This is a genomic window from Nocardia sp. NPDC056541 (assembly GCF_042794235.1).
Classification (GTDB): Bacteria; Actinomycetota; Actinomycetes; order Mycobacteriales; family Mycobacteriaceae; genus Nocardia.
In genome coordinates, this window is the sequence record NZ_JBHTUD010000003.1 from 169,316 (window position 1) to 226,583 (window position 57,268).

The following is a 57,268-nucleotide window of genomic DNA, read 5'->3' on the forward strand; positions in this document are numbered from 1 at the left end:
GCCCTGGATGCCGTTGGCGCGGTCGAGGGTGATCTCGCGCAGCAGGCCGTCGAGGTCGCGGCTCACCAGGTACTGGCGGAACTTCACCGCGTCGGATTCCTCGAACGGCGCGCTGCGCAGCTGCGGCCGGAACATCCGCTCGTGATCGGCGAAGTACTCCCACACCGGTCCGGTGATGATGAAGCCGGTGCCGTCGACGCGGCCGAGGTAATTGACGATGTCGGCGATCACGTCGGCGACCACCCGCACGTCGTAGATCGTGAGGTCGCGGTCGCGGCGGATGCCGAAGGTCGAGCACATGTCGGTGGCGCCGATTCGCACCGCCAGCAGCTGCTCACGGTGTCCGGCGAGCAGATCGGCGATGCGCGAGAGCTGCTCGTCACGGGTCTGGCGGTGCACCAGGTTCGACGATTCGAGCACCGGCATCGCGTAGACCGGACGGCCGAGGCTGCGGTTGGCGTCGTCGAGCGCGGCCAGGTAGGCGGGCCCGCTGACGGCGTCGAACTTGGGGAAGACGAATCCGGTGAGCACGTCGGCGCCCGGTCCGAGCGCGGCGACCAGTTCGCCGACCGAGGCCGCGTCGCGGACCCGGATGAACAGCATCGGGTTCGCGTCTTCGCCGCGTGCGAGCAGATCCAGGGTGTCCACCGCGTGCTGTTTGGCGGCCTCCACCTGGTGATCGGCGACCGCGTCCTCGAGGTCGATCACCATCGAGCACACCCCGCGCGCGGCCCGCCGGCGAATCGTGGCGGCGAGATCGGGGCGGGTCGCGGGCACATACAGGGTCGCGCCGAGCGCGGTCGCCAGCAGCTCCCGGTCGTCGTGGCCTTGAATCGGCTCCGGTTCGACCAGGAACAACTCCCGGCGGCGGGGACCCTGCAACTGCTGGAAATGGCGCAGCGGTACCTGCTTACGCAAGCAAACTTCCGGTGCGATGGCGTAGCCCGCGGTCATTCCCCCCACCTCATCTGTCGACCCATGTCATTTCTTACTTTTCGGAAGCGTGTTTTCTGATGCGCTCGACTACGCCCGCGATGAACTCTGCGACGGTACCCAGCTCGGTAACATACGCCCAGTAGTCCGGGTGGCGACCAGTAAGTCCAGCGGTGATGCGATCGAGGCGTTCTGCTTGTGCATCGAGAACCGAGCCCCACTCGGCGACCAGTCCTCGGTCGACCGCCAGCATCTGCGCGTCCCGCAGCCGGAATCGTACGGTGCGGGCCTGAGCTTCGGGGTCGGTACGTACCTCACGTAACAATTCGAGGCGCCGGGTGACGGCGTCGACCAACTGCTCGGCCTCGGCGAGGTACGCGCGTGCGGTGGCGGTCAAATCAAGGGCGGTCTCCGGATCACGATCGGCTGCCGCGACGCGCGCGCCGACCAGCGCTTCGTCGGCGGCGTCCATGCCACGACGGCTTTCCCGCTCATTGTTGGTCAAGTCCGCCGAACTCGCAGCACTGAACTCACGCAGCAGCGCGGAGTAGGCCGGTCCGAGCGCGCCGGCACGGTTGCCGACGGCAGCAAGGCGGGTGGTCACCGACGCGATCGCGTTCGCGGCAGCCGAGGCACGAGAAGGGGCCTGCGCCAACGCATTCGATAGTTCCGCCGTCGCCTCTTGCACCGTATTCGCAGCCTCGCGCGCGGCCGCGACCGACGTGCCGGGATCGCTGGAAGAGGCTGTGATCAGAGCCTCATTCAGCCTCCTTACACCCGCGGAGATCGAGGGGTAATTCGCGAATCCGGACGACGCCGCGGCGGCCAGCACCTGCTCGGCCTCGGCCCGCACGTGTGTCAGCAACTGCGGCACCGACGCTCGCACAGTCGCGGCTTCGGCGAGGCCGGCGCGGTGCGCGTTGTAGAAATCGTCGACCCCACGCGCGGCCTCGTTCAGCTGCCGGACCAGCGCGTCCGCCCTGGCCGGACCGTCCGCGATCGGGGTGCCCGCGGCCTCGGCGGCGTCGAGTTCCTCGGTGAAACTCAGATACGCGCCCGCCGCGGCGTAGCACCGCGCCCGCACCGGCTCCCAGACCGCGCCGATCCGGCGGTCAGGGAAGACCTGCTCACTGGCCACCACGCCCGCCTCCGCCGCCGTCTGCCTGCGATCCATATCCAGAAAGGCGGCCGACGCCGCGGCCCGCGCCCCGCTGATCCACTCATGATCCGCCCCCGATCTGAACCATCCGCGTCTGCGAGGTGTCACCGGCACATCCCCTTTCCGAACCACGGCCGCGGTTCGCCCACTCACTGCCGTCGATGGTAGGAGATTCACCCCGTTAACCTGGGCTGCAGACGGTTCCTACGCAAGATCCACGAAACCTATTACTGTCGTAGCGGTACCCGGCGATTCGGACATGCTGGGAAACGACACACCGGACTAATCGAAGGGATTCCCGCATGGGTGTCAGTCTGTCCAAGGGCGGCAACGTTTCGCTGAGCAAAGAGGCTCCGGGCTTGACCGCGGTCTCGGTCGGCCTCGGCTGGGACGTGCGCACTACCACCGGCACTGACTTCGACCTCGACGCGAGCGCCATCGCGACCGGCGCCGACAAGAAGGTCGTCTCCGACAAGCACTTCGTCTTCTTCAACAACCTGAAGTCCCCCGAGGGCGCCATCGAGCACAAGGGCGACAACACCACGGGTGAGGGCGAAGGCGACGACGAGGTCATCGACGTCGACCTCGCCAACACCCCGCCGACCATCGAGAGCATCTTCTTCCCGGTATCGATCTACGATGCCGAGACTCGCTCACAGTCGTTCGGTCAGGTACGCAACGCCTACATCCGCGTGGTCAACAAGGCCAACGGCACCGAGCTCGCCCGCTACGACCTGTCCGAGGACGCCTCGACCGAGACCGCTATGGTCTTCGGCGAGCTGTACCGCAACGGTGCCGAATGGAAGTTCCGCGCCGTCGGTCAGGGCTACGCCTCCGGTCTGTCCGGCATCGCTCGCGACTACGGCGTCAACGTCTAGTCACCCTCGCGAACAGGGGGCTCGGCACATCGGGCCCCCTGTTCGTGCGAAACAGAAAGGTCCCTCCGCGTGATAACGCGCATCTTCGGCCTGTCCATCGTCATCACGGTGTTCTCGCTGGTCGTGGCCTACCTCTACGGTGGCTTGACCGCTCTCGCACTGTGCGCCATCCTCGGCATTCTCGAGGTGTCGCTGTCGTTCGACAACGCCGTCATCAACGCCACCGTCCTGGAACGGATGAGCGAATTCTGGCAGCGGATCTTCCTGACTGTCGGCGTGCTGATCGCCGTGTTCGGTATGCGTCTGATCTTCCCGCTGGCCATCGTGTGGGTCACCGCGGGACTGAACCCGGTCGAGGCCTTCGACCTGGCGCTGAACCCGCCGGTGGACGACGCCGCCTACTTCCCTGACGGCAGCCCGAGCTACGAGACCCTGCTCACCGACGCGCACCCGCAGATCGCGGCGTTCGGTGGCATGTTCCTGGCGCTGCTGTTCCTGAACTTCATCTTCGAAGAGCGTGACATCACCTGGCTCAGCTGGCTCGAGAAGCCGCTGGCCAAGGCGGGCAAGCTCGACATGCTGTCGGTGGTCGTCGCCGGTACCGGTCTGGTGCTGGTCGCGGAGTTCCTGGCCGACGCCGACGATCGCTCCACCGTGCTGGTCTCCGGCCTGCTCGGCATGATCGTCTACATCCTGGTCGACGGCCTCGGTTCGATGTTCCACACCGAGGAGTTCGAAGAGGGCCCGCAGGGTGGCCCGTCCACGCTGGTCAAGGCGACCGGTAAGGCCGCGTTCTTCCTGTTCCTCTACCTGGAAGTGCTCGACGCGTCGTTCTCCTTCGACGGTGTCATCGGCGCGTTCGCCATCACCTCCGACCCGATCATCATCGCGCTCGGCCTCGGCCTGATCGGCGCGATGTTCGTCCGGTCGATCACGGTGTACCTGGTTCGCCAGGGCACGCTGTCGGACTACGTGTACCTCGAGCACGGCGCCCACTGGGCGATCGGTGCGCTGGCGGCGATCCTGCTCGTCTCGATCGGCGTGCACGTCAACGAGCTCATCACGGGCTTGATCGGCGTGGCGTTCATCGGCGCGGCGCTCGTCTCCAGCGTCCTGCGCAACCGCAAGGCGGAGCCGGACGCCGTGGAGGACGCCAAGGAGTCCGCTCCGGTCAGCTGATCCACGGCCGAAGATCAACAGCGGCGGCGAGTCCCCTCGGGGATTCGCCGCCGTTGTCGTTCACGCGGGTTGCAGTTGGCGACCGAGCGCGGTGCTCGGCTCGACGCGCGGGCCGCGCACCCTCGCCCGCAGGAAGAGGAAGAACAGGGTGATCAACAGCGCGGTGCGCAACCACACGCCGAACTGGACGATCCCTTCCATCAACTCCACGCCCTCGCCCTCGCCCAGCGCGGCGAAGTACCGGAACACCCCGACGCCCACCGCCGCGTCGGCCACCAGGTAGGCCGCGACCAGCGACCACGGCACCTCCAGCAACACCAGGAACGGAATTATCCACAGGGTGTACTGGGGTGAATGCACCTTGTGGAACAGCATGAAAGCGGCCAGCATCGCCGCGCTGACACCGACCCACGGATACGCCGAAGTGGGGGTCCAGCGCCGCCAGCCCAGCCACAGGGCCAGCGCGAATCCGCCGAAAATCAAGACGGGCGAGGCGATCGCGACCGCGTCGTGCCAGGTCTGGGTAGTTTCCGCCGAGCGGCCGAAGATCAGCTGGTGACCCCAGTACCAGATCGAGTTGGTGGTGATGTCGGCCTGACGCAGCTGCTGGAACGTGATCGAGGCGCGCCAGCCCTCCACCCCGGCCAGCACGAACGGCAGATTCACGGCCGCCACCGTGCCCATCGCGGCCAGCAGAGTCTGCGCGGCACCCGCCACGTCCAGCTCACCGATCGGGCGACGACCGCGCGGTGCGCCCTCGGTGAGCACGAACACCGCGAGCGGCAGCACGAAGATTCCCGGATAGAGCTTGAGACAGAAACCCAGCGCGAGCAGCACCGCGGCGATGATTCCGCGGGTGCGCACGGACAGGCCGGTCGGCATCGTCATCACGTAGACCGCCGCCACCGCCGTGCACACCACCGGCAGTTCCCAGTTGTGGAAGGCGTAGAACACCAGCGGCGGGCCGATCGCCCACAGCAGCGCCGCCGGGCCGGCGAGCCTGGCCAGCATCCACGCTGTGAGCAGGGCGAACGGCGCGAGCAGCAGCGCCGAGTGCCACAGGAAGTCGGCGTCGTTGTCCACCCCGATGGCGCCCGCCCACATCAGCACGCCGCTGAGCACCGGGTATTCCACCGCGCCGCCCGTCAGCGCACCGTCTTCGGTGATCGCGCCGTCCACGTACGGGAAGACGTGATTGTCGATATCGCGGCCGAGCCACAGGAATTGGATGTCGGAATAGCAGACATCCGAATCCTTGCGCTCCTCGAATACCAGACTGCGACCGGATTCATCGATCGCGCCGCCCGCGCACCGGGCCTTGTTGGCATAGGCCAGCGCGAGAGTGAGGCCACACAGCAGCATCACGAAGATGCTCAAGGCCGCGGCCCACGTCGCGCCGCGTCGTGCTGCGTGCTGCCGCGGGCCGACTGTGGTCATGGCGACCACATTATGCGGCGGTGTCCCGATCACCCGGGTACACCCGCGGCAGGCATCGATTTCGCTGGTCACCACCCGCTCATGTAGCCTTGGCGGGTTGCTGACGCAACGAACCCTCCTGCCATGGAAAGTCCATGGCCGTTTCCTAGTCCACAGGAGGTGATTGGTCCGTGCGTCAATATGAAGTAATGGTCATCCTCGACCCGAGCCTGGACGAGCGCATCGTCGGGCAGTCCCTGGATACTCTGCTCACGGTCGTCAAGACCGAGGGCGGCAACGTCGACAAGGTCGACATCTGGGGCCGCCGCCGGCTCGCCTACGAAATCGCCAAGCAGGCCGAAGGCATTTACGCGATCGTCAACCTGACCGCGACCCCGGCCACCGTGAGCGAACTCGACCGCCAGCTGGGCCTGAACGAGACGGTGCTGCGCACCAAGGTTCTGCGCAACGACAAGTAGTCCGCACCCTCGAATTTGTCAGAGCCTGGCTTTAGGCTCGAGCGCAAATCCCCGAGATGCGGACTGCACCCCGAGCAGGAGGAACCCCCATGGCAGGCGACACGGTCATTACCGTCATCGGAAACTTGACGGCAGACCCGGAGCTTCGTTTCACGCCCGCAGGTGCGGCGGTGGCAAATTTCACCGTCGCGTCGACTCCCCGTGTGTTCGATCGCAATTCGAACGAATGGAAAGACGGCGAGGCTCTGTTCCTGCGCTGCAACATCTGGCGTGAAGCAGCGGAGAACGTCGCCGAAAGTCTGACCCGAGGCGCTCGCGTCATCGTGAGTGGCCGGCTCAAGCAGCGCTCCTACGAAACCCGCGAGGGTGAGAAGCGCACTGTGGTCGAGCTCGAGGTCGACGAAGTCGGTCCCTCGCTGCGTTACGCGACGGCGAAGGTCTCCAAGGCCGGTCGCGGTGGCGGAGGCGGCGGTGGCGGCTTCAGTGGTGGTTCCGGTAATGCCGGTGGTGGATCTAGCGCAGGCGGCTACAACGCCAACAACGGCGGCGGACGTCCGGCCGGCGGCAGCAATGCCGGTGGCGAAGACGATCCGTGGGGTAGCGCGCCCGCGGCCGGCTCCTTCGGGGGCGGCGGCCGCATGGATGACGAACCGCCGTTCTGATCGAACGGCACTCATAGTACGGAGAGAAACCCATGCCTAAAGCGCCCGCGCGCGAAAAGGTACTGAAGAAGAAGGCCTGCGCTTTCTGCAAGGAAGCAAAGTCCGGAATCGTCAATATCGATTACAAGGACACCACGCTGCTGCGTAAGTACGTCAGCGATCGCGGCAAGATCCGCGCTCGCCGCGTCACCGGCAACTGCGTGCAGCACCAGCGTGACATCGCTGTCGCCGTCAAGAACTCGCGTGAGGTGGCTCTGCTTCCTTACGTGTCGACCGCTCGCTGAGAAAGGGAGTCACACAGATGAAGCTCATCCTCACCGCTGATGTCGACAACCTCGGCGCCCCCGGCGACCTTGTCGAGGTCAAGGACGGCTACGGCCGTAACTTCCTGCTGCCCCGCGGTCTGGCCATTCAGGCCACCCGTGGCGCCCAGAAGCAGGTCGACGGTATCCGTCGCGCCCAGGACGCCCGCAAGGTGCGCGACCTGGATCACGCCAACGAGCTGAAGCAGGCCATCGAGGGCCTCGCCGCGGTTTCGCTGACCGTGAAGACCGCCGACAGCGGCAAGCTGTTCGGTTCGGTCACCACCACCGACGTGGCTTCGGCCATCAAGGCGGCCGGTGGCCCCGTGGTCGACAAGCGCAGCATCGAGCTGCCGAAGTCGCACATCAAGGCGACCGGCAAGCACGGCATCGTGGTGCACCTGCACCCCGATGTGGCCGCGAAGTTCAACCTCGAGGTTGCTGCGAACTGAGTTCGCCGGAAACCACCCCTGCGCGTGCGCAGGGGTGGTTTCTGCTTGCCTTTTTCAGGGCGATTTTGCGATAACTGGTAGGTAGCCGATAACGCGACCGGTATGGGTGGTGTTGTGCGGCTCACGGTCGGGTATCGCTCGACCTCCGGTTATTCACCCTGTGGATGACTGTGGAAACCGACCGGCAGATTTGTGACTCCAGTCATAGCCTGCACCATCGCTGTTAACCCAACACGCCCGGCTGTTCACCTCGACCGACACGCCGGAACTTCTTTCATCCACAGGGACGAAGTTGGGCAAACCGGGGTCTAGCAGGGCGTTTTACCGTACTGACCTGGGTTTTCCCCATGTTTTCCACAGGCGCTGCACAACAACGGGTGAACTACCCCCAAGTTATCCACAGTTGTGTGCACATGTCGGGTTGGCGAGTCCCGAAAACGTCGCCTAGGTTCGTCGCATTGCCCTGCGCGCGGCCCCGGGAATCACGCAGGCAACCGATTGCTGACATCCGTGTCGGTGTCCGGGAGTACAACGAGAACATCGATGTGAAACCCCGGTTCTGCGGGCAGAGAGGACTCCCCTGGTGACAACCACCGGTGACCGCGCGCAAACCGAGTTCACGCCTGAACCCCCCGGCGAGGACTTCGGTCGTCAGCCTCCGCACGATATGGCCGCTGAGCAGTCCGTCCTCGGCGGCATGCTGCTGAGCAAGGACGCCATCGCCGATGTGGTGGAGGTGCTGCGCCCCGGCGACTTCTACCGCCCCGCGCACCAGGCGATCTACGACACCATCCTCGACCTCTACGGCCGCGGCGAACCCGCCGACCCCGTCACCGTCTCGGCAGGCCTCGACCGCCGCGGCGAACTCAAGCGCATCGGTGGCCCGCCCTACCTGGTCACCCTCACCCAGACCGTCCCCACCGCGGCCAACGCCGGCTTCTACGCCGAGATCGTCGCCGAAAAGGCCATCCTGCGCCGCCTCGTCGAAGCGGGCACCCGCATCGTCCAATTCGGCTACGCCGGCGCCGACGGCCAGGACGTCGCCGAGGTGGTCGACCGCGCCCAGGCCGAAATCTACGAAGTCACCGAACGCCGCACCACCGAGGACTTCACCCCGCTGGAAGAACTCCTCCAGCCCACCATGGACGAAATCGACTCCATCGCCTCCCGCGGCGGCATCTCCCTCGGCGTCCCCACCGGCTTCACCGAACTCGACGAACTCACCAACGGGCTGCATCCCGGGCAGATGATCATCGTGGCGGCCCGACCCGGTGTGGGTAAGGCGCTGGCGCTGGACACTCCGCTGCCGACGCCTGGTGGTTGGACCACCATGGGTGAGGTTCGTGTCGGTGAGGATCTGCTCGATGCACAGGGCCGTCCGACGCGCGTCGTCGCAGTGACCGAGGTCATGGTCGACCGGCCGTGCTACGAGGTCGAGTTCTCCGATGGGACAGTGCTCGTCGCAGACGAGCAACACCAGTGGTTGACCGAGACGCGCGCGTCACGCCGTTCAGCGCAGGTGTTCGCCGAAGTCCGCACCACGGCACAGATTGCCGACACCGTGCGTTGCGATACCGCGGACAAGAGGATCAACCACTCCGTCACCAACGCGGAGCCACTGCAACTACCTGAGCGCGAGCTTCTCGTCCCGCCCTACACACTGGGCGCCTGGTTGGGCGACGGCACCTCCGCGGCAGCTCAGATCACCAGCGTCGACCCGGAAATCATCGCGCGTATCGAGGCCGAAGGCATCGTGGCGGTTCCTTCACGATCGGCGCAATGGCGATTCCAGCTCACGCTCCCCGCTGATGAACCCGTCGCGGCCCGCCCCTGCGTGGTGTGCGGCACCGAATTCACTCCGTTCACCAGCGAGGTCCGTACCTGCGGCCGTTCCTGCGGCGGTAAGGCACGATTCGTCTCCGAACCCGTTCCCGCGCCGACCTGCTCGCAGTGCGGCGGCCCATCGATCGGTTTGCGTCTGTGCCAGTCGTGCCGGAATTCGGTCGGCAGCGTGCAGGCCCGGCTCCGCACGCTCGGGGTACTCGGTGACAAGCACATTCCTACTGCCTACCTGCGCTCGTCCGAATCTCAGCGTCGGGCACTCCTGGCAGGTCTGCTCGACACCGACGGGACCGTCACCCACGGCGGGTCTGCCCAGTTCGCGGTCACCAGCGAACGACTGTTCCGCGATGTTCAGGAACTGGTCGTCAGCCTCGGCTATCGCTGTGGTGTGTCGACAAAGCGGGTGCGCGGCCGTTCGGAGCAGTCGTCGACGTGCTACACACTGACGTTCGCCACGGATGACGAGGTGTTCGGTCTGTACCGGAAGGCGCTGCTGCACAAGGAACGTCGCGCCGCGGTGAGCACGGCTCGATCGAACTCCCGCTACATTGTCGATGTGCGGCGCGTCGAGTCAGTGCCCGTGCGCTGCGTCGAAGTCGACAATGCCGATCATCTCTACCTGGCCGGTCGCTCGATGGTGCCGACGCACAATTCCACGCTCGGTATGGATTTCATGCGGAGCTGCTCGATCAAGCACGGCATGGCGAGCGTTATTTTCTCGCTGGAAATGAGCCGGACCGAGATCGTGATGCGTCTGCTTTCCGCCGAGGCGAAGATCAAGCTCGGTGATATGCGGTCCGGGCGGATGAGCGATGACGACTGGACCAAGTTGGCTCGGCGGATGAGTGAGATCAGTGAGGCGCCGCTGTTCGTCGACGATTCGCCGAACCTGACCATGATGGAGATTCGGGCGAAGGCGCGGCGGCTCAAGCAGCGTCATGACCTGAAACTCGTTGTGGTGGACTACCTGCAGCTGATGAGCTCGGGCAAGAAGGTCGAATCACGTCAGCAGGAAGTCTCGGAATTCTCGCGACACCTCAAGCTGCTCGCCAAGGAACTCGAGGTTCCGGTGATCGCGATCTCGCAGCTGAACCGTGGTCCGGAACAGCGAACCGACAAGCGGCCAATGGTGTCCGATCTGCGTGAATCTGGATCGCTCGAGCAGGATGCGGACATGGTCATCCTGCTCCACCGGCCGGATGCCATCGAACGCGACGACCCCCGAGGCGGCGAGGCCGACCTCATCGTCGGCAAACACCGTAATGGTCCGACCGCCACGATCACCGTCGCCCACCAGCTGCACCTCAGCCGTTTCGTCGATATGGCCCGCGGCTGACCAGCCGCCGCGCCACGGTGGGATCACCCCGCTGACGGGACCAGGGTGTTCTGCCGAGCGGCGGTCCACCATTGCCCGTTCTGCTCGACCAGTACATACAGCGCGACCATCGCCGGTTCGGTGTCGATCAGGGTGCCGTCAGCGGTGGTGGCGCGTGCGGTCTTGTGGGCGATGGCCACATCCGGGCGCAGAAAGGTCACGTCGACGACGTCGTATCGGACGTATTCGTCCTTCAGGAATCCGGCCAGCCCGCGCCGGTTCGCGTCGAGCAGCGCGTCGTGTCCGCTGATCAGCATGCCGACGGCATTGCCGACCACCGCGTTCTCTGGTGAACGCGGAAGCCGACCTTCCGCCCGAGTTCGCCGACGCCGATACCGATCGCGAAACCGATCGGCGACATCCGGCGACCTCCCGGGGAATCGGTCGGGTGCGGCGGATGATGGGTCGATGGCTGACCAGATTCTGCAGGTGGAGTGGAAGTCCGCTCCGGAAGATCATGACTATCCCGCTGCCGCCGACTATCTCGATCTGCTGGGCGACAAGGCGACGGTCGACGCGATCGTGGCCGAGCTCAGGGCCGCGCCGGTGGTGGTCAAGAAGGCGAAGGACATTCTGCGGGCGTCCCAGCTCGAAGCCCTCACGCCGGACAATCCGCATGTGCGCAGAGACCTGCTCAAGGTGAACGAGGGCAAGAAGCTCTCGCCGATCCTGCTGGTGCGGGGTGACTGCCGCGCGAATGTGCCGATGCTGATCGCCGACGGTTATCACCGTGTGTGCGCGCTGTACTGGGCCGACGAGAACGTCGAGATCCCCGCCAAGATCGCCGCGATGCCATGACGTTCGCAACCCTGGCGCTGGTGGTGGCGCTCGGGTTGATCGGGCCACTGCTCGCCCTGCCGAGACAGCTGTATCTGCCGGTGCTGCTCGGCGAACTCGTCGCGGGAATCATCTTCGGCACCACCGGTCTTCGCATCCTCGACCCCACCGATCCGATCTTCGTCTTCCTCGCCGACATGGGCTTCGCGCTGGTGATGTTCGCCGCGGGTACCCATGTGCCGGTGCGTGATCCGCGGGTCCGGACCGCGCTCGGTATCGGCGTGGTGCGTGCCATGCTGGTCGGCGTGGTCGCGGCGGTGGCGGGCTGGGCGGTGGCGCAGGCGTTCGACGTCGGGCACGCGGCGGTCTACGCGGTGCTGATGGCGTCGTCGTCCGCGGCGATGGCGTTGCCCATCATCGACTCGATGCGGTTGAGTGGGCCGCCGGTGCTCGCGCTCACCGCGCAGGTGGCCATCGCCGACACCGCCTGCATCGTCGCGCTGCCGCTGGTGATCGATCCAGCGAACGCAGGCAGAGCCGCGATCGGCGCGGTGGTCGTGGCGCTCTGCGCGACCGTGATGTTCTTCGTGCTGCGCTATCTCCAGACATCGGGTGCGCAGCGTCAGGTGCACGAGGTGTCCGAGGACCGGAAATTCACGCTGGAACTGCGGGTGAGTCTGGTTCTGGTGTTCGCGCTGTGCGGGGTGGCCAGCGCGATGCACGTGTCGATCATGCTCGGCGGGTTCGCGGCGGGGTTGGCGGTGGCCGGTGTCGGCGAACCACGTCGGGTGGCCAAGCAGGTGTTCGCGATCAGCGATGGGCTGCTCGCTCCGCTGTTCTTCGTCTGGCTCGGCGCCCGGCTCGATCTGCGCGAGTTCGGGGAACACCCGCGGTTCATCCTGCTCGGCTCGGTACTCGGCCTCGGGGCTGTCGGCGTGCACTGTGCGGCGCGACTGCTCGGCCAGCCGGTCGCCTACGGCACACTCGCCGCGGCACAGATCGGGGTGCCGGTCGCGGCGGTGACCGTCGGCAGTCAGCTGGGGGTGCTCGTGCCGGGTGAGGGCTCGGCGATCATGCTGGCGGCGCTGTGCACCATCGCGGCGGCGACGGTAGCGGCCGGACGACTCGCGGCGAAAGCGCCGGCAAGCAGTCCATGAGCCGCGCCAGAGCACCCCGGACGGGTGGCGCAGCACCGCATCGGCGGCATTGCGCACCCGAACACTGAGTCGGACAATCGGTTTCAGGTGCTGATAGTGGCGACGGTATCGAGACCGTAGGTGCGCGCGTAGCCGTTCTCGGTGCCCACGAGGAGGTCGACGACCTCGAAATAGCGGTCCCAGAAAGGGGTTTCGCGCAGGGCGTCGATGAGCAGTTGGTAGGCGAGGTGACTTTCCGCTTCCCATACCCAGACATCGGTGACGCGGACGGAGTAGAACTCGGTGTCGTAGAAGCGTGACCGCACACCGGTGGTCTTGGCTTCGATGGCGGGCAGGACCTGGGTGGTGAAGGCGTCCACACGTTCCGGGACGGTCAGGGCGAGCCATTCGGGTGTGGTCTTGACGAGCATGAATGCCGTGACCGGGGGTTCGGTGTGCGCAGCGGGCATGAAAATGTCTCCAAAGGTTTTGGTGGTACGGGTCGGAGGGTGGGTTCAGGAGAAGACAGCGGGCTTCAGGGTGGTGGCGCACCACTGCTCGAAGCTGGTGGGAGACGCCGTTTCCGGAGTGCGGGTGACACCGGCGTCGAGGCCCTGGTCCTTGGCTCGCTTCATGTCGACGACTCCCTGGGCGAACGCCGCGTCGAGGCCGTAGCCCACGAGAGTGGTGTGTAGTTCGTCGAGGGACTGACGTTCGTAACGGACGGGGCGGTCGAGCTGTTCGGTCATGATGCGGGCCAGGTCGTTGGGTGAGAGGTCCTGCGGGCCGAGGACGGGGACGCTGTCGGTACCGGTCCATGAGCGGTCGAGCAGCAGCTCGGCGGCGACGGCCGCGATGTCGGCGACCGCGACCATCGGGGCCTTGCGGTTTGCGTCGACGACATCGACGAACACGCCCTTGTCGCGGATCGAGTCGATGTCCTCCAGGAGGTTCTCGAAGAAGGACGGATTGGCCAATGCCCGGTAGGCGACGCCGCTCCCGGCGATGAGGTCGTCCATGGCCAGGGACGCGGTGACCAAGCCGGCGTGGTCGGCGAGCGGGGTACCGCGGCCCAGTGCCGACACCGCGACGACCCAGCCGACACCGTGGGCTGCGAGCGCCCGTGCGGCGGGGCTGGTGAAACCGCTCCAGCCGTCGTGCGGGGGTCGGGAGGAATCAGGGGGGACGAGCCAGAACACGGCGTCCGCGCCATCGAAGGCTCGATCGAGGACGTGGGCGTCCGCGTGCGAGCCGGTGATCACCTCGACGCGTCCGCGTGGGGTGTCGGGCAGGCGCGCGGGATCACGCACGATCACCCGCAATTCCTCCTCCGAATCCAGGAGCTGGGCGAGTAGGGGACGGCCGATGTTCCCCGTGGGAGCAGTGATGACGATCATGTTCGCCTCGCAGGTAGTGGTGAATCGGGACACCCGTCATCCTGCGGAGAACCCCGTATTGCCACAATAGGAATTTCAGCACTGAATTATTGACTGAAATGGAATGATGCTGGTGAACAGCTCTGATCCGGTCGTCGACGCCAATCTCGCCCTTGCGCTGGACGCCTTGCTGGCCGAGAACAGCGTCACCCGCGCCGCCGCCCGCCTGCACACCTCGCCCGCGGCGATGAGCCGCACCCTCGCCCGGTTGCGCCGCATCCTCCAAGATCCCCTCCTGGTCCGGGCCGGACAGACCATGGTCCCCACCCCGCGTGCCGAGGCCCTGCGCGAAGAAGCCGCCGCGGTGGTGCGGAGTCTCGGAGCACTGCTCAGTCCCGGTTCCGGCGTCGATCCCGCCGGTCTGAGCAGCACCTTCACCGTCCAAACCGCCGACCTGGTCGGCGCGGCGCTGGCGCCCCGGCTGCTGGCGCTGGCCGCACAGGAGGCGCCGGGGGTCTCGTTCCGGCTGCTGGCCGAAGAGTGGGAGGCGGGATCCGCGCTGCGCGACGGCCGGCTCGATCTGGAGGTCGGGTCCATCGATCACGTCGATCCCGAAACCCAGGTCGAGGAATTGGTGACGCTGCGCATGGTGGCCGCTGTCCGACCGGGCCACCACCTGACCGAAGAACCCTTGACCCCGGCCCGGCTCGCGGCCGCCCAACACGTCGCGGTCAGCCGCCGTGGCCGATTCACCGGCCCGCTCGACGCGGCGCTGGCCGAGCAGAACCTGCGGCGGCGGGTCAGCGTCGTCCTGCCCAGCCACCTGGCCGCCATGACCCTCGCCGCCCGCTCCGACATCGTCTGCCTGGTCCCCGCCGCGCTCCCCGGCGCCGAACCGTCGCCCCTCACCGACGACGCGACCGCCCTCGGCCTGCGTCTGCTCGACATCCCCCTGGCCCTACCGCCCCTCACGATCGGCATGGCCTGGCACCCCCGGCACACCGCCGACGGCGCCCACCAGTGGCTCCGCGACGCCATCCGCCGGACCTTCTCGGTGAGAGCGATCGCGCATGACCCAGGAAATGGGGGCAGGGCTTCCCGTTTGCGTCAGTAACGATCTTGCTGGTGGGCGCGACATTGTTCGTGACATGCGGCCCGTCGGGGGGCCTGCCCACCTGTAGGTCATTCGAACGGGATCACATATGAATCTGCGTGAGTTTCTCGCGAAACATCGCATTGCTTCAGCTGTTGCCGCGCCTGCGGCGTTGGGTGTCGCGGCGATTGTCGCCGCGTCCTTCGCGGTGACGTCGCAGCCGAAATCACCCAGCTACGAGCTGACGACGTCGGTGACGGAGTGCCGCGAGATGGTGACCATCTCGGTGGCCGGACGCAACGACACCCCGGTCGAGGGCACGACGGCGATGCTGCTCGATGCCAACGGGAATCCGCTGCCCGCCGCGCTGTCGGGCGACCACAGCAGTGTGTGGGTGGATCCGGTGGTGAACGCCCCGCGTGACGACGTGGCCGAGGGCGACTACGCGGCGGTGTACATCGCCTACCCGGCCGATCTGGCGAGCTATGAGGACGCGGTCAACCGGGGTGTGGAGAACACCCAGCAGGTGATGCGCGAGATCTCGGCGGCCTGCCCGGACACCAAATTCTCGATCGTGGGCTACAGCGAGGGCGCCGATGTGGTGCGTCGGGTGGCCGAGGGCATCGGCAACGACGACCCCGCCGACGGGTACGCGACCGTGAACCCGGACGACGTGCTCGGCGTGGTGATGTTCGCCGATCCGGGCCGCAAGGCAGGCGACGGCACCTTCCTCGGTGCGGACGACCCGTTCGCGCGCCCCGACAACTTCGACCAGAAGTACCAGGACGGCAAGACCCCGATCTCGGGTCAGGGCGTCACCACGGGCGCTGATTTCGGTGCGCTCAACGGCAAGATCGCCTCCTTCTGCTCCGAGGGCGACCTCACCTGCGCGGCACCGGACAACATCTCCCTGCTGCAGCTGGCCGCCAATGTGGGTCGTCAGATCAATATCGACGAACTGCAGCGCGCCGACCTGGAACGCAACGGCATCACGGCGATCACCCCGGCGATGGGCCAGGACATGGCGTTCACGCTGGGCCGGATCGCGATGGCCGCGTTCTCCGACATCGGCTCGAACCCGAACTGGATGGCCAGCGACGAAACCTTCCTCGACGTGCTGCTGAAGGTGTCGGACCCGGACTACAAGCCGGGACAGACCACCACGCCCGCGAAGGCCGACGTGATCGCCGGTGAGCAGCTCTCGCCGCTGGCGTACCTGCCGCAGAAGATCTTCAACGAGATCGTGGGGCTGATCGTGACGAACCAGAACACGATCCCGGTGGTGATGAACGATCCCTACCAGCTGACTCTCGGCCCGAACGGCACCGGTCACCACTTCGACTACTGGCGTGATTCCGACGCCGCGAACGGCAAGCCGCTGACCTCGGCGGAGTACGCGGCAGCCTGGCTGACGCACCTGGCCAAGCAGGCGCAGGCGGGCGAGACCATCGACACGAAGGCCGCGCCGGACGATGCCTCGGTGACCGCCGCACTGGCGGCTCCGACGAAGCCCGCGACGACCACCACCGCGCCGACCAGCACGTCCAAGACCTCCGCGAAGTCGACGACGACCAGCCCCAAGCCGAGCACCACGTCCAAGACGGGCACCAGCACCACGGCACCGTCCACGACGGTGGCCCCGTCGACGACCACACCGTCGACGACCACACCGGAACCGGCGACCAACCAGGCGGCCGCTCCGGCCCCGACGACCACCGTGGCCCCCACCACGACGGTCGCCCCGACCACGACGGTGGCTCCCACCACGACGGTCGAGCCGACCACCACCGTTGCCCCGACGACCACCCCGTCGGCCAACTAGTCCCGAACCACGAAATCCCCGGTGGGCAGCGTTATCCGCTGCCCACCGGGGATTTTCGTCTGTCTAGACCGAGACGGGTTCGGGGACCGAAGGCCGAACGGCGCGTTCACCGCGAGTCGCGGCGACCAACACCAGCAGCCCGGTGACCGCGAATCCCATCCCGACCCACAGCGGCGACACCCAGCCGAACCCGGCGCTGATCGCCAGCCCGGACAGCCACACGCCGAGGAAGTTGCCCACGTTGAAGGCCGCGATATTGGCCGACGAGGCGAGAGTCGGTGCGGCACCGGCATTGTCGAGCACCCGCATCTGGAGACCGGGGGTGGCGCCGAAGCCGAAGAATCCCATGGCGGGGAGCAACAGCAGTGCCGCGATCCGGTAGTCGGCGAGCAGTGCGAATGCCGCCAGCGAGAGCGCGAGGGCCAGCGTGAGCGCGAGCAGGGTGCGGGTGAGTGCGCGGTCGGCCCAGCGGCCGCCGAGCAGATTGCCGAAGAACAGGCCGACCCCGAACAGCACCAGCAGCCAGGGCACCATCGCTTCGGAGAAGCCGGTGACGCGCGTGAGCAGCGGTTCGATGTACATGAAGGCACCGAACATCCCGCCGAACACGAGCACGGTCATGACCAGCGAGTACCAGACCTGGGTGTTGCGGAAGACCGACAACTCGGCCCGCAGGTTCGGGCGTTCGCGGGTGGCGGGCGCGTCGGGGACGAGCGCGGTGATGCCGGCCAGCGCGACCAGCCCGACCACGGTGATCACCACGAACGTGGCCCGCCAGCCCCACTGCTGGCCGATGAACGTCCCCAGCGGAACGCCGAGAACATTGGCGACGGTGAGCCCGCCGAACATGATCGAGATGGCGCCGGCCTTCTTCTCGGGCGCGACGAGCGAGGAGGCCAGCACGGCCCCGATGCCGAAGAACGCACCGTGAGCGAGGGCCGCGAGCACCCTCCCGCCGAGCAGCGCGGCGTAGCCGGGAGCCAGCGCCGAGGCCGCGTTGCCGACGGTGAACAGGACCATGAGCAGCTGCAATGCCCGCTTGGGCTCCCACCGGTTGACCAGTGGGGTCAGCGCGAGCGCGCCGATGACGACGGCCAGCGCGTACCCGGAGATGAGGTAACCGGCGGTGGGCACCGAGACGCCGAGGTCGGCCGCCACCGGGGAGAGCAGCCCCGCGATGACGAATTCGGTGAGTCCGATGCCGAAGCCCCCGAGCGCGAGAGCGATGAGACCGAGTGGCATGTGAACGCTTCTTTCCATCAGGGGCCGATTACCCGCGTGTGCAACTAACGATGACCGACGATAATTGCACACGCGCTATATTGCAACCGCCAGCTATACTCGGCGCATGGGTATTGCTGATGACGCCATCGAGGTACGGGCGACCGGCTGGCGCACCCTGGCCGCGCTGCACGGGCACATCGAGACCGCACTCGAGCGCGAGCTGGTGCGCGAACACGAGCTGTCGATCGTCGAGTTCACCGTGCTCGACGCACTGGCCCGGCAGGACGGCTGGCACATGCGGATCTCCCAGCTGGCCCGCGCGGCCGCACTGTCGGCGAGCGCGACCACCCGGCTGGTCAACCGGCTGGAAGACCGCGGCTTCCTGGTGCGCGTACTGTGCGCCGACGACCGCCGCGGCATCTACACCGAACTCACCGAAACCGGCAGGGCCGCCTACGAAAAGGCGAAACCGACCCACGATCGAGCACTCGAGAAGGCACTCGCCGACGCGGAGCAGATCCCGGAACTCGCCCCCCTGGTCGGTTTTCTGCACCGGGTTCCGGCGCCGAGCTGACACGCGACATCGATACCAACGCGCCGATCATGGTGACTGTTGCGAGCACCGGTGCAATGATCGCTGGGTGACTCAGTGGCTCCCACTCCTCGGCTCGCTCCCCGTCGCCGGCGCAGTTCTGGTCGGCGTCATCGCCAACAACCGAACCCACCGGGAAGGAATCGCGGCCGCCGACGAGCGCGGCAGGCAGGCACTCGACGCCGCACAGCGCAATGTCGAACTGTCGAACATGGTGGGTGACCAGCGCGATCACGAGGCGTGGCGCCGCGAGGCGGTGCTCGCCGCGGTCGCCTCGATCCTGGAGATGTCGGCCTCGGTGCGCGCCGACCTGACCACCTGCGGTGAATGGGATCTGGTCACCACCGACGAGATCGACAGCGTCAGTGCGCAGATCCACAAGGTGATCTGGGATCGCCCGGGCGGCACGCTGACTCGTCTTCGGGTGGTGGCGCATCGCCGGATTCCCAACAAGTGCGAAGACCTGCTGCGCACCCTCACCGCCGCCCAGCACATCACGATGCAGCGGCTGAAACTGCACATCGACGTGGAGGCGACCGTCGAGGAGCTGGAGCAGATGGCGTCGCTGTGGCAGAAGGCGATGCGCCATGCCGCCGAACAGGAGCGTGCGCTGGTCGAGACGACGCGCATCGAGCTCGGTATCGAGATCGCCTCGAAAGGTGGCGGGGCGGACCCGGTTCCGGCGCCGCAGCCGGTGGTCGCCGAAACCCGTTCGGAAGAAGTCGCATTCGAGGAAGTCACCACCGAAAAGCCCACCGAGCCCGAGCCGACGGCCGAGCCCGAGCAGTCGACCGAGCCGCAACAGCCCACCGAGGCACCGCAGCTCATCGAGGCGCAACTCACGAATGAGACACCGCAGGAAGACGATCCGCGCGACGCCGTCGACCCGCGCGAAGCGCAGACCGTCAAAGTCTGACCCGAACAAGAAATCGGGCCGCGACATGTGGTGTCGCGGCCTGCTTTCGTCGAGCTCTACTCATCCACGGCGCGCCGTGTTCGCTCAGCTCGAGCATCCAGTACTCTTCCGCGAGCTGAACATCCGGTGAACACCATGGAGTTCGTGATGGTCCGGGCGTTCAGCTGACGTGACCCCGGACGGACGGGTAACTTGGATATACGGCACGCAGGGGTGCCGAACCCGACAGCGTGGTCGATCGTCTGAAGACTTTGCACCGATCCACTCTCGTCAGGGGGCGATCTTTCATGGATCTCATCGCGCCGTTGGATGCGCTGTTCCTGCTCGCGGAATCTCGTGAGCACCCGATGCACGTCGGCTCACTGCAATTATTCGAACCGCCCGAGGACGCCGGGCCCGACTACCTGCGCGAGTTCCGCGCGGCCCTGCTGGCCGACAAGACCGTTCGGCCCACGTTCGGCAAGCGGCCCGCCACCTGGCTGGGCGCACCGCAGATGGCGTGGACCCAGGACGACGACGTCGACCTGGACTATCACGTGCAGCGCAGCGCCCTGCCCGGGCCGGGCCATATCGACCAGCTGCTCGACCACGCGTCGACTTTGCACAGCGCCCTGCTCGACCGGCACCGCCCGATGTGGGAGCTGCACTTCGTGGAGGGCCTGGCCGACGGGCGCTTCGCGCTCTACTCGAAGATGCATCACGCACTGGTCGACGGCGTTTCGGCCCAGCGCCTCATGCGGCGCACGCTGACCACCGACCCGTTCGCGACCGAGCTCAGGCGGCCGTGGAACCTGCCGCGCAAGCTCGGCCCGCCGCGCCCCGGCAAATCCCGGCTCGGCAGCCTGATCGATACCGTCACATCGGCGCGCTCGTCGACCACGGCGTTGATGAAGGCCACCCGCACCGGTCTGGTGCAGCAGCAGCTCACCCTGCCGTTCGAGGCGCCGCGCACGCTGTTCAACGTGCCGATCGGCGGTGCCCGCAAATGCGCGGTGCGCAGTTGGTCGATGGATCGGGTCAAGCAGGTGAAGAAGGCGACCGGGGCCACCGTGAACGATGTGGTGCTGGCGATGTCGGCGGGCGCGCTGCGGGCCTACCTGCTCGAGCGCGACGCCTTGCCGGACAAGCCGATGATCGCGATGGTGCCGATGTCGTTGCGCGAGGAAGACGACGTCGACAGCCAGGGCGTGAAAGTCGCGGCGCTGCTGTGCAATCTGGGCACCGATATCGCGGACCCGATGGAACGCCTGCGGGTGGTGAGCGAGTCGACGCGTCGCAACAAGGAGGTGTACCACTCGCTCACCCCGGCGCAGACACTGGCGATGGCCGGGGTGATGTTGAGTCCGATGGCGGCGATGCTGCTGCCCGGGTTCGCCTCGGTGGCGACGCCACCGTTCAATATCGTCATCTCGAATGTGCCCGGAGCGCGCGAGTCGCTGTACTGGAACGGTTCGCGTCTGGACGCCACCTATCCGCTGTCGATCCCGCTCGACGGGCAGGCCGTGAACATCACGCTCACCTCCAGCGGTGACAACCTCGATTTCGGTCTGGTCGGCTGCCGTCGCACGCTGCCCGACCTGCATCGACTGCTCGATCACCTCGAGGATTCGCTGGCCGCGCTGGAGGATGCCGCGCTGTAGAAATTAACCGTTCTCGACCAAACTAGAACGTGTTACAGTTCGGTATGCGTACCGAATTCTGCGAACAGCTCGGCATCGAGTTCCCCATCTTCGCCTTCACCCACTGCCGCGACGTCGTGGCGGCGGTGAGCAACGCGGGCGGATTGGGGGTGCTCGGCGCGGTCGGCTTCACCGCCGAACAGCTCGAGGTGGAGCTGGCCTGGCTCGACGAACACGTCACCGGGATCTACGGCGTCGACCTGGTGATCCCGTCGAAGTACGAGGGCAAGGGCGTCGACGGGCTCACCCCCGAACAGCTGGAAAAGCAGCTGGCGCAGATGGTTCCGCAGGGCCATCGCGACTTCGCCCAGCAGATCCTCACCGACCACAACGTGCCCGCGCTGCCCGACGGTGAGCACCACAACGAGCTGCTCGGCTGGACCGCGACCACCGCGGGACCGCAGGTCGACGTCATCCTGAACCACCCCAAGGCCAAGCTCGTCGCCAACGCGCTGGGCACCCCGCCCGACGACGTGGTCAAGCGCATCCAGGACTCCGGCCGGGTGATCGGCGCGCTGTGCGGTTCGGTCAAGCACGCGATGAACCACAAGGCGGCCGGCCTCGACTTCGTGGTGTGCCAGGGCACCGAGGGCGGCGGGCACTGCGGCGAGGTGTCCTCGCTGGTGCTGTGGCCGCAGGTGATCGACGCGATCGGCGACGTACCGGTGCTGGCCGCCGGTGGCATCGGCAACGGCGCGCAGGTCGCGGCGGCGCTGGCGATGGGCGCGGCGGGCGCGTGGACCGGGTCGCTGTGGCTCACCGTCGAGGAGGCCAATGTGCCGCCCGCCCAGATGGACACCTACCTCGAGGCGACCAGCCACGACACCGTCCGCTCGCGTTCGTGGACCGGCAAGCCGTGCCGCATGCTGAAGAACGACTGGACCGACGCCTGGGAGTCCACCGACACCCCCGACCCGCTGCCGATGCCGCTGCAGATGATGGTGGCCCTCGACGGCGTCAAGCGCGGCCACCGCTACCCCGAAGCCGCCAAGGACGTGAACTTCAACCCGGTCGGCCAGGTGGTCGGCATGATGAACAAGGTCGAACGCAGCGCCGACGTGGTCAACCGCCTCGTCGAGGAATACGTCACCGCCTACGACCGGCTGGTCCGCCTCGCCGGGGACTCCTAGCTGGTCCGCCTCTCCGGGAACTTCCAGCCAGACTCGAGTGCCGGGGTAGTCGGCGACGCGGCGAGCTCCCAGCCTCGCCGGTGAGCCCGTTCCCGGTGAGTTACCCATGTAGTCGCGAGATCTCGGGATGCGGTCCGATTCCATCCGCGTTTGCTGGGTCCATTCATTGCGCGGAAGAGGCACTACACTCGGCGTATCTACCCTGCGGGGCGGTGTTCGGACACCGTCCCGCAGCATTGCCCAGCGGTTGCGGACGGCGGTGACATGGGTTCGGAGGAATACGCGAGCAAGACCTGGAACGTGGCCAGAACCCGGGTTACGCACGCCATCGCCAAGGTCCGCGAGCAATACGCGAAGGCCGCGCCGCGACCCACCGAGCACGAACCCGTCGACCCGCCCGTACCCGCCGATCTGCTGAATCTGCTGTGTCGCATCGGTGTGGCGCTGGTCGGCGCCGGCGAGACCTCCGCACGGGTGCAGGTCATCCTCGACAAGCTGTCGCGGCGCTACGGCACCGCCAATATCCATTTCATGGTGCTGCCCACCGCGGTCTTCGTCCGGGTACGCACTGACGAAAGCTCCGCCATCGACATGCTCGACGCCCGCGTCGGCACCCTGCCACTGGACCAGATCGACGGCCTCTACCGGCTGATCGACCAGATCGAGCAGGACGCGCCGCCGCCGAGCCGGGCATCGAGGGATCTCGACAAGATCCTGACCCAGAAACCCGGCAGCCCACCGTGGCTGATCCTGCTCGGGCAGGTCGTGCTGACCGTCGGTATCGGCATGATGCTCAACCCGGGCGCACGGGCGCTGGTCGGCTATGTGGTGCTCGGGCTGGTCGTCGGTGTGCTGACTCAGCTCGCCGATCGGGTGCGGCTGCTGTCGATGGCGTTGCCGGTGGTCGCGTCGGCGGTGGTCGCGGTGCTCGCGTACGGCTTTCCCGGCGCGCTCGCCGGTGGGCAGCCGCAGCAACTGCTGATTCCGGCGGTCGCGACGCTGCTGCCCGGTGCGATGCTCACCAACGGCACGATCGAGTTGGCGACCGGGTCGATGGTGGCCGGTGCCAGCCGGGTCGTCTACGGCATCAACATGCTGTTCCTGCTCGCGCTGGGTTCCTACGTGGGGGTCAGTGTGCTCGGGCCGCTGTCGGATCCGCCGGTGAGCAGTGCCCAATTGGGGTGGTGGGCACCGATAGTCGGGGTGCTGCTGATCGGGTACGGGCATTCGTGGCGGTCGAGCGCACCGCAGAACACGGTGGGCTGGCTGCTGCTCGTCCTCTACATCACCTACGCGGCGCAGGTCCTCGGCAAGCATGTGTCCGGTCCGCTGACCGGCACGTTCCTCGGCGGGCTGGTCGCCGTGAACGCTGCGTATCTGATCCAGGGCCGCAAGCACGCGCCACCGACCCAGGTGGCGTTCCTGCCCGCGTTCTGGATGCTGGTGCCCGGCGGGATCAGCCTCACCGGGATCTCCGACCTCGTCACGCATTCGCTGTCGGGGGTGTCGACCGGCGGGCTGGAGGTGCTGGTCTCGGCGCTGCTGTCGGTGATGTCGATCGCGCTGGGCGTGATGGTCGGCTCCGGTCTGGCCACCGCGCACACACCGCGCGTGAGCACCATCATCGACACGGTGGTGCCACACCATCTGCCGTGGGTGCACACCGCGGAGACGACGAAGAAATCCGACTCAGACAGCTAGCCGGGGTGGTTCAGACGGCCGAGCTCAGCGGCACGGTATGGACCGGAGTCTCGCCGACGAGTTGCCCGAAGCGGGCGATCACCTTCTCGTGGTACAGCGCGAACAGGTCACCGAACAGCGCGAGTTGCGCCTCGCTCGGCGCGGATTCGGCATCCCACACCGCGAGCAGCGCGCGCCAGACGAGCACGTGCAGATCGGGCGCGACGGCGAAATAGGCGGCGACCGCCTCCGGCACCTCGACGACCATATCGGCGATCGAATTCAGTACCGCGCGTTGCATACTCATCTCGAGCACGCCGAGTAGCTTGCGCACCAGCGCGATCTCGACGGCGATGATGCGCGCGTGGTCGGGCACGGCCTGACGTGCCATCGCCTCCAGCTCGTCGACGGCGGCGGCGAGCTCGGCCGGATCGAGCACCTTCTCCCCCGCCGTATAGGCGAGCAGCGCCTCACCCACGATGCCGCGTTCGACCTCGACGATGTCGGTGAACATCTCGGCGGCGACCGCGGGCGCGGTGATCGAGAACCGGAACAGGTGCCGGTAGACGTCCATACCGCCCTCGACGCGGACATCACGGATGGTGAAGCCCTTACCTCGCCTTGCCTCGACGAATCCGTAGGACTCGAGGCGTCCGAGGATGAGCTGGGCGGTAGCGCGGTTCATCCCGAACTCGTCGGCGACCTGGCGAACCGACGGCATCAGCTCGCCGGGCCGGTACTCGCCGGTGGCTACGCGGCGCGCCAACTCATCGGCGACGTCGGCGACCACCGTCCGGGATCCCATCGAAACAACACCTCTCGGTCATGATCCGGCTACGTCCCAGACAGTTTAGGCGCTGAATGCCTGGAGCGCTGGTGCGCTCGAGTCGAGACTTTCAGCGATCACATCGCTATCGATGCGCCGCCCTGCCTCCGATCAGCGAACTTTCCTTCTGGCGTGCCGTTCAGCTGGATCAGACAGCGCTGTGCGACACCGTGACTGAATACGCAGGCAACGGGGCAGCTAAACATTTTGGGCGGAACCGCGCGAGCCGGCCTTCGGGCCGGCCCTCCGAGAATTCAGATCATGTCTTTCTTGTCGAGCCACCGCATGACCGGCCAGCCCAAACCTACGGGGATCCAGCAGGTCAGCACGCGGTAGAGCAGGACGGCTGGGACCGCGATCTCGGCCGGGACGCCGAACGCCGCGAGACCACCGATCAGGGCCGCCTCGACCGCGCCGACGCCACCGGGTGTCGGCGCGGCCGAGGCCAGCGTGCCGCCGATCATGGTGACGATCGTGACGGCGACGAAGTCCGTGCCGCCGCCGAAAGCCTCGACGCTGGTCCACAGGGCCAGCGCCTGGCCGAGCGTGATCGCGCCGCAGCCGGCGACGATGACCACGAAACGCATCGGGTCCTTGGCGAGGTCGGCGAGTTCGCCCAGCACTTCCTTGACCTGCGGACGCACCGAGTGATTGACCCAGCGCCGCAGCGTCGGCACGAACATGAACGCGCCGATCAGCCCCACGCCGACGCCGGCGATCAGATACAGCACGGTCGCGTCGGGCACGATGTGGGCCAGGTTGGTCGAGGTGCCCGCCACCACGCTGAACACCACGAGCAGCACCAGGTGGGTGAGCACCTGCATCGACTGCTGCATCGCCACCGCGGCGGTCGCGCGCAGGGTCGTCATGCCCGCCTTCTGCAGGAACCGCACACTCAGCGCCAACCCGCCGACACCGGCGGGGGTGGTCGTCGCCACGAAGGTGTTGGCCAGCTGCTCCACGAGCAGATAGCGCATCTTGACCAGCCCGTCCGCGCAGGCGCCGAGCGCGGCGGCGGCGCCGACATAGGTCAGCCCCGACACGGCCAGTCCCGCGAGCGCCCACCACCAGTTGAGCGTGCGCAGCTGACTGAAGAACGTCGGCACCTGGCTGAAGAACGGATACGCCACATAGACGAGCGCGACCAGCAGGACGAGCTGGATGATCTGGTTGCGGGAGAACCGCGTGATCTGTTCGGACTGGATGCGGTCGTGGCCGGTCTGCCTGCGCACTTCCTCACGGGCGGTGGCCATCACTTTGGTCCACTGCGGCACCGACTTCCGGATGCCGATCGACATGGCCGATTTCGTCAGGCGCCGGGCCGCGTAGGCCACCTTGTCCTCGCCGAGTACCTCGATCGCCGCCGAGACCGCCTCGTGTTTTCCGTAGAGCGAGGTGGTGGTCACCAGCAGCTGGGCGATATCGGTCTGCCGTTGCGCCTCGGCCGCGCCGAATTCGGCGGCCGAGAAGCCGCCGAACAGGGTGTCACCCTGGCTGACTCGCACGAAGTCGGGTTGCAGATCGCCGAGGCTGATCTGGTTCTCGTGCAGCCGCAGCAGCGACCGCCACACCCCGGGCAGCACCTGCGCGGACAACGTCGCGATCTGGGTACCGCGAGGCATGGTGTGCGCGTACAGCATCCAGCCGCGACTCAAACCGGCCACCGCCACCTGATGGCTGTCGGCCATCCCGAGGTCACCGATCGCGATGCCGAGCAGCGCGCGATGTTCCACCGCCCGGTGCATCGATCCGTGCAGCGGCGCGGTCTCACTGGTGCGGAACGTGATCCAGCGCCACACCTGCCGGATCGCGCCGAAGCTGCGCTGGTTCTTGCCGTACAGCTCGACCATGATCTCGTCTTCGGGCCCGTCGACCTCGGTGGCGAGCAACAGCGGTCCGCGCCCGGCCGGTCGATCGACCCGGAAGGCTTTCACAGTGTGGCCGCGCCCCGCGAGCACCCGGACCGCGCCGTCGAGCGGCACCTCGAGCGCGGGCGTGCCGACCACCCAGACGATCACCGCGCCGACCAGCCAGCCGACCACCAGGCCGAGCATCGCCCGCGCGGGCACCACCGAGCTGACCACCAGGTGGATCGGCGCGAACATCAACAGCAGGAACCACATCCAGCGTCGCGGCCGCACCGGCAGCCACGGGCTCGACACGGTGAGCATCGCCGCGAGCATCGCGATCCAGCGTGGATCGTCGAGGAATTGGGAGAGGAAGGTGTCGAAGCGGTCCGGGACCGGCATGTGCCATTTCGGCGTGGAGATGCCCGCCCCGGTGATCGACAGGGCCAGCACCGCGAGCAGGCCCGCCGCCCCGTACCCGAACAGGAGTTTCCATTGCCTGCGCAGGACCAGTTCGATGAAGATGGCGAACGGCAGTGCCAGGATGAGCATTCCGTAGATCAGGTAGACCATGGTCGCCTGGTCCTGGCTGAGGAAGTCCACGATCTTGGCGACCGAGCGTTCCAGCGCCAGCCATTCCGGCCGGGTGATCAGCGAGCCCGCGATCACCACGGCTACGCCGATTCCCGCCAGCACCACCCGGACGATATCGCTGGTACGACGGATCATCGGCTGCAGGAGTTTCCCCGTGACCGGGATCTCCCGACCGTCGACTCGCATGAGCCGCACGATACACACCGACACGCCGCAGACCCGCCGTGACATCACCCAATCGGCACGGCCGTCCCGCGTGCCGTGAAGCCGATCACAGGCCGTCACGAACACTGGCGATACCCCGTCCAGGAAGTAGGGAAACACTCACTCAGCCGGAAGGAACGATCATGCAGGTTCTGCTCGCGGGCGCCACCGGCGCCATCGGCCGCCCTCTGATCCGCGCGTTGACCGCGAACGGACATACGGTGTGGGCGCTCGTCCGGAATCCGGGTGCGCACCCGCTCGTGCGCGAGCTCGGCGCCACCCCGGTCACCGCCGATGTGCTCGACCGCGACGGCCTGGTGCGCGCCGTCGAGGGTTTGCGCGCCGAGGCCGTCATCCATCAGGCCACCGCCCTGCGCGACGCGAAGGTGCAGCGCCGGATTCCGGCCGACGATCCGACCGGGCTGCTGCGCACGGTCGGCACCGCCAACCTGCTCGACGCCGCGGCGGTGGTGGGCGCCGGTCGGTTCGTCACCCAGTCGCTGATCCTCGGCTACGGGTACCACGACCACGGTGACCGGCTGATCACCGAGCGCGATCAGTTCGGGGTGTACGACGGTGGGGTGGCCGACGAGGTGGTCCGCGCGTGCGTGGCCGGCGAGAGCCAGGTCTTCGACGCGCCCGGTGTCGACGCCATCGCGTTGCGGTACGGGCTCTTCTACGGTCCCGGCGCGTTCAGTGACCTGTTCGCGGACATGATGCGCAAGCACCGCCCGGTCGGCCCGCTCGGTTCCGGCGGGGTGAATACCTGGGTCCATGTCGACGACGCGGCCGCCGCGACTGTGGCCGCACTCGAGCGCGGCACACCCGGTCGCGCCTACAACATCGCCGATGACCATCCGATCACCTGGCGGGAGTTCTTCACGGAGGTCTCCCGAGCTCAGCGGACCCCACGCCCGATCCGGCTGCCCGCCTGGATGATCCGATGGGCGGTCCCCTATATCGGCGCCCTCATGTCCGACACCTCGATGCGGATCTCGAGTCAGCTCGCCCACGATGAATTAGGTTGGCGTCCGAGGTACGCCGATGTCGCCGCCGGTCTCGCGGACTGATCCTCCGGTCGGGCACCACGCCGATATCCGGCGATCAGGGTGCGGTGCGGGCGGTCACGGCGGCACGGTCGTGGCCGGGGATCACTTCGATCTCGGCGGGAAGCGCGTGCAGGCGGTGAATGGTCTCGAACGCCCGGTTGCGGTCGGCGTCGAGGAGTTCCCCGAGCAGCGGCGCTTTCTCGCGCAGGAGGTCGATCTGCAGGGTGCTCCAGACCGCGTCGCCCGCGAGCAGGACGCGGGAGCCGTCGTCGACCGCGAGCAGGATCCCGACGCTGCCGGGGGTGTGCCCCGCCAGGTCGACGATCAGCACGGATCCGTCGCCGAACAGGTCGTGACTGCGGGCGAAGGTCAGCACCGGCGGGCCGTCGAGTTCGTAGAGATCGAACGCGCGACCGCGCAGCGGCCCGCGGGCCACGCCGAGGGGGGCGTGCGAACCGGTCATGGCCCAGCTGTATTCGACGGTGGGCACCCGGATCGGAACCAGGCCGGGTAGTTCGTACAGCCCGGCGACGTGGTCCCAGTGCAGATGTGTCGGCAGCACGAAGTCGATGTCGTTGCCGGTGAGGTCGTGGGCGGCCAGTACCTCGCTCAGTCCGCGCACCGGGCTGTCGGGCCCGACCAGCAGCGGCACCGGGAAGGGCAGCTCGGGCAGCACCCGCTGGTGCACGCCCGCGCAGATCGCCGGGTCGACCAGGAAGGTGGCGTCCGGGTGGCGGATCAGGAAGGTCGACATGGTCAGCGGCGTCGACCGCAGGGTCCGCACGCCCTCGGCGACGATCGTCGTCGGCGCGGACAGCTCCGCCTGGGTGAGCGCGGTCAGGGCGACGGTGTTGTGCGCGGGAGGGACAGGAGCGCACTCCAGTCCGTCGAGAAATGCGGTATCGGCGCCGCGCGGCCAGAGCAGCCGCGGCCCCGTGGTGGCGACAGCGATACAGCAGGCGAGAACAGTCGATAACATCGTCGTGCGCTCACCCATACGTGCCACCGTAGGCGATCGCCCACACCGCGACCACCAGACCCGGTCGAGCCGCCGCTGTTCATCGCTAACGCCCGATTACATCCAGCGGCTAGTCGGTGCGACCCATGAGCCGATCTGTTTCGCGCCGTTCACGTTTCGTAGGCCGACCGGCACCACGCTCGCGCTGCGGCAGGGTGGCGAGGACTTCCTTCGGCGGCGGCGGGGGGCTGCGATCGATCAGGCACTGGGCGGCGACGGGCGGGCCGACGCGCTTGTGAATGATCCGCTCGACCACGACGATGCGCTCGAGACCTGCGTGGCGGATCCTGATCTCGTCACCGGGGCGGACGGTCAGCGCCGGTTTCGCGGTAACCCCATTAACGCGCACATGCCCGGCGCGACAGGCTTCTGCCGCGGCCGAGCGTGTTTTGAACAGGCGCACCGACCAGGTCCACGCGTCGACGCGGGCCTGGCTGTCGGAGTGCTGGGGGGTCACCCCTTAGACGATACGGCGAGCCGTGACGACGTCGTCTGCGCTGAGGTGGGTGTAGGACACCGGGGTGCCCGACTGCACGGCGTTGAGGAGCTGACCGTTGCCCGCGTAGATACCGACGTGGCCACCACCGTTGGTGATGACGATGTCACCGGCCTGCAGGTTGTCGAACGAGACGGGAGCGCCGACGTGCGACTGCTCGAAGCTGGTGCGCGGCAGTTCGACACCGGCCTGGCGGTATGCCCACTGCACGAGGCCGGAGCAGTCGAAGCTCTGCGGGCCTGCGGCACCCCAGTTGTACTGGGCGCCCAGCTTGCCGCGGGCGGCGTCGAGGGCGATATTGCCCGCCGTCTGCTGCTGCTGGAACGGGTTTTCGAACTGGACACTCGGGAGCTGCGGTGCGGCCTGGCCCTGCGGGGCGACCATCGCCTGGAGCTGCTTCTCGACCTGCTGTGCCGGCTGCTCGAGCTCTGGCGGCAGATCGAAGTTACCGAGACCGGGAATGTTGATCGTGGCGGCCTGCGAAATCGCGGGCATCGCACCGGTTGTAGCGGCCACCGCGCCCATGACGAGGGCACCCTTGACGGAATTCGGCAGTCGAGAATCCCGCTGCAAGCTGTGTTTACCCACCGAGACGAGTCTCCGATCTTGCTACTCTCCCGCCGCTCGGTCGCGAATCGCTTGGCGACAACGACTTTTCGGCGGTGACCCAATGGCGCCGCTTCTCTGACGAACCGACAGACTCCACTAAGTCACGAGAAGATTACGGCCTGTGATGAGCGCTGTCCAGCGAAGCACGCAAGTTGTTTTCCTACGACCGGAAAAGCCCAGAACAGAGGCCACGGTACCGGCGTGTCGGCGCGAGTAACGATTTCATCGTCCGCGCCGCGCGGCGCGTTACCCAGTGCGCCGCTCGCGCAGGGCGCGCTCGAGTTCGTCGATGCGCGTTCGGGCGTCGGCCAGGTCGACCTCGAGCCTGCCGAGCACGATCATCATCGGTCCGAGCGCCAGGTGAGCGAGCGACTCCGGCGGTATTTCGCCGTAGCCCCCCTCCAGCGTCGCCTCGAGCGTCGCCAGCAGGTTTCGCCGGACCGCGTCGGCCAGGTGCGCTTCCGGCGGCAGCGGCCATGCGGCGACGATTTCGGCGGCGGACACAGGTTGCTCGGACATCACCCTCCATCTCGGACCCAAGGACAGTCTCGTGTTCGCTAGCAGTATCTAGGACACAGCCCAGAGTTACCGAGATTCTCCCGTGCACACGCGCTACGGTTGTCCGGCATGGACCCCGTGCGCAATCCGTATGCACCCGGCGCCGGCCAGCGTCCGCCCGAATTGGCCGGGCGCGACAAACAACTCGCGGCGTTCGACATCGTGCTCGAGCGCATCGCCCGCGGTCGGCCCGAACGCAGCGTGATGCTCACCGGCCTGCGCGGTGTCGGGAAGACCGTGCTGCTCAACCAGCTTCGTTCGGCCGCCATCTCGCGCGGCTGGGGCACCGGCAAGATCGAAGCGAGACCCGACCAGGATCTGCGCAGACCACTGTCCTCGGCGCTGCACATGGCGGTGCGCGCGATCGCGATGTCGGCCCGCAACGCCGAACAGGTCGACGATTTCCTCGGCATTCTCAAGGCCTTCGCGTTGCGCGCCACCGCGGACAAGGGCATGCGCGAACGGTGGCAGCCCGGTATCGATGTGCCCGCGGTGACCGGCCGCGCCGACTCGGGCGATATCGAGATCGATCTGATCGAACTGTTCAAAGAGGCTGCGGCCCTTGCCTCCGACATCGGTGTCGGCATTGCCATCTTCATCGACGAAATGCAAGACCTCGGACCCGCCGACGTGTCCGCGATCTGCGGTGCCTGCCACGAACTGAGCCAGGACGGCGCCCCGCTGATCGTCGTCGGCGCGGGCCTACCCCACCTCCCCGCGGTGCTCTCGGCCTCGAAAAGCTACTCGGAGCGACTGTTCAGCTACCACCGCATAGATCGCCTCGACCGCGAATCGGCCGACCTCGCGCTCATCGCGCCCGCCGAACGCGAAGAGGTGAAGTTCACCGAAACCGCACTCGATTCGCTCTATCAAAGAGCCGACGGCTACCCGTATTTCGTGCAGGCCTACGGCAAGGCGGCCTGGGATCAGGCACCCGAGAGCCCGATCACCGCCGAGGACGTCGCGGTGGCCTCCCCCGCCGCCGAGGAGGAACTCGCGGTCGGTTTCTTCGGCTCCCGCTACGAACGCGCGACCCCCGCCGAACGCGAGTACATGCGCGCCATGGCCGACCTCGCCGGCGACGACGCCCCGGTCGCCACCTCGGCGGTGGCCGCCGAGCTCGGCCGCAAACCCGCCTCGGTGTCCCCCGCGCGCGACGGCCTGATCAAGAAGGGCCTCATCTACTCGGCCGAACGCGGCACCATCGGCTTCACCGTCCCTCACTTCGGCCGCTACCTCCGGAGCGTATGAAAATCTTCCGGCTTCTAGGGAATCACCTAGAGAGTCTGAGAAAGTTCTGCCGAACGACTCCTCGACAACTATCTATAGTTTTCTAGTTCAAGGGCTAGATATCCGAAGAATTTCCTGGGTAACGGTATGAGCCTGCCTGGGATCGGTTGCGCATCGGGTGGATAACGCGAGGGTTGACCGGCTAACACGCTGGAAACCTTCTCCGAAACACCAGCAGGACCCGCCGCTGAAGGTGCGTCCCGCCGGAGGCGGAGGAGGCTCCAATGTCGAAGACCTTCCCTATCACCGACACCGACGGCCGTCGGTGCACCGTCGTCGCCGATGACGGCGTGCCGATCGCGGTCCGCAGCTTCGGCGCCACGGACGCGGCCCTGACCGTGGTTTTCGTGCACGGCCACTGCCTGCACACCGAATCCTGGTCGTTCCTGCGCGAACATCTGCTGCGGGAGTGGGACGCCGACGCCCGCATGGTCTTCTACGACCACCGCGGCCACGGCGAGTCCGGGCACGCTCACCACACCACCTACACGATCGACCAGCTCGCCACCGATCTCGACGCGGTGCTGCGCGCGGTCGCCCCGACCGGCCCCTTGGTGCTCGTCGGTCATTCGATGGGCGCGATGGTGGTACTCGCCTACGCCCGCCTCTATCCGGCGGCCATCGGTCACCGGGTCGCCGGGATCGGCCTGATCGCCGGCGCCGCGGGCGGCATCACCGAGGCCGGCCTCGGCAGGCTGCTCAACCGGCACGCCGTTGCCTCACTGCAGCGCGCCGTCGTGCACGCACCGCGCGTGATGCAGGCGTCGAAGCGCTTGTCCCGCTGGATCTTCGCGCCGCTGATCCGCGAGGCGAGCACGGGTACCCGGCGGGTGAATCCGCGCGTCGCGGCCATCGCCACGGCGGTGCTCAACGAGACCGCGCTGCTGACCATGTCCGGCTTCCTGAGCTCGCTGCTCGACTTCGACGAGGCCCACACCCTGCCCCACTTCGGCGATCTGCCCGCCCTCGTCCTGTCGGGCTCGGCCGACCTCATGGTGCCGTTCGCGCACTCGGTGGTGCTGGCCTCGCAGCTGGCGGGCGCCGAACTGGTGCGGGTCGAGGGCGCGGGTCACAGCGTCATCCTCGAACGCGCGGAGGAGGTGGCCCGGTCGATCATCGCGTTGGTCGAGCGGGCGAGCATCGACGCCCGTACGCGCTACGCCGTCGCCGGGTGAACGCAACAGTTACCGGATGGCAATCCTGTGATCCCCGACAACATCGGGCGTAAACCGAAAAGATCCGTTATTGTGGTGGAGATCACGTTGTGTGGTGAGTCACACAGCTCGGTGCAGTGCGGCCCGAGGCTTTTCGGGCGTGCCCGTGATCCGGCGAGTCGGTATGCCCGCCATATACACAGGAGGTAACGATGACACGCAGCGATATCGCGGAACTGCGCTACGCGGTCGGCCAACTCCGGCAATCGATAGGCGCACTGCGCTCCAACTACGGCGACGCGGCCACCATCCGTCGTCTGGAGAACGACCTCGAGCGGCTCGTCATCGACGCCGAGGACTTCGAGCAGGCACCACCGCCGGAACTCGCCGTCCCCCGCAGGTCGGAGCCGATCTACGTGCCCGACAGCAAGTCCGACGAAGCGGCATGGATGGGCGCTCAGGACGAAGGGCTCGGGTTTCATTCGCGCCCTAGAACAAAGTAAGACCTGATCACCGGCGCGACGGCCCTGCTGACAGGGTCGTCGCGCCGACCTCTTTCTGTCTGCCCCGGCCCGGGTGTCTCAGGATTACCCGGCTCGGTGTCGGCCCAGTTTGCGGGTTCGGGAGCCGTGGAAGCGGGCGCCTCGGGGGACTTCGGTCGGTTCGTCGATTTCGGCGGATTCGAACAGGGCGGCGATGCCGTGGTCGTGGCCGAGGGCGATGGCCTCCAGGCCGTAGCGGCCGCCGGTGCGGCCCAGTTCGTGCAGCATCGTGGTCATGATTCGCAGGCCGGTGGCGCCGACCGGGTGCCCGAGTGCGATATCGGAGCCGTTCACGTTGAGCCGGTCGAGTGGGTCGAGTTCCCACTCGGTGGCCAACGCGAGCACCTCCACCGCGTAGCCCTCGTTGATCTCGAGCAGATCGATCTCGTCCAGCGAGCATCCGGTCCGCCCGAGCAGCTTCGACACCGCCGGTGCCGCCCCGAGTCCTGGCCCCGCGTTGTCACAACCGGCCGCGGCCCAGCCCGCGAGAAACGCCATCGGCGTCAGCCCGAGCTCGCCGAGCCGATCCTCGGCCACGACCAGGCACGCCGACGCCCCGAGCCGATGCGAACTCATGTTCCCTACCGTCACCACGCCCTCGCGCAGCAGCGGGCGCAAACCGGCCAGCGTGTGGGTCGACAGGTCGTCGCGCACACCCTCGTCCCGGGTGATCTGGTGATCGCCGTAACCGGCGGCCACCCCAACGACCTCGGCCGCGAACGCACCCTGGCGCCAGGCGCGGGCCGCCTTGCGATGACTGGCCACCGCGAATTCGTCGGCGGCACTGCGGTCGATCCCGTAGTAGTGCGCCAACCGCTCGGCATTGTGCAATCCCGCGGTCCCGCCGGGCAGCCCGGCCGGTGTCGCCGCGCACTCCACCCCGCCCGCGACCACCACGTCGGCGGCGCCGGTCTGCACCATCATCGCCGCGGTGATCACCGCCTGCAGGCCGCTGCCGCCGTGTTTGTCGGTCACGAAACCGGGTACTGCGAAAGGTAATCCGGCACCGCGAGCGGCGAGCGAGCCCACCGCGGGTTTGTCGGAGAGGCCGCCGTCGATACAGGCCATGGCCACATCGTCGATGCGTAGCGGGTCGATGCCCGAGCGTTCGATCACGGCGGACAACACCGTGGTCGCCAGCCACTCGGCGGGCATACCTGACAGCGCGCCACCCTCGACGCCACTGGGCGTGCGGACGGGTGCCACGATCGCGGCTCTTCTCATTGCGCGTCACGCTCCTCTCCCCGGTGCGGGGAATACCTGTCACAGGGCACCACAGGTTTGTTGCACGGGCATGACGGGTCGTCACGGACGTCACGGCTGTGATCGAGATCACCGGCATGTGTGACAACCGAGTGGGTGAGACCCACCGCGAGCGGCGCGAACACAGGCGTATGGTGCTCCACATCACAATCCATCGCGGTGGGTAATGATCACTGCCGCAGACCCGAGGATCAGCGAGGCATCCACCGTGAGTGCCGCACCGACCGCCTCCCCCGCGTCACACTCCGCGGGCACCGGCGTCTTCAGCAGAACGCGTGCCCGCATCTCCGCGCGCACCCTCCGCACCGACCGCTGGTGGCTACCACCGCTGTTCACCGCGCTCGGGCTCGCCGCGTTCGTCATCTACGCGACGATCAGATCCTTTGTGCGGACGGCCTACTGGGTCCCCGAGTTCCATTATCTGACGCCGTTCTACTCGCCGTGTCTGAGCGACTCGTGCGCACCGGGATCGGCGCACTTCGGCACCCCGTTCCCCGAGCTGCCGATGTGGATTCCGCTCGGTTTCGTGGTGCTGCCGTTCCTGCTCGGCTTCCGGCTCACCTGCTACTACTACCGCAAGGCCTACTACCGCTCGGTGTGGTTCTCGCCGCCGGCCTGCGCGGTGGCCGAGCCGCACGCGCGCTACACCGGAGAGTCGCGGCTGCCGTTGATCATCCAGAACGCGCACCGCTACTTCTTCTACGTGGCGCTGGTGGTCTCGCTGGTCAACACCTACGACGCGATCACCGCGTTCCACGGCAGCAGTGGCGGTTTCGGTTTCGGCCTCGGCAACATCGTGCTGCTGGTGAACGTGATCCTGCTGTGGGCCTACACCCTGTCGTGTCATTCGTGCAGGCACATCGCGGGCGGGCGGCTCAAGAACTTCTCCGCCCACCCGGTGCGGTACTGGTACTGGACCCAGATCTCCAAGCTCAACACCCGCCACATGGCGCTGGCCTGGACCACCCTCGGCACCCTCGTGCTCACCGACTTCTACGTGATGTTGGTTGCGAGCCACACCATTTCGGACCTGCGGTTCGTCAACTGAGCTGCGACAACGCGAGGAGCTTGTATTTCAATGCCAGACGTGGAACGGCACGACTACGACGTCGTGGTGATCGGGGCGGGCGGCGCGGGTCTGCGAGCCGTGATCGAGGCACGCGAACAAGGGCTTTCGGTGGCGGTGGTGTGTAAGTCGTTGTTCGGCAAGGCACATACCGTGATGGCCGAGGGCGGCTGCGCGGCCTCGATGGGCAATGCCAACGAGAAGGACAACTGGCAGACGCACTTCAAGGACACCATGCGCGGCGGTAAGTTCCTCAACAACTGGCGCATGGCCGAACTGCATGCCCAGGAGGCCGCCGACCGGGTGTGGGAGCTGGAAACCTATGGCGCGCTGTTCGATCGGACGCCCGACGGCCGGATCAGCCAGCGCAACTTCGGCGGCCACACCTATCCGCGCCTGGCCCATGTCGGCGACCGGACCGGCCTCGAACTGATCCGCACGATGCAGCAGAAGATCGTCTCGTTGCAGCAGGAGGACTACGCGGCCACGGGCGACTACGAGGCCAGGATCAAGGTCTTCGCCGAGTGCACGATCACCGAATTGCTCACCGACGCGGGCGCTGTCGCGGGTGCGTTCGGCTACTGGCGCGAATCCGGCGGCTTCGTGCTGTTCAAGGCGCCGGCCATCGTGTTGGCCACCGGTGGAATCGGCAAGTCGTACAAGGTGACATCGAACTCCTGGGAGTACACCGGCGACGGCCACGCGCTGGCGCTGCGCTCCGGCGCGACGCTGATCAATATGGAGTTCCTGCAGTTCCACCCCACCGGCATGGTCTGGCCACCGAGCGTGAAGGGCATCCTCGTCACCGAGGGCGTGCGCGGCGACGGCGGCGTGCTGAAGAACTCCGACGGCAAGCGGTTCATGTTCGACTACATCCCGCCGGTCTTCAAGGGCCAGTATGCCGAAACCGAGGAGGAAGCCGATCAGTGGTTGCGCGACAACGATTCCGCGCGCCGCACTCCTGATCTCCTCCCCCGCGACGAGGTCGCGCGGGCGATCAACGAGGAGGTGAAGGCGGGCCGCGGCACCGAGCACGGCGGCGTCTATCTCGACATCGCCTCCCGCATGCCCGCCGACGAGATCGTGCGCAGGCTGCCGTCGATGCACCATCAGTTCAAGGAACTGGCCGATGTCGACATCACGGCCGAGCCGATGGAAGTCGGCCCCACCTGCCACTACGTGATGGGTGGGATCGAGGTGAACCCCGATTCCGGGGCGGCGGTCGTGCCCGGATTGTTCGCTGCCGGTGAGTGTTCCGGCGGCATGCACGGCTCGAACCGGCTCGGCGGCAACTCGCTGTCGGACCTGTTGGTGTTCGGCCGCCGGGCGGGGCTCGGCGCGTCGGCCTACGTGCAGCAGCTCACCGACAAGCCGACGCCCGCCGAAACCGATATCGAAGCGGCTGTGAAAACCGCGCTGGCGCCGTTCGATTCGCGTGCGGAGGGCTCCGGCGAGAACCCGTACACCCTGCACTCCGAACTCCAGCAGACGATGAACGACCTGGTCGGCATCATCCGCAAGGAACACGAGGTGCGCGCGGCGATCGACAAACTCGGCGAGCTGCGTGTCCGCTACGCCGATGTGGCGGTGGAGGGCAAGCGACCGTTCAACCCCGGTTGGCACCTGGCGCTGGACCTGGCCAACATGCTGATCGTGAGCGAATGTGTCGCGCAGGCAGCGCTGTTGCGCACCGAGAGTCGCGGTGGCCACACCCGCGACGATCATCCCGGCATGAACCCGGACTGGCGCAACACACTGCTGGTCTGCGCCGTCGATCCGGCGTCGGACGCGCAGATCCCCGACGTCACCGTCACCCCGGCCGATCAGACGCCGATGCGCGACGACCTACTCGCCCTGTTCGAACTGAGCGAGCTCGAAAAGTACTACACCGAGCAAGAATTGGCTGCGCACCCGGCAGCCGAGGGAAAGGCGTAACCATGGGATACGACGCCCGGTTCCGGGTCTGGCGCGGCGACATCGACGGCGGGAGCCTCGAGGACTACACGGTGGCGGTGAACGAGGGCGAAGTGGTGCTCGACATCATCCACCGGCTCCAGGCCACCCAGACCCCCGACCTCGCTGTGCGCTGGAATTGCAAAGCGGGCAAGTGTGGTTCGTGTTCGGCGGAGGTGAACGGGCGCCCGCGCCTGCTGTGCATGACGCGGATGTCGACGTTCACCCCGGACGAGGTCATCACTGTCACCCCGATGCGGACGTTCCCGATCATCAAGGATCTGGTCACCGACGTCTCGTTCAACTACGAGAAGGCAAGGGAGATACCGTCGTTCGCGCCACCGGCCGGTCTCGCTCCGGGCGAGTACCGAATGAAGCAGGTCGACGTCGAGCGCTCACAGGAGTTCCGCAAGTGCATCGAGTGCTTCCTGTGTCAGGACACCTGCCATGTGGTGCGTGATCACGAGGAGAACAAGACCTCCTTCGCGGGTCCGCGTTATCTGATGCGTATCACGGAGTTGGAGATGCACCCCCTCGACACCCGTGACCGACGCGAAATGGCCCAGGAGGAAGCAGGTTTGGGCTATTGCAATATCACCAAGTGCTGCACCGATGTGTGCCCCGAGCACATCAAGATCACCGACAACGCGTTGATTCCCTTGAAAGAACGGGTCGTGGACAGGCGATATGACCCGATTGTCTGGCTCGGCAATAAATTGTTCCGCCGGTAGGAAACTGTTGTCGCTGCGGGGTGCGAAACCCCGCAGCGACGGCTGCCTACAAGACAGCGACAGTCCCTACAGCGACTAATCCGACCAGTAATCCGATGAACAGCGCCGACAGCAAAGAGGCGGTGAGTACGTAGATTCCGATCGCGGATACCGCGAACAGCAGTACCACGATCAGGCGTTCCACACCGTCCTCAGGCGCTAGCCTCCGGTACCGGGGTGGCATTTTCTTCAACCCTCGGTCCATATACCTGGGTTACCCGACCCGACGCCGCACCAAACCTCGACCTATGCCGAAAATCTATCGTTCCGTGATCTACCGTGATCAAGGACGATCGAACTCGCCGTCGTGTACGCCCGCGGTGAAGGCGGTCCATTCACTCGGGGTGAAGATCAGCACGGGGCCGCCGGGATTCTTGCTGTCGCGTAGCGCGACGTACCCGTCTGCCAGCATGGCGACCTCCACGCTGCCGTCGTCGGTGCCCGCGCGCAGCCAGGTGGCACCGGAGGTGTCGATGTCGCGCTTGGTGTTCACGCGAACGCGCCGGTGTCGATACCGCGGGTGAAGGCGTCCCAGCTCGCGCCGTCGAAGACCAGGGCGGGACCGGCGGGATTCTTGCTGTCGCGCACCCCGACGTGCCCGCCGAACAGGAAGGCAACTTCGACGCAATCCTTGCCCGCACCACTGCGGGTGCTCTTGAACCAGTGTGCGTCGACGAGATCGAAACTCATGCCACATACTCCTTCGCGACCTGCCGCAGCAGGTGTCTACTCGGTTGGATATCCAGCGCATGACGCTGGAGGCATTCGTGAGCCCGGTCGTACCTTCGAACATCCGCGCGTCGTTCCAGGTAGAGGTCACCGGTAAAGCCTTCGGCGTACACCACTGGTGGTTCGACCGGTTGCCCTTTGCTGTCGGTACCGAACTCGAGAACCGTGAAAGGTCCGGTAGAGACTCCGAGTGGAACACCGGCGGCAAACGGCAGGATGCGCAATGCCACATTACTTCGGGTACTCGCGTCGGCGAGGTGTCGCAACTGCGCAGCCATCACCTTTGCATCACCGACGATGCTACGCAATACCGATTCGTGCAGAACCACGTCGATCTCGGCGGGCGAATGCTTGCGAGTGATCAACACCTGCCGTTGCAGCCGCAGTGCGACCCGCCGATCGAGCTCGTCGACCGAATCCTGGGGGAAGCCCAGATGATTCAGCGCGCGAGCGTATTCCGCGGTCTGCAGCAGACCGGGAACCAGCTCGGACTGGTAGGCGCGTAACCGTTGCGCCGATGCCTCCAAACCCACATAGATATCGAAGTTTTCGGGAATCAAGTCGCCGTAGGCGTGCCACCAGCTCTTGACGGCGGCCTGCTGCGCCAGACCGGCGAAGCCTTCGGCGAGATCGTCGGGAATGCCGTAGATCCGGCACAGCTCGTGGATGTCGATGGTGCGAATGCGATCGGCCTGACCCTTTTCCAGTCGCTGGAGGGTGCTGGCTCCCCACTCCATCAGCCGTGCCGCCTCGGCGATGGTGAGCCCGGCCTGGGTGCGCCAATCACGCAGGTAGCGACCGAGTTGGCGGCGCGGCAGAGTCGAGGAGACGCCCGCCTGCCCTGCTGTTCCGTTCGATGCGTTCGCTGCCACAGCCCCACTCCTTCTGTGTCGCATACCCGTCATCCCCGCCATGCCCCGCTGCGGCGGTGGATTCGTCCAGTCTGGGGAATCCTGCACTCCCCGTTGGATGTCGTGCTGGGAATTCGCGGTAAATCCCATCTTTCGCGCGTGTACTCACCGTTAGCCGGGCGTTTGCGTGCTGTGCTGTTTTCATGCAATTGAGCGAAGTGAACATGCGCGTCGCCACAGCACTGCTGAGTTGCTCCATCGATCCGGGCCCGATGGAGCCCGAACAAGCCCACGCCGCAATGCAACTACACCTCGACTGCACAGTCGAAGAGTGCCGGGTGCGCCGACGGGCGCGCAACACCCTCGTCGAAGCGGGCCGCTGCGTGCTGGACGCGCGCGCGACACGCTAGTGATGGCGATGGTCGGTGATCGGGTCGCGCGGGCCGAACTTCGGTTTGCGCGCCTGCCCGCTGAGCCCCAGCAGTCGCACCGCGCGGTAGCGGTGGGGTTGTAGCGGTCGCAGGTATTCGATCATCGCGTCGTCGTCGATCGGGTGGCCGAGCAGACTCCAGCCGACGACGGCGGCGAGGTGGTAGTCGCCGACCGAGAGGGCATCAGCGTCGCCGAACGCGCGTTGTGCGGTCTCGGCCACCGTCCACACCCCGATACCGGGCAGGCTGCGCAGACGTCGCGCGGCCTCGGCCGGGTCGAGCGTGGCGGTGCGTTCGATCGAGTCGGCGACTCTGGCCGCGCGCACGATGGTCTGTGCGCGCTGCGGCCCGACATTGGCCCGGTGGTACTTCCACGACGGGATCAATCGCCAGGTCTCGGCGTCCGGCGCCACCATCAAGCCGGTCGGCGCCGGGCCTGGGGCTTTGGTCCCGAACTCGCGGACCAGGGTGCGCCAGGCGGCGAACGACGACTTCGTGTGCACCTTCTGTTCGAGGATGGCCGGGATGAGCGACTCCATCACCAGGCCGGTCTTCAGCATGCGCAGACCGGGCACCGTGCGGTGGGCTTCGACCAGCTTGGGGTGTGCGGGGGCGAAGTCGTCGAGGTCTTCCTCGAGACAGAGCATGCGGTCGAGACCGGCCAGGAATTCCTCGGCTCCCGGCCCCCAGGCGCGGGCGGCGGCGCCGTCACGGCCGTCCTGGGTCAGCCGGTAGGTGACCACGCCGGTCGGCATTCGCGAAGCGTGCCAGTGGCTGCCGTCCGGGCCGATGTGGTGGCAGGGATCGCCGCCGCCGCGGCGCAGGGGCGAGACGGTGATGCCGACGTCGAAGGGCCTGCTCGACCGGACGGTCCTGGACAGGCAGGCCGAGGCCAGGTCCGGGTCCAGGGTCTGGTCACGCATTCGACCATTGTGCGCCTGTGATCGGCGTCAACCGGCAGCCGGTGCGCTCGAGCAATCGAGCAGGTACCTGGCCAGATGCACGCCGGGGGTATGGGCGAGTTGGTCGGCCTGGGTGCGGCAGGAGAAGCCGTCGGCCAGGAAGACGGCGTGCGGCGGGGCGTTCCTCAGCGCCGGGAGCAGGGCGTTCTCGGCGACCGCGACCGAGATGTCGTAGTGGCCGCGTTGCATGCCGAAGTTGCCGGCCAGACCGCAGCAGCCCGCCAGTTCCCCGACGGTGACGCCCATCGCGGCGAGGATTCGGCGTTCGGCGTCGAAGCCGCCTACCGCGTGCTGGTGGCAGTGCGGCTGGACGATCACGGTGTCGTGCGGTCGACGGGGTGGTTGCCAGCCGGGGTGCTCCAGCAGGAACTCGGCGAGGGTGCGGACCGCGGCGGCGACCTGTTTCGCTCGTGGATCGCCGGGGAGCAGTTCGGGGAGGTCGGCACGCAGGGTGGCGGTGCAGGACGGTTCGAGACCGACGATCAGGCCACCGGCGGCTACGTGGGTGGCCAGTGCGTCCACGGTGGCGCGCAGCCGGGCGCGGGCGCCGTCCAGTTGGCCGGTGCTGATCCAGGTCAGGCCACAGCACACCCGGTCACTGGGGATGCGCACGCGATAGCCGAGTTGTTCGATCAGTTGGGTCGCGGCTGCCGCGTTCTCCGGGTCGAAGGTGTCGGTGAAGGTGTCGATCCACAGCATGACCTCGGTGGCCGAGGTCTCGCTGTGGCCTGTGCGGTCGTCGCTGCCCAGCGATCGGCGAAACGACTTCGAGGCGAGTCGCGGCGCTGCTCGCCTCGGGTCGATTCCGGCCAGGCGCATGCCGGCCCGGCGCAGGCGCGGACGGGCCGCGACGGCATTGGCCAGGCGTGGGAAGTGCTGGGCGATGGCGAGCCAGCGCGGGAGCCGGCCGAGCACGTAGTGATCCACCGGCCGTAAGCGTCCGCGGTAGCGCCGGTACAGCGCCTCGGATTTGTAAGTGGCCATGTCGACGCCCGCGGGGCAGTCGGCGGCGCAGGCCTTACACGAGAGGCAGAGATCGAGGGATTGCTCGACTGCCGGTGCACGCCAGTCGAGTTCGCCTCGAACGACTTCCTGGAGAACTCTGGCTCTGGCCCGGGTGGTGTCCTTCTCGTCGGCGGTGGCCAGGTACGAGGGACACATGAAGCCGCCGGAACCGCCGGTGTCCGCGCGGCACTTGCCGATTCCTACACATCTGTGCACAGCTGTGGACAAATCGCCGGAGTCCGCGGACAGGGCGAACCCCCGCGAGGGGACCGGCGCGAGCCCGGCTACCCGCAGGTCGGCGTCGACGGGGCTCGGGGCGACGAGGACGCCGGGGTTGAGCAGGTCGCCGGGATCGAACAGGGACTTGAAGCCCGCGAAGGCCGCGCGAGCGGCCGGTGAGTACATCACTTCGAGCAGTTCGGATCTGGCGCGGCCGTCACCGTGTTCGCCCGAGAGCGATCCACCGTGGCGCACAACGAGTTCGGCGGCGTCGAAGAGGAAGGTGCGAAAACGCCGGGGCGCGTCGGTGATCGGGAAGTCGAGGCGCACGTGGATGCAACCGTCGCCGATGTGTCCGTACAGCAGACCACCCACATCGTATTCGGCGGTGAGCGTGGCGAATTCGCGCAGGTACGCCCCCAGATTCTCCGGCGGGACAGCGGCGTCCTCCCACCCGGGCCAGGCGGGCTTCCCGTCGGGGGTTCGTCCCGCCAGACCGGCACCATCGGCCCGAATACGCCAGAGTGCCGCTGTGGCCACCGGATCGGTGACGATCCGGTGATCATCGGCGTGGCTCGCCGCGCACAGGCGCCGGGCGGCGGCCAGTGCCTCGGCCGGGCTCGCCCCCGCGGTTTCGACGAACAGCCAGCCGCGACCTCGCGGCAACTCCGGCACGGTCCCCCGATGCGCGCGGACCACATCGACCAGTCCGGCATCGATGCCTTCGACCGCGATCGGCGCGCAGCTGGTCACCGCGGCGATATCGTCCGCGGCCGAGGCGATGTCGGGGTACCCGAGCACCGTGAGCACCGTCGCGGCGGGCACCGGCGTGAGCGCGACCTCCGCTTCCAGGAGTAGTCCACAGGTGCCTTCGGAACCGGCGAATGCCTTCGCCACCGACGAACCGCGTTCCGGCAGCAGGTGTTCCAGCCCGTAGCCGGATGCCTGCCGATCGAACCGTCCCAGCTCGGTGCGCAGTATTGCCAGATTCGTGGTCGTGAACTTCGCCAGGCCGGGCACCGCCGCCAGGTCGGTACCGAGTGTCCGCCGTTCCCCCGTGCCGTCGAGAACGCGCAGCTCACGCACCATATCGGAGGTACGACCCCAGGCCAGCGCATGCGGTCCGCACGCGTTGTTGCCGATCATCCCGCCCAGGGTGCACCGGTCCTGCGTCGACGGGTCGGGCCCGAACCGCAACCCGTGCGGCCGCAGCCGCCGTTGCAGATCCGACAGCACCAGCCCCGGCTGCACGATCGCTGTTCGCGCCTCGAGGTCGACCGCGCGCACGGCGTTCATCTGTCTGCTGAAATCCAGCACGATGCCGGGTCCGATGGCGTTGCCCGCGACCGAGGTGCCCGCGCCGCGAGCGGTGATCGACAGCCCGTTCTCGCGGGCGAAGTTCACGGTGGCGGCGACGTCGTCCTCGCCATGGGGAAACACGACCACGGCGGGCCGGACACGGTAGTTGGAGGCGTCGGCGGAGTACTCGACGCGTCTGCGCACCGACGCGTCGACCGGGCAGCCGGTCCGCGTGCGCAGTGCGTCGGCCAGCTTTTCCGAGCTCCGGTCGTCGTCCACCCGACCAGCCTATTCCGGTCACCTGGTGGTGATCGGCGGCTGGTTTTCGCTGTGCGCTGAACCCGGTGCGCCCGGAAAGTATTTGCAGTCAACCTTTGTTGAGGTTTTAGTGTCGGTGGGCAGGAGTTCAATGGGCGGGGAGCCTCGAGGAGAGTGGCAGTGAGTATCGAATCAGTGGCCTACAGCCAGATGTACCGGCGCGTGAACGCACCGGAGGAACAGCGCCCGTTCAGCATGGTGACAGCACGGCGGATCCTGCGCTTCGCCGAGCATCACCGGCGCCGGATCGGCGGGTTCCTGCTGCTCAGCGTGGTGGCGGCGGTGCTCGGTGTGGCCACCCCGGTGCTGGCGGGGCGGGTTGTCAACGGGATCGTCGACGGTGCGGCGCCGCGCACCGTGGTGCTGCTCGCACTCGCCATCGCGGCCCTGGCCGTCCTCGACGCGGCCCTCGGCATCGCCATCCGCTGGCTGTCGGCAAGGATCGGCGAGGGCCTGATCCTCGATCTGCGCACCGCCGTGTTCGATCACGTGCAGAAGATGCCCGTCGCGTTCTTCACCCGGACCCGCACCGGCGCGCTGGTGAGCCGGCTGAACAGCGATGTGATCGGCGCGCAGCGCGCGTTCAGCGACACTCTGTCCGGCGTGATCACCAACCTCGTCACCCTGGTGCTCACGCTCGCCGTGATGCTCAGCATCTCCTGGCAGATCACCCTGCTCGCCCTTGTCCTTCTCCCCGTCTTCGTGATCCCCGCCCGGCGCGCCGGCAACAAACTCGCCGCCATGCAGCGTGAGTCGGCCCAGCTCAATGCCGCCATGAGCACCCAGATGACCGAGCGTTTCTCCGCACCGGGCGCCACGTTGGTGAAGCTGTTCGGCAGGCCGAAGCAGGAATCGTCGGAGTTCGCGGAGCGCGCCACCCGCGTGCGCGACATCGGCGTACGCACCGCGATGCTGCAGACCACCTTCGTCACCTCGCTCACCCTGGTCTCCGCGCTCGCGCTCGCCCTGGTCTACGGCCTCGGCGGCTGGTACGCGCTGACGGGCAGCCTCGACGCGGGCTCGGTCGTCGCGCTTTCGCTGCTGCTCACCCGCCTCTACACCCCGCTCACCGCGCTGGCCAGCGCCCGCCTGGAGATCATGTCCGCGCTGGTGAGTTTCGAGCGTGTCTTCGAGGTGCTCGACCTGAAGCCGCTGATCGAGGACGCCCCGCACGCCACCTCGGTGCCCGACGGCCCGGTCGCGGTGGAACTGGACGCGGTGAACTTCGGTTACCCGTCGGCCGACAAGGTCTCGCTCGCTTCGCTGGAAGATGTCGCGACACTGGACCGCCGTGGCGGCGTCGAGGTGCTGCACGAGGTGTCGCTGCGCGCCGAACCCGGACAGCTCATCGCGCTGGTCGGCTCCTCCGGCGCGGGCAAATCCACTATCGCCCAGCTGGTTTCGCGCCTCTACGACGTCGACTCCGGCGCGGTCCGCCTCAACGGGTCCGACGTGCGCGACCTGACCACCGAATCCATCCAGCGCACTGTCGGCCTGGTCACCCAGGACGGGCACCTCTTCCACGACACCATCCGCGCGAATCTCCTGCTGGCCCGGCCGGAAGCCACCGAAAACGAACTGTGGGACGCCCTCGGTCGCGCCCGGCTCGGCGACCTGGTCGATTCGCTGTCCGACGGTCTGGACACGGTGGTCGGCGAACGCGGTTACCGCCTCTCCGGCGGTGAACGCCAACGCCTCACCATCGCCCGCCTGCTTCTCAAGCAGCCGAGAGTCGTCATCCTCGACGAGGCGACCGCGTCCCTCGACTCCACCTCGGAGGCCGCGGTTCAGGAAGCCCTCACCGAAGCGCTGACCGGCCGCACCGCACTGGTCATCGCCCACCGCCTGTCCACCATCCGCGCCGCCGACCAGATCCTGGTCCTCGAGGACGGCCGCGTCGTCGAGCGTGGCACCCACGCCACCCTCCTCAACGCCGACGGCCGGTACGCCGAGCTCTACCGAACCCAGTTCGCCGACGACCCGGTGGCCCCTGCCACCGTCTGAGCGAACGGTCTGTTCAGCCCAGCTCCCCGATCGTGGGGGCTGGACTAGCGGTCGTCGCCAGGAGCATGGTCATGGTCGGCATGCCGTAGCGCGGTGACGATCGTGAGGGTGGGGGTGCGACCTGCTTCGGTGTGGCTGAGCATGGCGTATTCGGCCAGGCGTTCGTCGCCCGAGGAGATCGCGTCGATGAGGTGCTGGTGTTCGTCGCGCTGTTCCTCGGTGTTGCGTTCGGTGGTGAGGAAGAACAGCCAGGCCATCCGGGCGAGGATGGTGCGCATCAGCTGGGTGAGCAGCGAGTTGCCGGACAGTTCCACGATGGCGCCGTGCAGCTTCGCGTTCGTCTCGGCGATCCGGAGCGGATCACCAGAATCGGTGGCCTCCTGCGCTTCTCGCAACGCGGCCCGCAGGGGCGAGCTGTCGTGCCCCTGCCTGATCCGGGCAGCGGCGAGTCGGGCCGCCAGCGGTTCCAGGCCGATGCGGACATCGAAGAGTTCTTCCACCGCGGTGGTATCCCAGGACCGCACGACCGCGCTGCGACGCGGCAGCGCGCTGACGATGCCGTCGAATTCGAGTAATGCCAGGGCTTCTCGCACCGGCAGGCGCGAGGTGCCGAGCATGGCGGCCAGGCGCGCCTCCGGCAGTTTCTCGCCTTCGCGGTACTCCCCCGTGATGATCGCGCGGCGCAGATCGTCGTATATCCGTCGGGTCTGCGAAGTGTCGTCGACGACTTCTACCGGCGGACGTAAGTTTCGGGCCACCCGAACAGTCTACGAAGCCGCGCCGATGGTGACGGCCGGCGATCGCGCAGTCTAGCGGCGGACCTACCGAATTCAATCCGGTAGACCAAATATATCTTTTTCCACCTCAGACCACCTGCAAACCAGCCTGCCCCGCGGGTCGAGTATGGCCCTTGACGAAGGCATTTCTGCCGGTTGGCAGCATCGAAATCATTCACGGACCCGAAACTTTCGGAACACAATGGGGATACACGGGAATCCAATTCTGTATACCGAATGACATTCTCGGCACACAGAGAGGATCAGTGTTGGCCGTCTATCTGATCCGCCGCCTCATCCAGGCGGTGATCACCGTGTTCGCCGTCATCTCGCTGGCGTTCCTGCTCGGCAGATCGACCGGAAGTCCCGTGGCCTCTCTCCTGCCGGAAACGGCGAGCGAGGCCGACATCGCGGCGCTGGAAGCCGAACTCGGCTTCGACAAACCGCCACTGACCCAGTACTTCGACTACGTGACCGGCGTACTGTCCGGCGATTTCGGTGACTCGTACCAGCAGACCGGCACCTCGTCGATGACACTGGTCCTGCAACGCCTGCCCGCTTCGCTCCAACTCGGTGTCGCGGGCTTCGCGATCGGTCTCGCACTCGCCTTCGCCGTGGTGCTCGCCATCCACCTGAGCGGCCGCTGGTCGCTACGCGGGGTAGCGCTCGGTGTCGGCGCGGCGCGACTGGCGGTGCCGGACTTCCTGTTCGGGCTGCTGCTGGTGCTGGTGTTCTCGGTGACGCTCGGCTGGTTGCCCTCGCTCGCCGGTGCCGACCCGCTCGCGATCATCATGCCCGCCCTCACCATCGCCACCGCGCAGTTCGTCGTCTACTCACGGCTGCTGGACAATTCGCTGGTCGCCGAGAGCTCCCAGGACTATGTGCGCACCGCGTACGCGCGCGGCGAGCGCAGATCCTCGGTGCTCCTGCGCGATGTGCTGCCGAACGCGCTGCTTCCGGTGCTCACCATCTCCGGAATCACACTCGGCACGCTGCTCGGTGGGCTGGTGATCGTCGAAAACGTCTTCGCCTGGCCCGGTTTGGGCACGTTGATGCTCGACGCGGTGTTCAACCGGGACTTTCCGGTGGTCCAGTCCGGGCTGGTGGTGATCGCGACCATCTTCGTGATCGTCAACTTCGGGATCGACGTCCTCTACGGCGTCATCGATCCGAGAGCGAGAGTCCGATGATCCGTCCCCGCGACTACGCCACGATCGCGGGCGTCGCCATGATCCTCGCAGTCGTGCTGTTCTCCCTGCTGTATCCCCTCTTCCCCGGTTACGACCCCTACGGGCAGGACCTCGCGGCCGCGTTCTCCGCGCCGTTCACCACCGGGAACTACCCGCTCGGAACCGATTCGCTCGGTCGCGATCTGGCGAGCAGGCTGGCGCTGGCCGGACGGATCACACTCGGGTTGGTCCTGGTGATCGTGCTGGTCAACGCGGTGATCGGCATGACGGTCGGCACCGTGTCGGGCTATTTCCGCGGTGTCACCGACAGCGTGCTGATGGGTGTCGCCGATGTGCAGCTCGCGGTCCCGATGACGCTGGTGATCATGGCGGTGTCGGCGATACGCGGGCCGAGTACCGCGCTGATGGCGACGATCCTCGGCGTCACCTTCTGGGTCGGCTATGCCAGGGTGGCGCGCTCGGTCGCGCTCGGGCTGTCCGGTCGCGATTTCGTGATCGCGCCGAAACTGCTCGGCGCGCGCTCTGGCTGGGTGATGCGCAAGCACGTCGTCGGGCACGTCACGGTCCCTGTGCTGATTCTGGCGACCGCCGATCTCGGCAATGTGCTGATCATGATCTCGTCGTTCGACTATCTCGGCCTCGGCGTGCAACCACCCACTCCCAGTTGGGGATTGATGATCACCGACGGACAGAAGTACCTGCGCCAGGCGCCCTATCTGACGATCGTTCCGGCGGTGGCACTGCTGCTGGTGATCGGCGGAACCCTGTTGGCCAGCCGGCGATTCACCGATGAAGGCCAGGGGTTGCGCCGAGTTCGGCGGGCACCACGCGCTCGCCGCAGCGCTCTCGCGAAAGAGGTTGTGGCATGAGCCCATTGCTGGAGATCACCGATCTCACCGTCGGCTACGAGACAGCCACGGGCGACCGTGTGGTGCTCGTCGACGGGGTGAGCCTGCGCCTGGAGGAGGGCGAGGTGCTCTGTCTCGTCGGCGAATCCGGATCGGGCAAGTCGGTGACGATGCTCGCCGCCCTCGGCCTGCTCCCCCCGGCATTGACGATCTTCTCGGGCAGCGTGCGTTTCCGCGGCGACGAACTCGTCGGCGCCGACGACGAAACCCTGCGCCGCCTGCGGGGCGCCGAACTCGGCATGGTCTTCCAGGACCCGATGACCACCCTCAATCCGGTGCGCCGGGTCGGCACGCAGATCGGTCGCGCGCTGGCGGTGCATCAGCGGCTCGACGCAAGGAAACGCAAGCAGCGCGTAGTCGAACTCCTTGCCTCCGTGGGTATCCCACAACCTGCCGAGCGGGCGCGCGCCTATCCCCACCAGTGGTCCGGCGGTATGCGCCAGCGCGCGGTGATCGCCATGGCGATGGCCAACGATCCGGCGGTGCTCATCGCCGACGAGCCGACCACCGCGCTCGACGTGACCATCCAGGCCCAGCTCATGGAGGTGCTGGCACAGGCCCGCGCCCGCAGCGGCGCGGCGATGGTGTTGATCACCCATGATCTCGGGTTGGTCGCCCAGTACGCCGATCGGGTGGCGATCATGTACGCGGGCCGGGTGGTCGAGACCGGCACGGTGTGGCAGATCTTCGACGACGCCGCCCACCCGTACACCCGTGGCCTGCAAGGCAGTCTGCTCGGGCAGGCGGGCGCGGGCCGCGCCTACGCCATCCCCGGCTCGCCACCGTCACCGACGAAACGTCCGGCCGGGTGCGGGTTCGCCCCGCGTTGCGAGTTCGCGGGCAAGAGCCGCGAATGCGACACAGCCCCACCACCTCTCGTCGCCACCGGCGACGGTCGCGCGCTCGCCTGCCCGCCCGCGCTCGCCGCCCCTCTCCGAGAGGACATTTCGGCATGACCGTGATCGATACCGCAGAGGAAGTGATCCGGGTCGACGGCCTCGAGGTGAGCTTCACCAGCAGGCGCGGCCTCACCGGCAAGCGCAGACTGCGAGCCCTCGACGGCGTGAGCTTCGGGGTCGTACGCGGTGAAACCTTCGGCCTGGTCGGCGAATCCGGTGGCGGGAAGTCCACGCTGGTCCGCACGATCTTCGGCATCAACACCCCGACCGCGGGTTCGGTGCGCATCCTCGGCCACGACCTGGCCGCCCTGCGACCGGCCGCGCGCAGGGCGCTGCGCAACCGGGTGCAGCTGGTGTTCCAGGACCCGTACTCCTCCCTCGACCCGCGAATGAGCGCGCACGACATCATCGCCGAACCGCTCCGGATCGCGGGCGGTTACTCCCGCGCCCGCGTGCTCGGACTGCTCGACCAGGTCGGGCTCGGACCGGACGCGCTCGACCGGCGCCCGGCCGAGTTCTCCGGCGGACAGCGGCAACGGCTCGGGATCGCCAGGGCGCTCGCGCCGAGGCCGGAGGTGCTGGTGCTCGACGAACCGGTGTCCGCGCTCGACGCCTCGGTACAGGCCCAGGTGATCAACCTGCTCCAAGACCTGCAAGAACAGCTCGGCCTGTCGTATCTGTTCATCGCCCACGATCTCTCGGTCGTGCGGCACCTGTCGGACCGGGTCGCGGTGATGCATCTGGGCAAGCTCGTCGAGATCGGCGCCACCGAGGACGTGTTCACCAGTCCCCGGCATCCGTACACGCGCGCGCTGATCGCCTCGGCTCCCGTTCCCGACCCCCATCAACACCGCCGCGACACCTCGACGCTGATCCGCGGCGAACTCCCCGATGCCGCGAATCCACCGAGCGGCTGCACCTTCCGCACCCGCTGCCCATCGGCGACCGGCGAATGCGCTACGCGCATACCGGAACTCGAGCCGCTCGGGCCCGCCGGGCATGTCGCGGCGTGCCTGCATCCACTTCCCCGCTCCACGAAAGATTAGGAAACCCATGAGACCGATCACCCGCAGTGTGGCTACCGGACTCGCGATCCTCGCGTTCTCCACCGTCACCCTGAGTGCCTGCGCACCCGCGGGCACCGACACCGCGTCCACGAAGACCCTCGTGGTCGGCACGGTCACCGAACCGACGGACGTGCCGGACCCGATCAGCGACGGTTCGCTGGCAGGCTACAACTACTACTTCGCGACCTTCGACCAGCTCGCCCGATTCGACGCGGAAGGCGTGATCGGCCCGAAGCTCGCGACCTCGTGGGAGCACAACACCGATTTCACCCAGTGGACGTTCACGATTCGTGAGGACGCGAAGTTCCACAACGGCGAACCGGTGAAAGCCTCCGATGTCGCGTTCACCTACAACCAGATCAAGGCGACACCCAACGGCGATCCGGCCACCTATATGGAGATGTTCACCTCCGCCGCCGCCGGTCCCGGCAATACCGTGGTGTTCAGCCTCAACGCCCCCTTCTCCGCGTGGCCGACCATCACCACCGGCGTCTCGATCGTGCCCGAAAGTGTTTACACCAAGCTCGGTTCCGCGGGATTCGCGGCCGCACCGGTCGGCTCGGGGCCGTTCGTGTTCGACCACTACACGCGCGGCGTCGAATACGTCGTCAAGCGCAATCCGAACTACTGGGGCGACAAGGCCGCACTGGAGACCGTGACCTTCAAGACGGTGGCCGACGCCGACGCCCGACTCAACGGTGTTCAGTCCGGCAGTCTCGATGTGGCCTTGATCGCACCCAATCAGGTTGCCGCCGTGGATGGTTCGAAGAGTGTGCACATCGAGTCGCGGGTCTCCAACGGCGTCACCTTCCTCGGCATGAACGCCACGGCGGGTCCGCTGGCCGACCAGCGGGTACGCGAGGCGATCGCACTGTCGATCGACCGGGACGCCATCGTCAAGAGTCTGCTCGCGGGCCGCGCGACGGTCGACAGCCAACTGGTCGCCAAGAACGTCGGCGGCTACGACCCGAAATATCCCGCGCCGGTGCGTGATACGGCCCGGGCCGAGCAGCTGCTGGCCGCGGCGGGCTACAACGGCACGCCGATCCCCTTCCAGTACGCGACGAACGGACGCATCCCGCTGAGCTCCGAGATCGCCCAGTCGATCCAGGCGAACCTTGCCGAAGTCGGCATCACCATCACCCTGCACGGCACCGATCAGAGCAGCCATTCCCAGATGATCTACACGAAGAAGGCCGCCACCGGCATCTACCTCAACACCTACGCACCGTCCACCATGGACGGCGACGCCCCGATCGCCTCGATGTTCGGCGGGCAGTGGAACGACTACGCGATGCTGCCGGAAACCCAGGCCCTGGTCGCCAAGACCCGGACCGTCGCCGGACAGGCCAGGATCGATGTCTACCGAGATCTGTTCACCCTCAACGATTCCAAGGCGCTGCTGCTCGGCCTCTACACCCCCGATGCCAGCTACGCGGTGGACCCGGCGCTGAACTGGAAGCCGCGGGCGGACGGGATGATCACCGTCGACGCCGCGACCTTCGGCAAGGACTGAGCGCGTGGGTGATTCGCTGTTGATCACCGATGTTCGCCCCTGGGGCGGCCCGCCGGTGGACCTGCTGATCGAGAACGGCACGGTGGCCGCGGTATCCGCGGCCACCGGTCCGCCGGTGCCCGCCGGCGAGCTCGTCGACGGCGCGGGCCGGTTGATCCTGCCCGCACTGTCGGATGTGCACCTGCATCTCGACTCGAGCAGGCTCGGGCTGCCGTTCCGTGCCCAGACCGGGATGCCGGGACGGTGGGGCCGGATCATGAACGATCGCGAGCACTGGCGGTCGGCGGAACGTTCCGTGGCCGAACGTGCCTCGTTCACCCTCGCGGTGGCAGTGGCCAACGGGGCCACCAGGATTCGCAGTCACGCCCAGGTGGACGCCGATTCCGGGCTCACCAAGCTCGAAGGCGAACTCGCGGCGCGGGAACGCTACGACGACGTGTGCGACGTGGAGATCGTGGCGTTCCCGCAGGTCGGAATCCTGCTCGAGCCCGGCGTCGTCGACCTCATGGACGCGGCACTGTCGGCCGGGGCCGACCTGGTCGGCGGGATGGATCCGTGCGAACTCGACCGCGATCCGGTGCGACATCTCGACGCGGTGTTCGGGCTGGCCGACAAGCATCAGGTCGGCGTCGACATCCACCTGCACGAAGCGGGTGAGCTGGGGCTGTTCACCCTGTCGCTGATCATCGAACGGGTGCGGGCGCTCGGGATGACCGGTCTGGCGACCATCTCCCATGCCCGATGCCTGGCCGGTGGGCTGCCCGCTGTGCCTGCGGCGATCGAGCAGCTGGCGGAGCTCGACATCGCCCTCACCCACGCGGCGGGCGCGCAGGGTTGGGCGTTGCCGTTGCTCGACCTGGCCGCGGCCGGTGTGCGCGTCGGGGTCGGGATGGACGGTCAGCGGGACTACTGGTCGCCCTACGGCAACGGCGACATGCTCGACCGCGCCTGGCAACTGGCGTTCGTCAACGGGTTCGGATCCGACGAGCACGTGGAACACGCTCTCGCCGTGGCCAGTTGGGGTGGTGCGAGCGTGCTCGACCGCAGTCTGCGCCCGCTCGGCCGGAGCGAGCCGCATCCAGGTTTCGAGGTCGGTGACCCGGCCGAGTTCTTCCTCGTCGACGCGGCCAGCCCGACTTCGGCTGTGATGGACCGCCCGGCCGAGCGCACTGTAATCCACCGGGGCAGTGTCGTTTCCGTCGATACGGCACTGGACGGATTCGAGATTCCCGGTCGTTGGGGCAGGGGGAGGAGCTGAGATGCGGCGCGGTATTCGAGCACGCCATGTGCTCGCGTCGGGGATCGTCGGCGGCCACGTGATGCTCACCGATGGCGAAGTGGTGGTGGAGGATTCGCGCATCGTCGCCGCCGGTCCGCGCGGTCTGGAGACCGTCGACGAGGTGATCGAGCTCGGGGACGCGATCTTGATGCCCGGGCTCATCGACCTCGACGCGCTCACCGACATCGACCACACGATCCTGGATTCGTGGCAGTCGCGCGAGCTCGGCCTCGGTTTGCAATGGTCGCGCGAGTACGCCACACAGCGGCGGCGCGCGGTGTTCGACGCCGAGGAGCGGGCGTTCATCCGTGAGTACGGGTTCGTCCAGCTGCTGCTGCACGGGGTGACGACGGCGATGCCGATCGCGTCGGAGGTACACAGCGATTGGGCGGAGACCTACTCCGACGCCGTGGCGATGGCCGAATCCGCACAACGTCTGGGCCTGCGGGTGTACCTCGGGCCCGCGTACCGATCCGGGGTCAACGTGGTCGACGACGACGGCTCGCGGTCCATCTACTGGAACGAAGAACTCGGGCTCGACGGGTTCGAGGGTGCGGCGCGGTTCCTGGAGTGGGCCTCGGCGCAGGACACCGATCTGGTCCACGGGACGCTGCTCCCGTGCCGGATCGAGACGCTGTCCGAGGATCTGCTGCACCGGACCGCCGCGCTGGCCGCGGCGACCGGCGCGCTGGTCCGCCTGCACGCGCTCCAAGGGCTGCACGAACGCGCGTTCGTGATCGAGCGGTTCGGTATGTCACCGCTGGCCGTGCTCGAGCGGACCGGTCTCCTCGGGCCGAATCTGCTCATCCCTCACGGGATCTACATCGACTCGAACCCGCACGTGGATGCCGATACCGATGACGATCTCGGCACGCTCGCGGCGTCGGGAGCATCGATCGTGCACTGCCCGCTCACCTCGGCCAGACACGGATCGGCGCTCGACAGTTTCGATCGGTACCGGGCAGCGGGCGTGCGCATCGCCCTCGGCACCGACTCTTTTCCGCCGGATCTGGTGCGCGGCATCGACATCGGCGTCACCTTGGCCAAGGTGCTGGCATCGCGGCTCGACGCGGCCACCTACGGCGACTACGTCTCGGCGGCGACGCTCGGCGGTGCCGAAGCGCTGCACCGACCGGACCTGGGCACGATCGCGGTGGGGGCGACCGCCGACCTGGTCGCCTTCCGCCTCGACGACCCGCGCGACGGCGTCCTCGACGATCCGATCCGGACCCTGTGCATGAACAGCACCGGGCGCGCGGCGGATTTCTCCATGGTCGCCGGGCGGATCACTCTGCGCGACGGGGTAATTCCCGGCATCGACCTGCCTGCGATGACCCGGCGGGCGCAGTCACTGTTCGACCGGATGCGTGCGGCCTACACCGAGCGCGACTACCTACGCCGTCCCGCCGGCGAACTGTTCCCGGCGTCCTTTCCGGCCGAGCCGTCGATACCGCGCGGCGATGGCGTTGCTCCCGAGCACGTGAGCACACCCGGAGGGGGAGTGGTCAGCCCCGCGGGCGGACCCAGCCGCCGAACGCCTTCTCGAGAGTGAGGGCCGCGGCGATCGAGAGGTGATCGCGGTTGGGTCCCGCGACCACCTGTACCCCGAGTGGCAGACCGTGGGTGCTGCGGCCGAGCGGCACCTGGGTGACGGGGAGCCCGGCGAGGCTGAACGGTGCGACCGTGTTCGTGCGCCACAGGCGGCCGGTGGTGCGGCCGTGACGGGGCGCGACCGTGCTCAGGGTCGGATGCAGGAGCAATCCGTCACCGATGATCTCGGTGATCTCGGCGGCAGTGCGGTGTGCGGCGGCGGTGATGCGCCGGGCCACCCGGGTGGGTAGCCGGGCCGCGATCAGCTCGCCGAGCGCGAGGAGGCGGGTGGCGAGGGTGTGGTCGCCGCGCAGGGCGGTGAGTTGTCGCGGCGCGAGGATGTCGGCGCCCTCGCCGCGCATGATCTCGGCGAAGCTGATCCCGGTCTCCTCGGCCAGCACGATCGTGGCGAAGAGCCCGATCGTCCGCAGCGAACGCATCGGTACCCGGGTGACCTCGGCGCCCGCCTCGGTGAGCGCGGCGGCGGCGCGGTCGCGCGCGGCCAGCACCTCGCGACCGAAGCCGGGGGCGAAGGTTCCGTCGAGCAGCACGACGGGCACACCCCGCATCGAGGTCGTCGCCGGATCGCCGAGGGTGGCCGCGCGGACCAGGGGATCGGTCCCGTCGGGGCCGGCCATGATCCGCAGCAGCGGCATGAGATCGGCCGCACGGCGGGCGATGACCCCGTTGGAGCACAGGGCGGCCACGCCGAACGGTGGTGGCCACGCACCGGTGGTCGGGAGCAGGCCGGTCGACGGGCGGTGCCCGAAGACGCCGTTGCAGAAGGCGGGAACCCGGATCGAGCCGAGGGTATCGGTGGCCAGGCCGAGCGGGGAGCCGCCGCTGCCGACGGCGGCGCCCTCACCGCCCGACGACCCGCCCGC

General features: G+C 67.4%; 53 protein-coding genes (2 of these 53 cut by a window edge). 32 read left to right on the top strand and 21 right to left on the bottom strand.

What is annotated here, in order from left to right; all coding sequences use genetic code 11:
• Positions 1-954, bottom strand: partial view of an HpcH/HpaI aldolase/citrate lyase family protein gene (locus ACFQ9R_RS06295; RefSeq protein WP_378989268.1) — the 5' portion only. 258 nt of this gene lie to the left of the window's left edge; the window shows 954 of its 1,212 coding nt (coding positions 1-954); its start codon is at positions 952-954; the stop codon falls past the left edge of the window.
• Between the two features lie 34 nt (positions 955-988).
• On the bottom strand, positions 989-2,107 hold the full coding sequence (locus ACFQ9R_RS06300; protein WP_378989269.1) for a hypothetical protein: 1,119 nt from the start codon (positions 2,105-2,107) through the stop codon (positions 989-991).
• Positions 2,108-2,394: 287 nt separating this feature from the next.
• Here ACFQ9R_RS06300 and ACFQ9R_RS06305 point away from each other — a divergent pair, with 287 nt between their 5' ends.
• Positions 2,395-2,970, top strand: coding sequence for a TerD family protein (locus tag ACFQ9R_RS06305; RefSeq protein ID WP_062990541.1), 576 nt, complete (start codon positions 2,395-2,397; stop codon positions 2,968-2,970).
• Between the two features lie 69 nt (positions 2,971-3,039).
• Positions 3,040-4,149: a DUF475 domain-containing protein gene (locus ACFQ9R_RS06310; protein ID WP_378634866.1), complete on the top strand. Its 1,110-nt coding sequence runs from the start codon at positions 3,040-3,042 to the stop codon at positions 4,147-4,149.
• A gap of 60 nt (positions 4,150-4,209) precedes the next feature.
• On the opposite strand, the gene ACFQ9R_RS06315 is transcribed toward ACFQ9R_RS06310, so the two are convergent.
• A complete protein-coding gene (locus tag ACFQ9R_RS06315; protein ID WP_378989270.1) occupies positions 4,210-5,586 on the bottom strand; it encodes a hypothetical protein in 1,377 nt (458 codons plus the stop codon).
• A 170-nt stretch (positions 5,587-5,756) separates the two neighbouring features.
• Between ACFQ9R_RS06315 and rpsF the strand changes: the two genes are divergently transcribed.
• The 5 genes from rpsF (at position 5,757) to dnaB (ending at position 10,638) form a co-directional block, all read left to right on the top strand.
• Positions 5,757-6,044, top strand: coding sequence for a 30S ribosomal protein S6 (rpsF, locus tag ACFQ9R_RS06320; RefSeq protein ID WP_056823926.1), 288 nt, complete (start codon positions 5,757-5,759; stop codon positions 6,042-6,044).
• Between the two features lie 89 nt (positions 6,045-6,133).
• Positions 6,134-6,706 (top strand): single-stranded DNA-binding protein, encoded by a 573-nt coding sequence (locus ACFQ9R_RS06325; protein ID WP_378904447.1) that lies wholly within the window; start codon positions 6,134-6,136, stop codon positions 6,704-6,706.
• Between the two features lie 32 nt (positions 6,707-6,738).
• A complete protein-coding gene (gene rpsR / locus ACFQ9R_RS06330) occupies positions 6,739-6,990 on the top strand; it encodes a 30S ribosomal protein S18 (protein ID WP_056823934.1) in 252 nt (83 codons plus the stop codon).
• A gap of 17 nt (positions 6,991-7,007) precedes the next feature.
• A complete protein-coding gene (rplI, locus tag ACFQ9R_RS06335; protein ID WP_378634861.1) occupies positions 7,008-7,460 on the top strand; it encodes a 50S ribosomal protein L9 in 453 nt (150 codons plus the stop codon).
• A 583-nt stretch (positions 7,461-8,043) separates the two neighbouring features.
• Positions 8,044-10,638: a replicative DNA helicase gene (gene dnaB, locus ACFQ9R_RS06340; RefSeq protein WP_378989271.1), complete on the top strand. Its 2,595-nt coding sequence runs from the start codon at positions 8,044-8,046 to the stop codon at positions 10,636-10,638.
• A gap of 23 nt (positions 10,639-10,661) precedes the next feature.
• Here the strand turns inward: dnaB and ACFQ9R_RS06345 are convergent, their stop codons facing one another.
• Complete coding sequence (locus tag ACFQ9R_RS06345; protein WP_378989272.1) at positions 10,662-10,955, bottom strand: SgcJ/EcaC family oxidoreductase; 294 nt, start codon at positions 10,953-10,955, stop codon at positions 10,662-10,664.
• A gap of 142 nt (positions 10,956-11,097) precedes the next feature.
• On the opposite strand from ACFQ9R_RS06345, the gene ACFQ9R_RS06350 reads away from it, so the two are divergent.
• Both ACFQ9R_RS06350 and ACFQ9R_RS06355 read left to right on the top strand, forming a co-directional pair.
• Positions 11,098-11,475 carry a hypothetical protein gene (locus ACFQ9R_RS06350; protein WP_378989541.1) on the top strand — a complete coding sequence of 126 codons (378 nt, stop codon included), beginning with the start codon at positions 11,098-11,100 and terminating at the stop codon, positions 11,473-11,475.
• A complete protein-coding gene (locus ACFQ9R_RS06355; protein ID WP_378989273.1) occupies positions 11,472-12,611 on the top strand; it encodes a cation:proton antiporter in 1,140 nt (379 codons plus the stop codon). Before ACFQ9R_RS06350 ends, ACFQ9R_RS06355 begins: the two co-directional genes overlap by 4 nt.
• An 83-nt stretch (positions 12,612-12,694) precedes the next feature.
• On the opposite strand, the gene ACFQ9R_RS06360 is transcribed toward ACFQ9R_RS06355, so the two are convergent.
• Together ACFQ9R_RS06360 and ACFQ9R_RS06365 are read right to left on the bottom strand one after the other, a co-directional pair.
• The gene (locus tag ACFQ9R_RS06360) at positions 12,695-13,060 is read right to left on the bottom strand and encodes a darcynin family protein (protein WP_378989274.1); all 366 of its coding nucleotides are present in this window, start codon (positions 13,058-13,060) and stop codon (positions 12,695-12,697) included.
• Positions 13,061-13,105: 45 nt separating this feature from the next.
• The gene (locus ACFQ9R_RS06365; protein WP_378989275.1) at positions 13,106-14,020 is read right to left on the bottom strand and encodes an NAD(P)H-binding protein; all 915 of its coding nucleotides are present in this window, start codon (positions 14,018-14,020) and stop codon (positions 13,106-13,108) included.
• Positions 14,021-14,099: 79 nt separating this feature from the next.
• Between ACFQ9R_RS06365 and ACFQ9R_RS06370 the strand changes: the two genes are divergently transcribed.
• Both ACFQ9R_RS06370 and ACFQ9R_RS06375 read left to right on the top strand, forming a co-directional pair.
• Positions 14,100-15,080, top strand: a complete 981-nt coding sequence (locus ACFQ9R_RS06370) for a LysR family transcriptional regulator (RefSeq protein WP_378989276.1) — start codon at positions 14,100-14,102, stop codon at positions 15,078-15,080.
• An 88-nt stretch (positions 15,081-15,168) separates the two neighbouring features.
• The gene (locus ACFQ9R_RS06375) at positions 15,169-16,881 is read left to right on the top strand and encodes a cutinase family protein (RefSeq protein WP_378989277.1); all 1,713 of its coding nucleotides are present in this window, start codon (positions 15,169-15,171) and stop codon (positions 16,879-16,881) included.
• A gap of 63 nt (positions 16,882-16,944) precedes the next feature.
• Here the strand turns inward: ACFQ9R_RS06375 and ACFQ9R_RS06380 are convergent, their stop codons facing one another.
• Entirely contained in the window at positions 16,945-18,123 is a 1,179-nt protein-coding gene (locus ACFQ9R_RS06380) for an MFS transporter (RefSeq protein ID WP_378989278.1), read from the bottom strand.
• Between the two features lie 106 nt (positions 18,124-18,229).
• Here ACFQ9R_RS06380 and ACFQ9R_RS06385 point away from each other — a divergent pair, with 106 nt between their 5' ends.
• The 5 genes from ACFQ9R_RS06385 (at position 18,230) to ACFQ9R_RS06405 (ending at position 24,123) form a co-directional block, all read left to right on the top strand.
• Positions 18,230-18,679 carry a MarR family transcriptional regulator gene (locus ACFQ9R_RS06385; RefSeq protein WP_364402674.1) on the top strand — a complete coding sequence of 150 codons (450 nt, stop codon included), beginning with the start codon at positions 18,230-18,232 and terminating at the stop codon, positions 18,677-18,679.
• Between the two features lie 67 nt (positions 18,680-18,746).
• The gene (locus ACFQ9R_RS06390) at positions 18,747-19,613 is read left to right on the top strand and encodes a hypothetical protein (protein ID WP_378989279.1); all 867 of its coding nucleotides are present in this window, start codon (positions 18,747-18,749) and stop codon (positions 19,611-19,613) included.
• Between the two features lie 287 nt (positions 19,614-19,900).
• Positions 19,901-21,253: a wax ester/triacylglycerol synthase family O-acyltransferase gene (locus tag ACFQ9R_RS06395; RefSeq protein WP_378989280.1), complete on the top strand. Its 1,353-nt coding sequence runs from the start codon at positions 19,901-19,903 to the stop codon at positions 21,251-21,253.
• A 44-nt stretch (positions 21,254-21,297) separates the two neighbouring features.
• Positions 21,298-22,422: an NAD(P)H-dependent flavin oxidoreductase gene (locus ACFQ9R_RS06400; protein WP_378989281.1), complete on the top strand. Its 1,125-nt coding sequence runs from the start codon at positions 21,298-21,300 to the stop codon at positions 22,420-22,422.
• Between the two features lie 264 nt (positions 22,423-22,686).
• Positions 22,687-24,123: a threonine/serine exporter ThrE family protein gene (locus ACFQ9R_RS06405; RefSeq protein WP_378989282.1), complete on the top strand. Its 1,437-nt coding sequence runs from the start codon at positions 22,687-22,689 to the stop codon at positions 24,121-24,123.
• Between the two features lie 10 nt (positions 24,124-24,133).
• On the opposite strand, the gene ACFQ9R_RS06410 is transcribed toward ACFQ9R_RS06405, so the two are convergent.
• Together ACFQ9R_RS06410 and ACFQ9R_RS06415 are read right to left on the bottom strand one after the other, a co-directional pair.
• Positions 24,134-24,907, bottom strand: a complete 774-nt coding sequence (locus ACFQ9R_RS06410; RefSeq protein ID WP_378989283.1) for a GntR family transcriptional regulator — start codon at positions 24,905-24,907, stop codon at positions 24,134-24,136.
• A 275-nt stretch (positions 24,908-25,182) separates the two neighbouring features.
• Entirely contained in the window at positions 25,183-27,555 is a 2,373-nt protein-coding gene (locus ACFQ9R_RS06415; RefSeq protein ID WP_378989284.1) for a lysylphosphatidylglycerol synthase domain-containing protein, read from the bottom strand.
• 161 nt (positions 27,556-27,716) lie between these two features.
• Here ACFQ9R_RS06415 and ACFQ9R_RS06420 point away from each other — a divergent pair, with 161 nt between their 5' ends.
• Positions 27,717-28,643, top strand: a complete 927-nt coding sequence (locus tag ACFQ9R_RS06420; RefSeq protein WP_378989285.1) for an NAD-dependent epimerase/dehydratase family protein — start codon at positions 27,717-27,719, stop codon at positions 28,641-28,643.
• A 34-nt stretch (positions 28,644-28,677) separates the two neighbouring features.
• Here ACFQ9R_RS06420 and ACFQ9R_RS06425 read toward each other — a convergent pair whose 3' ends face one another.
• From ACFQ9R_RS06425 to ACFQ9R_RS06440, 4 genes are all read right to left on the bottom strand, one after another.
• Positions 28,678-29,619 (bottom strand): MBL fold metallo-hydrolase, encoded by a 942-nt coding sequence (locus ACFQ9R_RS06425; protein ID WP_378989286.1) that lies wholly within the window; start codon positions 29,617-29,619, stop codon positions 28,678-28,680.
• 91 nt (positions 29,620-29,710) lie between these two features.
• A complete protein-coding gene (locus ACFQ9R_RS06430; RefSeq protein ID WP_378989287.1) occupies positions 29,711-30,097 on the bottom strand; it encodes an RNA-binding S4 domain-containing protein in 387 nt (128 codons plus the stop codon).
• Positions 30,098-30,100: 3 nt separating this feature from the next.
• A complete protein-coding gene (locus ACFQ9R_RS06435) occupies positions 30,101-30,661 on the bottom strand; it encodes a C40 family peptidase (protein WP_378989543.1) in 561 nt (186 codons plus the stop codon).
• Positions 30,662-30,991: 330 nt separating this feature from the next.
• Positions 30,992-31,264, bottom strand: a complete 273-nt coding sequence (locus tag ACFQ9R_RS06440; protein WP_378989288.1) for a hypothetical protein — start codon at positions 31,262-31,264, stop codon at positions 30,992-30,994.
• A 108-nt stretch (positions 31,265-31,372) separates the two neighbouring features.
• On the opposite strand from ACFQ9R_RS06440, the gene ACFQ9R_RS06445 reads away from it, so the two are divergent.
• The 3 genes from ACFQ9R_RS06445 to ACFQ9R_RS06455 all read left to right on the top strand — a co-directional run bounded on the left by ACFQ9R_RS06445 (position 31,373) and on the right by ACFQ9R_RS06455 (position 34,250).
• Positions 31,373-32,554 carry an AAA family ATPase gene (locus ACFQ9R_RS06445; RefSeq protein ID WP_378989289.1) on the top strand — a complete coding sequence of 394 codons (1,182 nt, stop codon included), beginning with the start codon at positions 31,373-31,375 and terminating at the stop codon, positions 32,552-32,554.
• A 263-nt stretch (positions 32,555-32,817) separates the two neighbouring features.
• Complete coding sequence (locus tag ACFQ9R_RS06450; protein WP_378989290.1) at positions 32,818-33,768, top strand: alpha/beta fold hydrolase; 951 nt, start codon at positions 32,818-32,820, stop codon at positions 33,766-33,768.
• 191 nt (positions 33,769-33,959) lie between these two features.
• A complete protein-coding gene (locus ACFQ9R_RS06455; protein WP_056824003.1) occupies positions 33,960-34,250 on the top strand; it encodes a hypothetical protein in 291 nt (96 codons plus the stop codon).
• A gap of 84 nt (positions 34,251-34,334) precedes the next feature.
• On the opposite strand, the gene ACFQ9R_RS06460 is transcribed toward ACFQ9R_RS06455, so the two are convergent.
• Positions 34,335-35,513: an acetyl-CoA acetyltransferase gene (locus ACFQ9R_RS06460; protein ID WP_378989291.1), complete on the bottom strand. Its 1,179-nt coding sequence runs from the start codon at positions 35,511-35,513 to the stop codon at positions 34,335-34,337.
• Positions 35,514-35,760: 247 nt separating this feature from the next.
• On the opposite strand from ACFQ9R_RS06460, the gene ACFQ9R_RS06465 reads away from it, so the two are divergent.
• From ACFQ9R_RS06465 to ACFQ9R_RS06475, 3 genes are read left to right on the top strand one after another with little or no spacing between them, the layout of a single operon-like run.
• A complete protein-coding gene (locus tag ACFQ9R_RS06465; RefSeq protein WP_378634809.1) occupies positions 35,761-36,600 on the top strand; it encodes a hypothetical protein in 840 nt (279 codons plus the stop codon).
• A gap of 30 nt (positions 36,601-36,630) precedes the next feature.
• Positions 36,631-38,553 carry a fumarate reductase/succinate dehydrogenase flavoprotein subunit gene (locus tag ACFQ9R_RS06470; RefSeq protein ID WP_378989292.1) on the top strand — a complete coding sequence of 641 codons (1,923 nt, stop codon included), beginning with the start codon at positions 36,631-36,633 and terminating at the stop codon, positions 38,551-38,553.
• 2 nt (positions 38,554-38,555) lie between these two features.
• Positions 38,556-39,302, top strand: coding sequence for a succinate dehydrogenase/fumarate reductase iron-sulfur subunit (locus ACFQ9R_RS06475; protein ID WP_378989293.1), 747 nt, complete (start codon positions 38,556-38,558; stop codon positions 39,300-39,302).
• 322 nt (positions 39,303-39,624) lie between these two features.
• Here the strand turns inward: ACFQ9R_RS06475 and ACFQ9R_RS06480 are convergent, their stop codons facing one another.
• The 3 genes from ACFQ9R_RS06480 to ACFQ9R_RS06490 are packed head-to-tail and all read right to left on the bottom strand — an operon-like array spanning position 39,625 to position 40,942.
• Positions 39,625-39,834: a DUF397 domain-containing protein gene (locus ACFQ9R_RS06480; RefSeq protein ID WP_378634801.1), complete on the bottom strand. Its 210-nt coding sequence runs from the start codon at positions 39,832-39,834 to the stop codon at positions 39,625-39,627.
• Complete coding sequence (locus ACFQ9R_RS06485) at positions 39,831-40,031, bottom strand: DUF397 domain-containing protein (protein ID WP_378634799.1); 201 nt, start codon at positions 40,029-40,031, stop codon at positions 39,831-39,833. Before ACFQ9R_RS06485 ends, ACFQ9R_RS06480 begins: the two co-directional genes overlap by 4 nt.
• Positions 40,028-40,942: a helix-turn-helix domain-containing protein gene (locus ACFQ9R_RS06490; RefSeq protein ID WP_378989294.1), complete on the bottom strand. Its 915-nt coding sequence runs from the start codon at positions 40,940-40,942 to the stop codon at positions 40,028-40,030. The genes ACFQ9R_RS06485 and ACFQ9R_RS06490 overlap by 4 nt, the downstream gene beginning before the upstream one ends.
• 182 nt (positions 40,943-41,124) lie before the next feature.
• Between ACFQ9R_RS06490 and ACFQ9R_RS06495 the strand changes: the two genes are divergently transcribed.
• The gene (locus ACFQ9R_RS06495) at positions 41,125-41,331 is read left to right on the top strand and encodes a hypothetical protein (protein WP_101465132.1); all 207 of its coding nucleotides are present in this window, start codon (positions 41,125-41,127) and stop codon (positions 41,329-41,331) included.
• On the opposite strand, the gene ACFQ9R_RS06500 is transcribed toward ACFQ9R_RS06495, so the two are convergent.
• Entirely contained in the window at positions 41,328-42,275 is a 948-nt protein-coding gene (locus ACFQ9R_RS06500; protein WP_378989295.1) for a DNA-3-methyladenine glycosylase family protein, read from the bottom strand. The genes ACFQ9R_RS06495 and ACFQ9R_RS06500 overlap by 4 nt on opposite strands.
• A 27-nt stretch (positions 42,276-42,302) precedes the next feature.
• Positions 42,303-45,116, bottom strand: a complete 2,814-nt coding sequence (locus tag ACFQ9R_RS06505) for an FAD-binding and (Fe-S)-binding domain-containing protein (RefSeq protein WP_378989296.1) — start codon at positions 45,114-45,116, stop codon at positions 42,303-42,305.
• Between the two features lie 159 nt (positions 45,117-45,275).
• On the opposite strand from ACFQ9R_RS06505, the gene ACFQ9R_RS06510 reads away from it, so the two are divergent.
• Positions 45,276-47,159: an ABC transporter ATP-binding protein gene (locus tag ACFQ9R_RS06510; protein ID WP_378989297.1), complete on the top strand. Its 1,884-nt coding sequence runs from the start codon at positions 45,276-45,278 to the stop codon at positions 47,157-47,159.
• A 44-nt stretch (positions 47,160-47,203) separates the two neighbouring features.
• On the opposite strand, the gene ACFQ9R_RS06515 is transcribed toward ACFQ9R_RS06510, so the two are convergent.
• Positions 47,204-47,917, bottom strand: a complete 714-nt coding sequence (locus tag ACFQ9R_RS06515) for a GntR family transcriptional regulator (protein ID WP_378989298.1) — start codon at positions 47,915-47,917, stop codon at positions 47,204-47,206.
• A 287-nt stretch (positions 47,918-48,204) separates the two neighbouring features.
• On the opposite strand from ACFQ9R_RS06515, the gene ACFQ9R_RS06520 reads away from it, so the two are divergent.
• From ACFQ9R_RS06520 to ACFQ9R_RS06550, 7 genes are read left to right on the top strand one after another with little or no spacing between them, the layout of a single operon-like run.
• Positions 48,205-49,125 (top strand): ABC transporter permease, encoded by a 921-nt coding sequence (locus tag ACFQ9R_RS06520; protein WP_378989299.1) that lies wholly within the window; start codon positions 48,205-48,207, stop codon positions 49,123-49,125.
• Complete coding sequence (locus ACFQ9R_RS06525; RefSeq protein WP_378989300.1) at positions 49,122-49,994, top strand: ABC transporter permease; 873 nt, start codon at positions 49,122-49,124, stop codon at positions 49,992-49,994. The genes ACFQ9R_RS06520 and ACFQ9R_RS06525 overlap by 4 nt, the downstream gene beginning before the upstream one ends.
• A complete protein-coding gene (locus ACFQ9R_RS06530) occupies positions 49,991-50,989 on the top strand; it encodes an ABC transporter ATP-binding protein (RefSeq protein WP_378989301.1) in 999 nt (332 codons plus the stop codon). Before ACFQ9R_RS06525 ends, ACFQ9R_RS06530 begins: the two co-directional genes overlap by 4 nt.
• Complete coding sequence (locus ACFQ9R_RS06535) at positions 50,986-51,978, top strand: ABC transporter ATP-binding protein (protein WP_378989302.1); 993 nt, start codon at positions 50,986-50,988, stop codon at positions 51,976-51,978. The genes ACFQ9R_RS06530 and ACFQ9R_RS06535 overlap by 4 nt, the downstream gene beginning before the upstream one ends.
• Before the next feature lie 7 nt (positions 51,979-51,985).
• Entirely contained in the window at positions 51,986-53,515 is a 1,530-nt protein-coding gene (locus ACFQ9R_RS06540; RefSeq protein WP_378989303.1) for an ABC transporter substrate-binding protein, read from the top strand.
• A 4-nt stretch (positions 53,516-53,519) separates the two neighbouring features.
• Positions 53,520-54,773 carry an amidohydrolase family protein gene (locus tag ACFQ9R_RS06545; protein ID WP_378989304.1) on the top strand — a complete coding sequence of 418 codons (1,254 nt, stop codon included), beginning with the start codon at positions 53,520-53,522 and terminating at the stop codon, positions 54,771-54,773.
• 1 nt (position 54,774) lies between these two features.
• On the top strand, positions 54,775-56,346 hold the full coding sequence (locus tag ACFQ9R_RS06550; RefSeq protein WP_378989305.1) for a chlorohydrolase family protein: 1,572 nt from the start codon (positions 54,775-54,777) through the stop codon (positions 56,344-56,346).
• Here the strand turns inward: ACFQ9R_RS06550 and ACFQ9R_RS06555 are convergent.
• Positions 56,300-57,268, bottom strand: the 3' portion of a protein-coding gene (locus ACFQ9R_RS06555) for an amidase (protein ID WP_378989306.1). Its footprint extends 474 nt past the window's final position; 969 of the gene's 1,443 nt are visible here — the last part of the coding sequence; its start codon lies off the right edge, out of view; its stop codon occupies positions 56,300-56,302. The genes ACFQ9R_RS06550 and ACFQ9R_RS06555 overlap by 47 nt on opposite strands.

Bases quoted from the DNA above. Each gene is read 5' to 3' on its own strand.
- ACFQ9R_RS06300 (WP_378989269.1), bottom strand. From the start codon at position 2,107: ATGGATCGCAGGCAGACGGCGGCGGAGGCGGGCGTGGTGGCCAGTGAG.
- ACFQ9R_RS06305 (WP_062990541.1), top strand. From the start codon at position 2,395: ATGGGTGTCAGTCTGTCCAAGGGCGGCAACGTTTCGCTGAGCAAAGAG.
- ACFQ9R_RS06315 (WP_378989270.1), bottom strand. From the start codon at position 5,586: ATGACCACAGTCGGCCCGCGGCAGCACGCAGCACGACGCGGCGCGACG.
- ACFQ9R_RS06325 (WP_378904447.1), top strand. From the start codon at position 6,134: ATGGCAGGCGACACGGTCATTACCGTCATCGGAAACTTGACGGCAGAC.
- rpsR (WP_056823934.1), top strand. From the start codon at position 6,739: ATGCCTAAAGCGCCCGCGCGCGAAAAGGTACTGAAGAAGAAGGCCTGC.
- rplI (WP_378634861.1), top strand. From the start codon at position 7,008: ATGAAGCTCATCCTCACCGCTGATGTCGACAACCTCGGCGCCCCCGGC.
- ACFQ9R_RS06355 (WP_378989273.1), top strand. From the start codon at position 11,472: ATGACGTTCGCAACCCTGGCGCTGGTGGTGGCGCTCGGGTTGATCGGG.
- ACFQ9R_RS06360 (WP_378989274.1), bottom strand. From the start codon at position 13,060: ATGCCCGCTGCGCACACCGAACCCCCGGTCACGGCATTCATGCTCGTC.
- ACFQ9R_RS06375 (WP_378989277.1), top strand. From the start codon at position 15,169: ATGAATCTGCGTGAGTTTCTCGCGAAACATCGCATTGCTTCAGCTGTT.
- ACFQ9R_RS06380 (WP_378989278.1), bottom strand. From the start codon at position 18,123: ATGCCACTCGGTCTCATCGCTCTCGCGCTCGGGGGCTTCGGCATCGGA.
- ACFQ9R_RS06385 (WP_364402674.1), top strand. From the start codon at position 18,230: ATGGGTATTGCTGATGACGCCATCGAGGTACGGGCGACCGGCTGGCGC.
- ACFQ9R_RS06395 (WP_378989280.1), top strand. From the start codon at position 19,901: ATGGATCTCATCGCGCCGTTGGATGCGCTGTTCCTGCTCGCGGAATCT.
- ACFQ9R_RS06400 (WP_378989281.1), top strand. From the start codon at position 21,298: ATGCGTACCGAATTCTGCGAACAGCTCGGCATCGAGTTCCCCATCTTC.
- ACFQ9R_RS06405 (WP_378989282.1), top strand. From the start codon at position 22,687: ATGGGTTCGGAGGAATACGCGAGCAAGACCTGGAACGTGGCCAGAACC.
- ACFQ9R_RS06410 (WP_378989283.1), bottom strand. From the start codon at position 24,907: ATGGGATCCCGGACGGTGGTCGCCGACGTCGCCGATGAGTTGGCGCGC.
- ACFQ9R_RS06415 (WP_378989284.1), bottom strand. From the start codon at position 27,555: ATGCGAGTCGACGGTCGGGAGATCCCGGTCACGGGGAAACTCCTGCAG.
- ACFQ9R_RS06420 (WP_378989285.1), top strand. From the start codon at position 27,717: ATGCAGGTTCTGCTCGCGGGCGCCACCGGCGCCATCGGCCGCCCTCTG.
- ACFQ9R_RS06425 (WP_378989286.1), bottom strand. From the start codon at position 29,619: ATGGGTGAGCGCACGACGATGTTATCGACTGTTCTCGCCTGCTGTATC.
- ACFQ9R_RS06435 (WP_378989543.1), bottom strand. From the start codon at position 30,661: ATGGGCGCGGTGGCCGCTACAACCGGTGCGATGCCCGCGATTTCGCAG.
- ACFQ9R_RS06440 (WP_378989288.1), bottom strand. From the start codon at position 31,264: ATGTCCGAGCAACCTGTGTCCGCCGCCGAAATCGTCGCCGCATGGCCG.
- ACFQ9R_RS06445 (WP_378989289.1), top strand. From the start codon at position 31,373: ATGGACCCCGTGCGCAATCCGTATGCACCCGGCGCCGGCCAGCGTCCG.
- ACFQ9R_RS06450 (WP_378989290.1), top strand. From the start codon at position 32,818: ATGTCGAAGACCTTCCCTATCACCGACACCGACGGCCGTCGGTGCACC.
- ACFQ9R_RS06455 (WP_056824003.1), top strand. From the start codon at position 33,960: ATGACACGCAGCGATATCGCGGAACTGCGCTACGCGGTCGGCCAACTC.
- ACFQ9R_RS06460 (WP_378989291.1), bottom strand. From the start codon at position 35,513: ATGAGAAGAGCCGCGATCGTGGCACCCGTCCGCACGCCCAGTGGCGTC.
- ACFQ9R_RS06470 (WP_378989292.1), top strand. From the start codon at position 36,631: ATGCCAGACGTGGAACGGCACGACTACGACGTCGTGGTGATCGGGGCG.
- ACFQ9R_RS06475 (WP_378989293.1), top strand. From the start codon at position 38,556: ATGGGATACGACGCCCGGTTCCGGGTCTGGCGCGGCGACATCGACGGC.
- ACFQ9R_RS06485 (WP_378634799.1), bottom strand. From the start codon at position 40,031: ATGAGTTTCGATCTCGTCGACGCACACTGGTTCAAGAGCACCCGCAGT.
- ACFQ9R_RS06495 (WP_101465132.1), top strand. From the start codon at position 41,125: ATGCAATTGAGCGAAGTGAACATGCGCGTCGCCACAGCACTGCTGAGT.
- ACFQ9R_RS06500 (WP_378989295.1), bottom strand. From the start codon at position 42,275: ATGCGTGACCAGACCCTGGACCCGGACCTGGCCTCGGCCTGCCTGTCC.
- ACFQ9R_RS06525 (WP_378989300.1), top strand. From the start codon at position 49,122: ATGATCCGTCCCCGCGACTACGCCACGATCGCGGGCGTCGCCATGATC.
- ACFQ9R_RS06530 (WP_378989301.1), top strand. From the start codon at position 49,991: ATGAGCCCATTGCTGGAGATCACCGATCTCACCGTCGGCTACGAGACA.
- ACFQ9R_RS06535 (WP_378989302.1), top strand. From the start codon at position 50,986: ATGACCGTGATCGATACCGCAGAGGAAGTGATCCGGGTCGACGGCCTC.
- ACFQ9R_RS06540 (WP_378989303.1), top strand. From the start codon at position 51,986: ATGAGACCGATCACCCGCAGTGTGGCTACCGGACTCGCGATCCTCGCG.
- ACFQ9R_RS06550 (WP_378989305.1), top strand. From the start codon at position 54,775: ATGCGGCGCGGTATTCGAGCACGCCATGTGCTCGCGTCGGGGATCGTC.